Raw genomic sequence first — 57,671 nt, forward strand, 5'->3', positions numbered from 1 at the left:
CCTTCACCGGTTCGGTCATCGCCTTCCTCAAGCTTGATGGCCGCATGTCGGGCAAGCCTTCACCGGTTCGGTCATCGCCTTCCTCAAGCTTGATGGCCGCATGTCGGGCAAGCCGATCATGCTGCCGATGCGGCATGTGATCAATGCCGCGATCTTTGCCGCGATCATCATTCTCGTCGGCGTTCTCGTCGTCACCGAAAGCCATGTGGTGTTCTGGCTGATCGTGCTTCTGGCGCTTGCCTTCGGCGTGCTCTTGATCATCCCGATCGGCGGCGCCGACATGCCGGTCGTCGTCTCCATGCTCAACTCCTATTCCGGCTGGGCGGCTGCCGGTATCGGCTTCACGCTCGGCAATCTGGCGCTGATCATCACCGGCGCCCTGGTCGGCTCGTCGGGTGCGATCCTCAGCTACATCATGTGCAAAGGCATGAACCGCTCGTTCATCTCGGTCATTCTCGGCGGCTTCGGCGGCGAGACGGGTGGGCCGGCGCAGGACAATTCCGACAAGACGGTCAAGCTCGGCTCGGCCGAGGATGCAGGCTATCTGATGGCCAATGCGTCGAAGGTGATCATCGTGCCGGGCTATGGCATGGCGGTGGCGCAGGCGCAGCATGCGCTGAGAGAAATGGCCGACACGCTGAAGAAGGCCGGCGTCGAGGTCAAATATGCCATTCATCCGGTTGCGGGCCGCATGCCGGGGCATATGAATGTGCTGCTCGCCGAGGCCAATGTGCCCTATGACGATGTGTTCGAACTCGAAGACATCAATTCGGAATTCGCCCAGGCCGATGTCGCCTATGTCATCGGCGCCAACGACGTCACCAATCCGGCGGCGCGCGACGACAAGACCTCGCCGATCTATGGCATGCCGATCCTCGACGTCGACAAGGCCAAGACCTGCCTGTTCGTCAAGCGCTCGCTCGGCTCCGGCTATGCCGGCATCGACAACACGCTGTTCTACAAGGACGGCACGATGATGCTGCTCGGCGACGCCAAGAAGGTCACCGAGGAAATCGTCAAGGCGATCGGACACTGAGCGCTTTTATATTATGGCTTCAGCTGGCGGGAGCGTCCCGCCAGCTGAAGTATCCTCTGGAGATTGTCCGCTGCGAACTCTCTCGTCCTGGCTTCGGGGATATTGCTCAGCCGAACATGGCCGGACGGATAACGAGAAATGCGGTTTTCGAGACCGGCAAGATAGCCGCCGATAATCCGTAGCACGGGCTCTCCGGGAAAGTCAGGAACGATTTGCCGACGGATGGAAGCCATTGGGTCGCCAGGCGGCTCTCGCACTTCCCGAATTCGTTCCACCGCAAGACCGTCAGGGCCAAGCGGCCTTGACGCAAAAACGAGGCGTTCGGAACCGGCATCTACCATGTCTTGATTGCAGGCACGGGCCGGGCTGATCGGCACATGCGCTGGCTTGGCCCTGAGACCGTCTTCCTGTTCGACTACGACCAGGCATTCTGGGATTTGGATCGGTTGGCAGGCACTCTACTTCGAAACAGGCACGAATGTCGGACGGCTATTTCGACGCTTATGTCGGCCAGCCAGCCGCTTGCGGCACAGAAATACCGGGCCGCGATTGCGTTCGCGACCCAGCCTGCAATGATGTCCCCGGCTCACTCCTCGGGAGCGATGGCCACGACGATGCCGTCGAGGCCCTCGCTGAACGGTATCTGGCAGGAGAGCCGGGAGTTATCGAGGCGATAATCTGAACCTTCCAGCAGCTCGCTTTCGTCCATGGAAGGTGAAGCTAGGCTGGCGCTTGCCGGAGGCTGCTCGACATAGATGTGACAGGTGGCGCAGGACAGACATCCGCCGCACATCGCGAGCAATTCGTCGAAGCCTGCATTCCTGATATTCTCCATCAGCGACATTCCCACGCGTCCGCCAAAACTATGGAGTTCGCCATCCCTGGTGCGCACCGATATCGTAGCCATGTTTTCTCCGCCTTCATTTCTTCCCCCGACGCTCAATGCGTTTCGAGGGCGATTTCCTTGAGTTGTCTGGATGTGTCGGCAAGAACCTCGCGATCGATCCTCGCCGCGCTTTCCACCAGTTTCCGGCCTTGCACGTAGTCACGTGGCGCGTTGACGCAATCGAGGGCGAGAACCGCTCCGTTCCTGAGGTAGATGACGCTGAAGCTTCTGCTCGCGGGATCGCCCCGCGTAACCACGGCATCGTAGCCATGGTTGAGACCGACCGTCTGCATTTTCAGGTCGTATTGATTGGACCAGAACCAGGGCGTCGCGTCGTAAGGCTTGGCTTCGCCACAGATCGCTTTCGCCGCGGTCGTCGCCTGGTCCGTCGCGTTCTGCACGGATTCGATGCGGATGCCGCGACCGTTCCGCAGCCGGGCGCAATCGCCGACGCAATAGATATCCTCCAGCGAGGTTTGGCAGTATTGATCCACGTCCACCCCGTTTCCGCCTTCCGCTCCCGCGGCTATCAGCGGCGCGGCCGATGGGACGATCCCTATTCCGACCACGACCAGGTCGACAGCGATCTTTTCGCCGGAGGAAAGAATGACCTCCGTCACGCGACCGTCCGCTCCCTCAAGCGAAGCGACTCCGCTGTTGAGGCGGATATCGACTCCGTGCGAGCAGTGCTCGCCCTCGTAAAACCGCGACACGGGTTCGCCGGCCACACGCGCCAGCACGCGGTCGAGTGCTTCGACCAGCGTCACCTGCTTGCCTTGCTCGCGGAACACTGCTGCCGCCTCGAGGCCGACATAGCCGCCGCCGATGATGATGATCCGCTCTGTCTTCGGAAGAACCTCAATGAGGGCGTCGCAGTCCGCCTTGCTGCGAATGTAGAAAATGCCCGCCAGATCGCTGCCGGGGCAGGCAAGCTTCCTCGGATCGCCGCCTGCGGCCCATATCAGCTTCGTGTAGGAAAACCGTTCGCCGCGGTCGGTCAGGACGGCGTGGGTGGTGGGATCGACGGCGGTCACGCGGCTGCCGAGGACCAGTTCCACCTGACGCGCCGTCCAGAAATCCTCGGGGCGCAGATGCATCCTGTCGAATGTCTTCTTACCCGCGAGATATTCCTTCGACAGCGACGGACGGTCGTAGGGCACGTCCGGCTCAGCGCCGATGAGCGCGATGCTGCCGGCGAAACCGGACTGTCTGAGCGCGGCCGCGGCCTGCGAGCCGCCGTGCCCGCCGCCGACGATGACGCAATCGAACGAGCGGTTGAGGGTGTCCGTCTTCATCTCAGGGCTTTCTTTCAGCGCCGATCAGGACGAAGCACAAAGTCGCCGGCTTGCTGCTCTTGTTGCGCCAGGCGTGGCGGGTGCCGCACTGGACCACCACGTCGCCCTGTTTGAGCAGGGTCTCAACGCCGTCGTCGAGTTCGAGGCAGATCTCGCCGTCGAGCACGATATCGTAGTCCACGGTGTCGGTCGTGTGCATGCCGGGCGCGTCAGGCTCGAACGCCTGGATCAGGCCGGGGATGTGGGTCGCCTGCTCCTCAAAGGCCGAAACGGGGTCGACGGTGGCGAACACCGAATCCGGCGGGAAGACCACGATCATCAGTTTCGTCTCGCCCGGTTGGGGCGTGATCAGCATGTGCGGCGGAGCCTGCTCCGCATGCTGTTGCGGAAGGACTGGTTTCGCCGCGGTGGCGTAGAGAACCGACGTCAGGTGGCCCGGCACCGCGTCGTAGGCATGGGCGTTCGGTGTCGGGCCGTCGCTGACGAAGATCGACCTGCCGTCCCTGATACCCGTGACCACGCGCCGGGGAATGCGAATTTCTGTCGCCTCATTCATAGATCAGGCCTTTCGCTTTGAGCTGYGGACGCATGTTGTTGATGTCGAGGCTGAGCTTGCCCGACTCGTAGAGCGAGCGTTTCTCATCTTCCATCCGCTGGCGCTTTCGGGCCTTTTCCAGCACCGCGGCGGCCTCATCGCATTTGACGACGCAGACACCATCATCGTCTGCGACGATGACGTCGCCCGGCTCGATGTACGCTCCGGCGCAGACCATGGGGACCTGTACGTTGGCCAGCGTCTCCTTGACCGTCCCCTGTGCCGATATCGCTTTGGCCCAAACCGGAAACTTCATCGCGCGCAGGTCGGCGACGTCGCGGACACCGGCGTCGATCACGAGACCGAGAATTCCCCGCGCCTTGCATGAGGTCGCAAGCAGGTCGCCGAAATATCCGTCCGTGCATGGCGAAGTCGGCGCGACAACCAGGATGTCGCCGGGCTGCGCGACTTCGAGGGCGACGTGGATCATCCAGTTGTCGCCGGGAGGAACCTCGCAGGTGAGTGCCGTGCCTCCGATGCGCGCACCTTCGATCACGGGACGCAGATACGGGGCCAGCAAACCCTTGCGGCCCTGGGCCTCGTGGACAGTTGCGACGCCCAGCCTGCCGAGGGCCTCGCAGGTCTCGCGGTCCGCTCGCGGTGTTCTCGTCATTACCTTCATGTGAGATCTCCTAGCATGTCCTCGAGATGCCTCAACGTATTGTCAGGCGGCCGCAGCTTCGAGGAAGCTGCTGTCGAACACGTCCCCGGCCTTGGACCGATTGGCCTCGCCGAGCAGGTTGGCGCGGATCATCAGATCCACTGTCGTGTCCATGGCCTTGCGGGGGATCGACAGGTTGCCCGGCCACATGCCCATGTCCCGCATGTAGCGAAGGCCTTGGGAAGCGAGGTTCGGGTCGTCCGTCGTGGTGATCCGCTGGAAGATCGGAAGTGTCACGTCTTCCCGTCCGGCGTCGTTGGCAATCGCGTAGGCTTCGAGAAGCGCCTGGAGGAAACGAACAACCACGTCACCGTGGGCGTCCAGCCAGCTCTTGCGGCCGATGACAGCGGCGAAAACGATCTCGGGAATGATGTCATTGATCTCGCCAATCAGATTGAAGCCCTGCCGCTCAGCCAGAAAATTCCACGGTGCGGGCTGCGGTGCACAGTCGATCTCTCCAGCCTGCAGGGCTTCCCAGCGCTTGGTATGGATGCCCGCAAGCTCGAATTCGTAGTCTCCCGGATACTGCAAGCCTTCTTTGGACAGCAGCATCTGGGTGTAGATCGCTGTCCCCTCGGTGAGAGACGACGTCCCGATCTTCTTGCCTTTGAGCTCCCTGATTGACCTGATCGAAGGCCGAGCGACCAATGACATCGGCAGCCGGTTGGCGTTCGATGCGATGACCCTCAGCGCGCCGCCGTTGACGAAGTTCGAGACCGCGCCTTCCGGTGGTGTGATCGCTAGGTCGGCCTCGCCGTCGACGACGGCGCTGGTCGCCTTGTCGACAGTGCCCATCTTCTTGTATTCGATGGTCAGTCCGTACCTGGTAAAAATGCCGTGCTCTTCGGCCACGAAGACCGGAAGCCAGTTGAACCCTTGTGCCCCACCGGCGAGGCTGAGATGTTGGCTGGAAGCCATGTGATTTCTCCGTGATGATTGCGGCTTCAAAGGCCGCGCTGGCGCAGTCTCTTGTCCAGGAGGGGATAGACCCGCCGCGCATTTCCTTCGAAGACCGCGTGTCTCTGTTCGTCGTCGAGGGTGAGCCCGTCGATATATCTTTTGGTGTCGTCGAACGGATGTCCGGTCTCGGGATCGGTCGCCTTGACCGCGCCCAGCAGTTCGGAACCGAACAGGATGTTCTTGACGTCGACGACGCGGAAGAGCGTGTCGATGCCAGCCTGGTGGTAGACGCAGGTGTCGAAGAAGACATTGTTCATGAGATGCGTGCCGAGATCAGGCTTTTCGAGCATGATCGACAGGCCGCGGTAACGGCCCCAATGATAGGGCGCGGCCCCGCCGCCATGCGGTATGATCAGCTTGAGGTCCGGATGGCGCTGGAACAGGTCCCCCTGGATAAGCTGCATGAACACGGCGGTGTCGGCATTGATGTAATGCGCACCCGTCATGTGCAGGCAACGCTCGCAAGAGCTGGACACGTGGATCATCGCGGGGACCTGCAGCGCGACCATCGCCTTCCAAAGCGGGTCCCACCAGGGATCGTAGATCGGCGGAGCGCTCCAGCGTCCGCCTGACGGATCGGGATTGAGATTGCATCCGACGAAGCCGTTTTCGACGCAGCGCTCGAGTTCCTTGATGACATCATACAGATCACCGTCGACCGTCTGCGGAAGCTGGCAGACGGCGGCAAAGTTGTCGGGGAACATGTCGACGATCCGGCCGACATTGTCGTTCGACAGGCGCGACCACTCCTTGGCCACCGACAGTCCCGGCACGTGGTGTCCCATGCCGGATGCGCGCGGGCTCAAAAGCGTGACGTGTGAGCCGCGCTCGCGCTGAATCCTGAGCTGGTTCGCTTCGATGATGTCATGAAGCTGCTTGTCTGGAATGCCCGCATAGACCGGCCGCGCGGAGGACTTGCCCTCCGCGTAAGCGACCTGGGCAGTCCGGAAGGCGTGGTGCTCCGGCGGTTCGGTGGTGAAATGGCCGTGGCAGTCGATGATCAGCGACATCAGGCGTTCCACTTTGCCGGGAGGTCGGAAATGCCGCGGAACCGCCAGCCTTTGCCCGTCATCTCCCGCGACGTATCGAGCCGGAGTTCGGGGAGCTGCCGGAAGACTTCCGCGAGCGCGATCTCGCCCATGGCCCTGGACAGGAAGTGGCCCGAACAGAAATGCGGACGGAAGCCGAACGAAAGGTGCTGCTTCTTCTTCCGGAACATGTCGAAGCGGTCGGCGTCCTCGAACCGCGTTTCGTCGCGATTGGCCGAACCCATGACGATCGCGACCGACGATCCCCGCGGGATCACGGTGCCGGCGATCTCGAAGTCCTGCATGGCGATCCGCGGCGTCACGCCAATCGGTGCAATCCAACGGAGGCCTTCGTCGAAGGCGCGCATGGCGTTTTCCTGAGGCTGCTCCGCCATCGCCCTGGCCTGGTCTTGACTGGAAAGAAGACCGGCGCAGGCATTCGCCGCCGCATGGCCCGGCTCCTGCAGGCCGCCAAGGATGATGACACGCATGGTCGGCGAGATTTCCTCCCAGCTGCGAACCTCGCCCTTCGGCATGCCGCCATACATGACATGGCTGAGAAGGGAATTATTGGGCCTGGTGAGGCAGGCCTGGTAGAGGTCGCCCATCTGCCTGTCGATATCGGCAAGCGCATCGTCCAGGCGCTTCCACACGGCCGGATCGTTGCCGACATTCTGCAGGCCGAGCGCCATCGCGTGGAACCATTCGACGAGCGTCTCGTTAGGGGTTTCCGTCAGGCCGATGACATCGCCGATGCAGCGCACCGAGATCGGCTCGAAAAGCTCGGCGGTGAGGTTGGCCGCTCCGTTCTTCCTGATCGAGTCGATGTAGCGCTGCACGACCGGCCGTGTCAGGCCCTCGACGAACGAGCGCACGCGTTCCTGTGTCAGGTTTTCGTCGATACCCTGGCGAAGGCATTGATGGTCCTCGCCAGACATGGTCAGCACGTTCGGCATGCCCATGACCCGGGCTTCGGGCCGGTCGGCCGATCCGGACGGCCCGAATATCTTGTCGTTGCCGCCGATCGTGCGGCAGTCGTCGAACCGGGTGATGAAATATTCCTTCGTTCCTTCGAAGAAGGCCACGGGCTCTTCGGCGCGCAGCCGCGCATAGACCGGGTACGGGTCCCTATAGAGATTCTCGCCCGTGAGTTCGGTGTTGATGTCGGCCATCGATTTCCTCCCATCGCCCCAATTCAGGGGCCGTCGCTAAACTCTCCGCCATCGTCTCCAACCCGACGGTGGGCATCTTCCGGGCGTTCCGGCAAGGCAAACCGGATACGATTGACACTTGACATACCATAACGTCTTCAGATACTGAAAGGTATCCAAAGCGGGATCGGCTGTCAATAAGAGAAATCGATGGCCCGTCGGATGAGCCGCTCCGGGAGGGAGGAAATCAGTGAACGAAAGCAGCATCGCCGAGACGCGCCCCGTGCTGGACGCGCGGGACGTCTCCGTGCAGTTTGGCGGCATCAAGGCCCTGACGGATGTGTCGGTTTCCGTCAGATCGGCTGAGATCTGCGGGCTGATCGGCCCGAACGGCGCGGGCAAATCCACCTTTCTCAATGCGGTGACCAGGCTGGTGGGCTACGGCACCGGCAATATCAGGCTCGACGGCAGGCCGATCGAGGGCGCGAGACCGCGCGACATGATCGGCATGGGCGTCGCCCGGACATTCCAGAATCTCGGCATCTACGCTTCGATGACGGTCCTCGACAACGTCATGCTCGGCGCGCACCATCGCCTGGGCGGCAAGTTCGCGCAGGCGATCTTCGCGCCGCTGCGCGCAAGGGCGAGTGAACGCTCCGCGCGCGAAAAGGCGCTTGCCGTCCTGGAAGAGGTCGGCATGGCGGAGCTCGCGCCGCGTACGGCGGGATCGCTGCCTTATCCCCTGCAGAAGCGGATGGAGATCGCCCGGGCGCTCGCCGCCGAACCGAAAATACTGTTGCTCGACGAGCCCGCCGGCGGCCTGACGCACGGTGAGGTTCATGAATTCGGGGCGCTGGTCGACAGGATCAGGCGCAGCCGCAACCTCTCCATTCTTCTCATCGAGCATCACATGGGTCTGGTGATGAGCCTTTGCGACCGGATCGTGGTCTTCCACCTGGGCCGCAACCTGGCCGAGGGCACCCCGTCCGAAATCAAATCGAACGACGCGGTGATCTCCGCCTATCTCGGGAGGGCGGCATGACAGTTCTGGACATCAAGAACCTGTCTGTATTCTACGGCAAGACGCAGGCGCTGTTCGACTGCTCGTTCTCAGTGGGCGATGGCGAGTTCGTGGGCCTGCTCGGCTCCAATGGCGCGGGAAAGACGACGCTGCTGCGCGCCGTTTCCGGTCTGCTTCCCTTCAAAGGCTCGGTTTCCTACGCCGGAAAAGCGCTTGATAGGATCGCCGCGCAAAAACGTCTCGCTATGGGTATTGCGCATATACCGCAGGGCCGCGGCACTTTCACCGAGTTCACGGTGGACGAAAATCTGTCGCTCGGTGCGACGATCGTGTCCAGCCGCGCGCAGGTGAGGGAAGACAAGGAGCGCTGGTACGCGACCTTTCCCCGCTTGCGCGAACGGCGGGACCAGTTGGCGGGAAATCTGAGCGGCGGTGAACAGCAAATGCTTGCTGTGGCGCGCGCGCTCATGTCCCGACCCAAGCTTTTGATGTGCGACGAGCCGTCGCTTGGACTGGCGCCCGCGATCACCCAGGAAATCCTGGCGATCTTCAAGACGCTGAACAGGGACCACGGCATGACGCTGCTGGTGGTCGAACAGAATGTCGACATCACCCTCCAATATGCCGATCGGGCCTTCGTCATCGAGGCGGGCCAGATCGTCGCGAGCGGCGCTGCGAGCGAACTGCTCGACAACGAAGACATCAAGAAATCCTATCTCGGAGTTGCCGGATGAGCCTCTTCTTCCAGCTCGTCGTCAGCGGGTTGACGACGGGTGCAATCTACGCCGCGTTGGCGCTGGCGCTCGTCCTGATCTTCAGGGCGACGAATGTCGTGAACTTCGGCCAGGGCGAGATGGCCACGTTTTCGGCCTATACCGCCTGGCAGTTGATGCATTGGGGCGTGCCGCTCTGGCTCGCCATCCTCGCAAGCCTCGCAATGGCGTTCATCATCGGCGTCGCGACTTTCCGCAKCGTTATCCGGCCGATGATGAATGCTCCCGTGGAAGCGGTCGTCGTCATCACGCTCGGCATCCTCGTTCTGTTCCAGGCCGCTTGCATGTGGATCTGGGGGGCGGAACAGCTGTCATTTCCGAGCCTCTTTCCCGATGGCGGCTTCAATGTCGGTGACGTCCGCGTTCTCGCCTCCTCGGTCGGGACGCTCGCCATCCTGCTGGTCATCGCTTTGGCGATGGGTTTCGTCTTCCGCTTCACCAGGCTCGGCTTGTCGATGCGCGCGGCCGCCTTCGACCATGCCCGCAGCGTCCTTGTCGGTGTCGACGTCGAACGCATGCTGATGCTGGGCTGGGGCTTTGCCGCCGTGATCGGGGCCTTGGCCGCGATCCTGATCGCGCCGCGCCTATTCCTCAGCCCGACGATGATGACGCCGATCCTGTTCTATGGCCTTGCCGCCGCCACGCTCGGAGGCTGGGACAGCCCGCTCGGCGCGATCGTCGGCGGCCTCGCCGTCGGTGTCGCCGAAAGCCTGGGCGCAAGCTACCTCACATTCATCGGCGCCGACATGCGCATCGCGGTTCCCATCGCGCTGACGCTGCTCATCCTGCTGGTGAAGCCCGTCGGCCTGTTCGGTTCCTACAAGGTGACGAAACTATGAATGACGGATTCCGTGCCGTTGCGGCAAAGTTCGGCTTCTTCGCGATCGTGGCGATCCTGATCCCGGTCTTCGCCCCGGGTTACGCGCTCCAACAGGTGGCGGTCGCAATCGCCTATGCCATCGCCATCCTGGGCTTGAATCTGCTCATGGGTTTTGCTGGGCAGATTTGCCTGGCGCAGGGCACGCTGTTCGGCATCGGCGCCTATGTCACGGCGATCCTCAACGCCACCTATGGCATCCCGCCGCTCGCGACGCTGCCCGTCTCGGCTGCGGTGGCGGCCGTGATCGGCCTGGTCATTGGGCTTCCGGCGCTCAGGCTGCAAGGGCTGCAACTCGCCATCGTCACCTTCGGCATCGCGGCCGCGTTCCCGCAATTGCTGCTCAAGATGGGCAGCCTGACCGGCGGTGTCTCGGGGCTTCCGATCGACGCTCCCGAAACGCCCGAAATCATGACGGACACTCCGGAACTTTGGCTCTACCTCATAGCTCTGGCCTGCGCGGGTATCGGCGCCCTTCTCGTGTCGCTGATGCTGTTCGGTGACGTCGGCCGCGCGCTCAGGGCACAGCGCGACAATCCGCAGATCGCCCAGGCGCTCGGCGTGAACCTGACGCGGACGCGGCTATGGGCGTTTGCCGCAAGCTCGGCGCTGGCGGGATTGGGCGGCGGCGTGTTCGCCATTATCAGCGGCTTCGTCAGCCCGGAATCCTTCCTGGCGATCCTGTCCATCAACATCGTGATCGGCAGCATTGTCGGCGGTGTCACCAGCGTCGTCGGGGCGTTTGTCGGCGGACTGTTCATGGTTTTCGTTCCGAGCTGGGCATCCGACATCAACCTCAGTCTCGGTAACCTGATTTACGGCCTGGCGCTGATCCTCGTCATGATGGTCGCGCGCAACGGGGTCACTGGTTTCATCGAAAAATGGCTTTCGGTGATTTTTCGGAGGACGGCCGGCTGAGATGCCTGCCGTCGAAATGGGAGGAATTGAAATGAGACTGATCTCCATGCTGAAGGGATGCACGATGCAGTTGGCTATGGCCGCGCTGCTCGCCGCCTCCCAAGCCGGCGCCGCGGAAAAATCGCCAGGTATCACCGACGACACGGTCAAGATCGGTGTTACCGGTCCGCTGACGGGTCCCGTCGCCATCGTCGGCGGCGTTGCGGAAGGCATCCGCGCCCGCATCGAGCAGGCGAATGCCGAGGGCGGCGTCAAGATGGGCGACGGCAAGACCCGCAAGATCGAACTCGTCATCGAGGACGACAGCCTCGATCCGCAGCGCACGCTGGCGAATGTCCGCAAGATGGTCGAGAAGGACAAGGTGTTCGCCCTTGTCGGCACCGCTGCCACGCCGAACAACCTGGCGATCGGCCGCTACATCACCCAGAAGAAGGTTCCGAATCTCTTCATGTATTCCGGCGTCATCTCCTTGAACGCCCCCAAATGGGAAGTCGGCTTCGTGCCGTCGTTCTCGACCGAAGCTGACTCGTTTGCCGAATATCTCAAGACGCACAAGCCCGACGCAAAGGTCGCCTTCCTCTACCTGAACACGGAAACCGGCGAGACCTTCATGAAGGCCTTCGATCGCGCGATCGACGTTTCCACCATCAAGGTGATCGAACGCCAGCCCGTGACGTCCCAGGACCCCACGGTCGAGACCCAGCTCAACACTCTGAAAGCATCCGGCGCTGACACCCTGGTCATCATCGCAGCGCCCCGCCAGGGCGGCGAGGCCATCCGGTTTCAGGCCGAAAGCGGCTGGAAGCCCTTGACCCTGGTCACCAACCTGTCGTCGGCCTATCCGGTCCTTCAGTCCGTCGGCCTCGACAATGCGAAGGACATCATCACCTCCGGCTTCCTGAAGCCCATCATCAGCGATCAGAAATCCGGCGACCCGGGCGTCGACAGCTATCTCGACGCGATCAAAGCGGCCAAGGTGAACTTCGTCTTCGCCAACACGATCGGCCAGACCGGTTATGCGATCGGCGACGCGCTCATCCAGTCGCTTGAAAAGCTCAAGCAACCGAACCGCGAGGAGTTGATGAAGGTCGTCCACAACATGGATGGCTGGAAGAACCCTCTGCTGCTCGACGGCATTACGATGACGACGAAGGAAGGCTCAGACATCTACCCGATGGAGGCGCTTCAGCTCTACCAGTTCGACGGCCAGAAATATGTCCCGCTCGGCGGCGTCCTGGATTTCGAGGGYGACACCAAGGAATAAACCGCAGGAATGACAAAACGCGGGCGCCGGTTCTGGCGTCCGCGTTGTCGCGGGAACCTAAAGGTTCAGAGCAAGAGCATGCAGCAGTCGAAGGTTTGACCGCTGCATGCGGCTCGCTGTCATTGCGGGCAACGGAAGAGATGCTTCACTTCTTGATGGCTTCGACGTCGATATCGAGCTTGATGTCGGGTCCGAGACCATAATCGGCAAGTTTCTTCAGCCCGAAAAGATCGACCGCGTTGAACGAGCCCACGGCCGAGAAACCGGTCTTAATCGTATTCTTGTCCCAGGGCAGCGGCGCTTCCGTATTCCAGGTGACATCAAGTGCCACAGGCTTCGTTATCCCCGCCAATGTCAGGTCTCCCGTGACCTTGCCGGTCCGCTCGCCTGTCTTCTCGACCGAAGTGCTTTTGAAGGTGATCGTCGGAAATTCGTCGACGTTGAGAAAATCGGGGCTCTTCAGGTCGGAGTCGCGCTGGGCGAAATTGGTGGCGATCGACGTGGCGTCGATATCGAGCGACAGCGACGATTTCGTCACGTCGGTCTTGTCGAATTCGATTTCGCCGGAGACTTTCTGGAAAAGCCCATGGGCATTGGACCAGCCGGCATGGTTTACCTTGAAACCGATCCAGGCATGCTGTGGGTCGATCTCATATTTGTCGGCAGCGAATGCGGCCGATGACAGCAGCGACAAGACAGCGGCGGTAAATACGACTTTGTTCATAGCTCTCCTCCGTTATTGAGCGTTTTGTTGAACGATGAAGGCAGTTGCCGCCCAGGCGACAGCTGCGAGCGCCGGAATTCCAACGGCGATGGATGCGACCAGATGCGACGCGATACCCGGTCTGAAAAACACCTTGAGGCGAGAAAGACGAAGCAGCGGCGGAATGGCCAGGCAAAGCGACGAAAGCAAAATGGCGATGCCGGATGCGTGCGGTGTGTAGAGCGCCGTAAATCCGGCAAAAGTCGCGAAGAGCCAGTTCACCGCGAAGAAAACGCCTGGCGGAAGCGCTTCTCCGGATCTGCGGGGAAACAGGCTCGAGCCTATGGCAATAAGCACAATGCTTCCAAGCACCGCCGCTGCGGCGCCGTTGACCTGTGCCATTCCAACGAAGGCTCCAAAGGCTGCGACAAGCGCCAATCCGACGAGTGCCCATGTGCCGGCAGCGATCTGCGCGACCTGTATCGGCCGCGGAAGGGCGGCATGATCGCGCGTCAGCACGGTTGAAATCAGGGTAACGGCCAGAGCGGCGGCGGCAATCGCGAACTCCACTGGTTTCCGCGCCGCGATATGCGTACCGATCAACAACAGCGGCACAATCAAGAGCGCGGCAAACACCACCATGATGCCCTTTGTTCCCAACTTCCGAAGCGCGATTGGCCAAAATCCGAATACGATCGCACCCGCGGCGAGGATGAAAGGCAGCTTCTGCTTGGAGGACACCGGCGGCCAACCGGGCCAGCCTTCCAATGTCAGGTAGGCTATGACGACCGCCAGCAACAGGCATGCTGCCAACAGGCCTGTTTCAGCTCCGGCGCGGAAGGTTCCGACGAAATAGGCCAGCCCGCCCAGCACCATGGGGCCGATGAGCGTAGACAGAACTATCTGAGCCAGCACGGGAATTTCCTTTAAGAGTCGAAGGACACGGGCCAAACAAGTAAACATGTTAACTATTACGGTTAGCGGGCATGGCTGGCCCGCACAAATGACTTTGCGGACACGGGACTTCACGATGATGTGAGCGGATTGTGATGCGAGAGACGGAAATTGCGCGAGTTTCTCGATGTAGGTCGTCAAAAACACGGAGTCGTCCCCGTGAGCTCGGTGGTGAATCGAAGTTCATCTGGACCTGGAAACGGCCCTCTCCAGCGTGCGCGGAGCCGGCCCGATTGACTCTCGCAGCCAAAAAAGAGATGCTTCATATGTTAACTAGCGTATCGCTGGCGTGAACCAGGCATATTCAACCTGACTGTTGGGAGGCAGCGGTGGAACTACTCAGCAGCACCAATCTTGTCCCGCAACAATGGCTGCCGGTCTCCTACGAGCAATGGTCGGATGATCTGCATTCGATCTGCGGTCGCTTCAACCCGCGGCTCATGGAACGCGGCAGGCCGGTCCGCGGTGCGGCGCGCGGCATTGATGTCTGCGGCATGCAGTTCGCCCATGTTTCCAATGATCTCGACCTCGTCCACCGCAATTGGGACGATATAAGGCGCGACACCGCCGAACACCTCTTCCTTATCGTCCAGCTTCAGGGTTCTTGTGGCGTTGACCATCTCGGCCAGCAGACCATGCTGGATGTCGGCGATTGCATATTGGTGGATTCGACCAGGCCGACCACATTTCATTTCGGCGGTCATTTTTCCAATCACCTGTCGATGCATCTGCCACGCCAGATCATGTATTCTGAACAGCGCGACAAGTTCGACATTGCCCGCAAGCTCGAAGGCTTCGATCCGATGGCGATCATGCTGCGCGCACTGATCGCCAAGATCCTGTCGACGCCGGAATCCGATGCGAGTTCTGCCAATCTCCGCGCGCTGATGTTCAATGCGACGCGCCAGGCTTTCGTCTCGGAATCCCCGACACTGCCCAACCTGCAATCTCTGCATGACAGCGCGGCAAGGCGCCTGCAGATGGTCGATATCCTGATCGACCGCCATCTGACCGACAGCAATCTTTCGGCCAAATGGCTGGCAACCCGTATCGGCGTGTCGATCCGCACCTTGCAGCAGGATTTCCAGGGCGTGGGCATCACCTGCACCACCGTCATCCGTGACAAGCGGCTGCGCTATGCGCGTGAGAAGATCGAGCAGATCAAGGATGTCAGGGGCGGCAAAACGATTGCCGAAGTCGCCTATTCCTCGGGCTTCAACGACATTTCCTATTTCAACCGCAGCTTCCGCGAATTGTTCGACTGTGCACCGACCGACGTCTTGAAATCCGGCGACTGAGCACGTCTCCCGAAAGTGGCTTCCGGTTTCGGGGCAAAGACATGCTCAAACAAAAAGCCTAAAGCGAAGCACATTGGACTGTTGCGCAGTTTTCGCGTTTTTCTCCAATTCGGCACGCGCCCCAGCCCAAGACGGATGAAACCGCTTGGCGCATGATCCTCCTAGAAAGTTGGTTTGGTCCCAGGGATCATTCCAGGGAGGAGCATCATTATGGATTACACGCTGCTCATCGGCGGTGAAAAAATCGCAGCGGCCACCTATCAGGATATCTGCAATCCATCGACCGGAGCCGTCGTCGGCCGCATGCCGATGGCGGCACCGGCCGATCTCGACCGCGCCGTCGATGCCGCGGCATCGGCATTCGGCGACTGGAGCCTGAGGTCGGACGAGGAGCGGGCACAGGCCTGCCGGGACGTTGCGGAAGCGATCGCCGCCTATAGCGAAGACCTGGCAACGCTCTTGACGCTCGAACAGGGCAAGCCAATGAACGGCCTTGGCTCGCGCTTCGAGATCGGCGCCGCCGTTGCTTGGACGCGCTATACGGCGGAGCTTAGCCTGCCGGTCGAAATCCTCCAGGACGACAATGAGGGCAGGGTGGAGCTGCACCGCAAGCCGGTTGGCGTGGTCGGCTCGATCACCCCCTGGAACTGGCCTGTCATGATTGCCTGCTGGCATATCATTCCGGCGATCCGCGCCGGCAACACCGTCGTCATCAAACCATCGCCGCTGACGCCGCTGTCGACCATTCGTCTCGTCGAAGTGATGAACACCGTGCTTCCGGCCGGTGTCGTCAACGTCGTCACCGGCGCCAACAGCATCGGTGCAGCACTCTCGGCCCATCCCGGCGTCGCCAAGATGACCTTCACCGGCTCGACCGAGACCGGCAAGAAGATCATGGCCTCCGCCGTCGAGACGCTGAAGCGGCTGACCTTGGAACTCGGCGGCAATGATGCCGGCATCGTTCTCCCCGATGTCGATCCCAAGCGGATCGCCGAGGGCCTGTTCTGGGGCGCGTTCATCAACAACGGCCAGACCTGTGCGGCGCTGAAGCGGCTCTATGTGCATGACAGCGTTTATGAAGACGTCTGCGCCGCACTGACCGACTATGCCAGCGGCATCGTTATCGGCGATGGCATGGACGAGAAAAGCGTGCTCGGCCCGATCCAGAACGAGATGCAGTTCAACAAGGTCCGCGATCTCGTCGAAGACGCCAAGGCGCAAGGCGGCCGGGTGCTGACCGGCGGCGCGCCGATCGGCGGCTCGGGTTATTTCTATCCGATCACGCTGGTGGCCGATGTCACCGACGGCGTGCGCCTCGTGGATGAGGAACAGTTCGGTCCGGCACTGCCGATCATCCGCTACAGCGATATCGACGAGGTGATCGTACGCGCCAACCGCAACCCGGCCGGCCTCGGCGGCTCGGTCTGGTCCTCCGATCCGGAGAAGGCAAAGCACTACGCGCTGAAGCTCGAATGCGGTTCGGTCTGGATCAACAAACATGGCACCATCCAGCCCAACGCTCCCTTCGGCGGCGTCAAGCAATCCGGCATCGGCATCGAATTCGGCATTGAAGGCCTCAAGGAATTCACCACGGTCCAGACGGTGCTGAGCTGATGGAAAGCTACGACTATATCATTGTCGGCGGCGGATCATCGGGCTGTGTGCTTGCCAACCGGCTATCGGAAAATCCGGCGCACAAGGTGTTGCTGATCGAATCCGGCCGCCGCGACAGCGATCCCTTCATCCACATCCCCGCAACCTTCTTCAAGGTGCTGGGCAAGGGCATCGACATCCACGGCTATGCCTCGGAGCCCGAAAAGGGGCTGAACGGCCGGCCGCAGATCGTGCCGCAGGGCAATGTCATCGGCGGCGGCAGCTCGGTCAACGCCATGATCTATATCCGTGGCCACCGCAACGACTATGACACATGGTCGCAAATGGGCTGCCAGGGCTGGAGCTATGAGGATGTCCTGCCGGCCTTCCGGTCGCTGGAGAACAATGCCGAGCTCAACGGTCACTATCACGGCCGGTCCGGCACGCTGCATGTCTCCAATCCCCGCCACCGGCATCCGTTGAACGAAGCCTTCGTCCAGGCCGGTGTCGAGGCGGGGCTGACGGCCAATCCCGATTTCAACGGCGAGGACCAGGAAGGGGTCGGATTCTACCAGTCGACCACCCACAATGGTCGTCGCTGGAGCTCGGCCCAGGCCTTTTTGCGTGATGCCGAGAAGCGCCCGAACCTTCGGATCATGACCGAGACCAAGGTAGCGCGCGTCCTGTTCCAGGACAAGCGCGCCAGCGGCGTGGAGCTGTTCGACGGCACCCAGATCGGTGCCACCAGGGAAATCGTGCTGACCGCCGGCGCGATCGCGACGCCGAAGATCCTGCAGCTTTCCGGCATCGGCGATGCCGGTCTGCTCGGCTCGCTCGGCATCCCGGTCGTGGCGGACCTGCCGGGGGTCGGCGCGAATTTCCAGGATCACCTGGAAGTCCCGGTTCAGGGCGAGACGAGAGATCCGATCTCTATGCTCGGCGAAGACCGAGGCCTGAAGGCGGCACTGCACATGGCGCGCTACCTCCTGACCCATCGCGGCCTGCTGAGCTCGAACGTCGTCGAAAGCGGCGGCTTCGTCGATACAGCCGGGACGGGCCAACCGGATATTCAGTTCCATGTGCTTCCGGTTCTGGTGGGCTTTGTCGATCGCGAGCCGGAAGCGGGCCATGGTCTCAGCATCGGCCCCTGTTTCCTCAGGCCTCGTTCGCGCGGTTCGATCCGCCTCARATCGGCCGATCCGAAGGAAGCCGCACTCTTCAATGCCAATGCGCTTTCCGATCCCGCCGATGTCGACACGTTGATGCGCGGTGTAGACGTTGCGATCCGCATCCTTGAAGCACCAGCGCTTGCCAAACTGATAAAGCGCCGCGTCCTCCCAAGACCGGGAGTCGAAAAGGACCCCGAGGCGCTGCGCGACTATATCCGCTCGACGGCCAAGACCGTGTTCCATCCGGCAGGCACCGCCAGGATGGGCCGGGCCGATGACCGCACCGCGGTCGTCGGCGCCGACCTCAGGGTTCACGGCATCGAGGGGCTCAGGGTCAGCGACGCGTCGATCATGCCGACCCTGGTTTCGGGCAACACCAATGCACCTGTGATGATGATCGCGGCCCGCGCCGCGTCCTTCATGACGGGCAAGACGATCACGGCCTGACGGCTTTGAGACGCGGCGCGAGGGAGATCGCCGCACGCCGCTGAGCCCTGTCGGGCGCGGGGCGGACAACATGGAGGAGAACAATGAAACACATTGCTTACATTCTGGGCGCCACAACTGCGCTCTTCATCATGGCTGGATCGAGCGCTTTTGCGGCAACGACCTGCGGCCTCAACAACGGCAAGAAAGCCGAGGGCGAGCCGATCGTGATCGGCGCCGTGGTCGGCCGCACCGGTCCCGACGATTTCTCGTCCTCTGCGCGTTCCGCCGCCGCCTATTTCAAATGCGTCAACGACAATGGCGGCATCAATGGCAGGCCGATCAAATATCTGGTCGAGGACGACCAGTGGAACCCGGAAGTCGCCGGCCAGGTGGCAACCAAGCTGGTCAAGGACGAAAAAGTGGTGGCGCTGGTCGCCAGCGGCTCCTTCGTCGAGATGGGCGTCAACGCCAAGCTCTACGAGGAAGAGGGCGTGATGTCGATGACGGCAGCCTGCGCCGTGGCCGAGTGCTTCGAATCCAAGAACATCGTCTCGACCAATGAAGGGCCGCTGCCATCGACAGTGGGCGCCGCGCAATGGGCCGTCGCCAATCTCGGCACCAAGAATGTGGTCTGCATCGGCGTGACCATTCCCTCGGTCGGCCCCTATTCCTGCGGCTGGATGGAAAAATACATGAAGGCCAAGGGGCTCAAGGGATCGAGCGTGCTGCTCGACCCGGGCACGGCCGATATGAACTCGGCCTATCTCGAAGCGGTGGGGTCCGATCCCGACACGATCCTCATCAATCTCCCCGCCGGCATGGCGGCCGCCTTCCTCAAGGTGGTGACCGAGTCCGGCGCGCAAGGAAGCTATAAATGGATTTCGTCCACGCCGCTTTATGACCAGGATGTGCCGGGCCTGCTCGGTGATGCCTGGGCCGGCCAAATTTATGTCAATGCCGAACTGACGCCGATCGACGGCCCCGGCCCGGACGCCGCCAACTGGCGTGCGGTGATGGACAAATATGCCGATGCGAGCGATCAGCGCGACACGTTCAGCCAGGCGGGCTACCTTGCGGCACGCTTCTTCGTTGATGCGATGCTGAAGCTCGATCCGGCCAAGATCGACCGCAAGACGGCCACGGCAGCCATCCGCGCCATCAAGAACGAGAAGTCCGACCTGATGTGCGGTCCTTACTATGTCGGCGACGGCGACCGCCACATGCCCAATCATGCCAATATCATGATGCAGCTCGTCAAAGGTGGCTTCAAGCAGGTCAGCAAATGCGCTGATGTCGACAGCACTTATCTCGATCCGATCCGCGCCCAGGAAAAGGCGCTCGGCATCGCTCAGAACTGACGGACGATCCTTATGGGTGTCTATGGCCTCATACTGGCATCCGGCCTTGCCGTGGGCGCGCTCTACGCCCTCGGCGGGGTCGGCCTGGTGCTTCTCAACCGCGCCACCGGCGTATTGAATTTCGCCTATGGTGCGATCGGGGCGCTTGGCGCCATGAGCGCCTGGCAGATGCTGCAATGGGGCTATCCGGAAGCGGTGGCGTGGCTCGTCTGCCTTGCCATCGGCGTGCTTCTGTCGACCGGCTATGGCATGCTGATCGCACCGGGCCTCAGCCATCGCGAGCCGATCGTCAAGGCTGTCGCCACGCTCGGCTTCGGCATTGCCATTCTCGGCGCGATGAACCTGCTCTGGCTGGTCAATCCGCGGCGGCTGGCGCTGGCGCTCGACGGCGTCAGCGTCAATCTGGTCGGTCTGAGGATGACCGGTACGCGCATTCTGGCGCTGGCGGCCGGCATTGCCATCACCGTCGGCACCAGCATTTTCCTCGTCAGGACACGGCTTGGCCTGATGATGCGGACGCTGGCCGACGACCGGCAGCTTGCCGCCATTCTCGGCACGCCGATCCGCAAGGTGGAAACCATTGCCTGGGGCTTTTCCGGCCTGCTTGCCGGGATAACCGGCATGCTGTTCGGCGATCTCGTGCGGCTCGATCCGGCCGTGCTGACCTTCATCGTCATCCCGATTGTCGCCACCACCGTGGTCGGCCGGCTGGTTTCGATCAAGGTCACCTTCTTCGCCGGTTTTGCCATCGGCATCATCGAGAGCTTTCTCACACTCTATAAACCCTTGGCGCCTTTCCGCGTCGCATCGCCCTTTATCGTGGCGATCCTGGCGCTGATGTGGCTGCAGCGCGGCCGCCGGCTCACTTTTTCAGGGCAAGACTGATGGCCATCGTAAACCAGATATCCGTGACGGCCATCGGCCCACGTCCCCGATTGCGGCCGGCAGCGCTTTGGCCGCTGCTCGCGCTCGTCGTTGCTGCGGCTGTCGTGCCGGTGCTTCTTGCAGCGCTTTGGCTGAAAGTGCTGACCTCGGTGGTCATCTATGCGCTGACGGCCGCCAGCATTGCGCTGCTCTATCGCAAGCTCGGCCAGGTGTCGCTGGCGCAGGTGGCGTTCATGGGCTGCGGGGGCTGGGTGACACTGCGCCTTTCCTATGGCATCGGGCTTCCGTTCGAGATCAACATACTTGCGGGCGGCGTCTTCGCAGCTGTGGTGGGCATGATCTTCGCCTATCCGGCGCTGCGGATGCGCGGGCTTTATCTTGCCTTGGTCACGCTCATGGCGTCCGGTGGCTTCGGCATCCTGATCAATGTCATCCAATTTCCGAACGGCGGCGAGGGTTTTCTCGGGTTTGCCGTCAAGGCGATCTCCTATATGCCGCGGCCCTGGATAGCCCAAACCGATGAGGCCTATTTCCGCTATTGCATCGGCGTCGTCTTCCTCGGCTTCGTGCTGATCCACCTGCATGAGCGCGGCAAGCCGGGGCGCGCCTGGCTCCTGATCCGCAAGAGCGAGGCCGCCGCCATGGCCGTCGGCATCAATGTCACAGCCTACAAGATCTGGGGCTTTGCGCTATCAGGATTTCTCGCCGGCGTCGCGGGCGGACTTCTGGCCGGTAATCTCCAGCTCCTCGATGCGCGATCCTTCCCGCCGGCGGAATCGGTAATGATCTTCGCGCTGACCATTGTCGGCGGCGCCTGGCATTGGTATGGCGCGGTGATCGCTGCCATGCTCTATCGTTTCGTGCCGGCGCTGCTCAACGACCTCGGTGTCAATGGCGATGCTGCCTTCATCATTTTCGGCGGAGCGCTGATCCACGCACTGACGACCGCGCCGCGCGGCATTGCCGGCCAGTTGACCGATCTCGTCGGCCGTATCACAGGCAAGGAGAAGCGGCCATGATCGCCATCCGTGACATCACTGTGGCCTTTGGCGGCGTCACCGCGCTCAATGCGCTGACCGTCGACCTTGCCGACCCCGTCGTCGGCATTATCGGCCCGAACGGCGCCGGCAAGACCACCTTTCTCAATGTGCTTTCCGGCTTCGTCACCCCGAAATCCGGAACGATCAACGCGTTCGGCACCGAGCTCCTGTCGCTCCGTCCGCATCAGCGCAGCCGCTGGGGCCTGCGCCGCTCCTTCCAGAAGGAGCAGGTGGTGGACGAACTGAGCGTCGAGGAGAATATCAGCGTTGTGCTCGACAATCTGTCGCTCTCCTCGGCGCAATATCAACATGTCCTGGCGGCGGCTCTCGACTTTGCCGRCCTGACATCGGTCCGGCGCGAGCGAGCCGCTGGCCTCAATGCCTTTCAGCGCCGCATGACTGAGATCGCCCGCTGCGCCGCCGGCCAGCCGAAACTGCTGCTGCTCGACGAGCCCGGCGCTGGCCTGTCGCAGAACGAGGTCGAGGTGCTCCGGCGGACAATCTCCGACATCCACGCTTTCAACGGGGCGACGACGCTGTTGATCGACCATGATGTCGATCTGATCCAGGCCGTCTGTTCGTCGACCATGGTGCTCGATTTCGGCTCTCTGGTCACGGCGGGGCCGACGCGCGACGTGCTGAGCGATTCCCGCGTGCGGGCCGTCTATCTCGGTGTGGAGGAACTGGTATGAGCCGCGTCGTCATCCGCGATCTCGTCATCCGCCGCGGCAACAAGCGGGTTGTCGACGGCCTGTCGCTGACGCTCGAAACCGGCATGATCACCGCGCTGCTTGGCCCGAACGGGGCGGGCAAGAGCTCGCTCGTGCTGGCGCTCGCCGGCGTGCTGCCGATCGAGAGCGGCGTGGTGGAGATCGACGGCCGGACGATGGCCGGGCAATCGCCCGAGACGATCCGCGCCGCGGGCCTTGCCGCCGTGCCGGAAGGTCATCGCGTGCTTTCCGGCCTCAGCGTCCATGACAACCTGCTGGCGGCAGGCTTCGGCCATAATGCTGCGACGGCAAACGCCGCCGTCGGCGATGTCTATGGCATTTTCCCCGAGCTTGCCGAACGCAAGGGCCAGAAGGCTGGGTCGATGTCCGGCGGCCAGCAGCAGATGCTGGCGCTCGGCCAGGCGCTGGTGGCACGGCCGAAATTCATCCTCGCCGACGAAATGTCGCTCGGACTGTCGCCGTTGATCGTCAAGCGGTTGATGGGCGTGGCGGTGAAGCTGGCGGAGCAGGGGACGGGCGTGCTGCTGATCGAGCAGTTCACCCATATCGCGCTGAAACTCGCCGGCGCCGCCAATGTCATGTCGCATGGCAAGCTGACCTTTTCCGGCATGCCCGGCCGCCTGATCGACGAACCGGAAATCCTGCACCGCGCCTATCTGGCGCAGTAGGAGGCGGGGATGGGCGCCTTGGTGGAGACAGCTATTGGGGAAGCGTTTCCCATGCTCGCTCAACAGCTCTTCGGCAATGTCCGCCTGCATTTCGACGAAGCGCCGGTCGACCGACGACGCCTCAGATCCATGATCCTTGGCGAGTGCCGCATATCGGAGCTCGAAGCGGGTTCTCACATTGTCTTTGGCGACAAGGTTGCTCGCGCCAGTCATGATCCCGATGCGCTGAAGATCCTGATCCAGGGCAAAGGCGCCTCGTCGATCGAGCAGGGCGGCCGGCTGGTGTCTTTCGGTTCCGGGCTGCCGGTGATTTACGATCCGACACGACCCTACAGACTGGCCAACCACAGCGATGTGCAATTGGTGATGCTGCAGGTGCCGCGGCGGGCATTCGCCGCCGAAACCTTGTCCTCTCTCGCAGTGCCAAAGCAGCCGTCACGCGAGATGTGGGGCTTTTGCCAGATACTGTCGGCAACGCTGCATTCGAGCCTGGCCGAGGCCGACAATCTCGATGCTGTCAGCCGAACCGGCCTGGGGCGCACGCTCATCGATATGGTGCGTCCACTCATCGAAGGCGGCGCCGACCAGGATGCCGATCGTCCGGGCGTGCTCGATGTCCTGCTTCAGCGAGCACAGACATTCATCCTCGATCATCTCGACGAAGCCGGATTATCGGTCGAGCGGATTGCGGCGCGCATGGGCTGCACACCGCGCTATATCTTCAAGGCATTCGAGCGGGAAGGCCTGACGCCGGCACAGTTCATCTGGGAAACACGTCTGGTCAAGACCCGGAGCGCGCTGGAACTGCCCGGGGAAAAGACGATTTCCGATATCGCCTTTGCCGCAGGATTTTCATCGAGTGCGCATTTTTCGCGCGCCTTTCGTGACCGCTTCGGGACAACGCCGCGTGACTATCGCCACGCGGCGCTGAGGCGGCTCACGTCATAGTTTCGGCGACCCGCAGCGTGTCGGTGAATTGCTCGAAACGGCGGATCTTGCCCTCCGATCCACCCCAAACATGCACGACACGGACATTCATCGCCTTGCCTGTGGCCTTGTGGGTGGCGGTGTAATTGCCGATCCCCACGGCTTCGTCGCCGGCATCCAGCAGTCGCTCAAGCGTGAACTTATAATTGTTGAACTGCGCGGGGAGCGCCTTGAAGACATTTTCGACGACTGCTTGCGGCCCGATATAGGTGCCGGCGCAGGGAAAGCCGTCCATTTCGGTCCAGCGGCAATCCGGCGCGATATCGGCGATCATGCCGGCGAGATCGCGGCGATCGTTGGCGGCGTAATGGTCGCGGACGAGTTCATAAGTGCTGCGCATGTTGCTCCTCACACCGGTTCCTGACCGGGCAGATAATAGGTCATCGATGCCTTGCGGATGAAGGCGCCGGCAGGGCTGTTCTGGATCGAGCCGTCGCCGGCAATGCCGAGGAATTTGCCCGTCGAGCGCATATCCTTGAAATTGTAGAAGAAGGTCGAGGCGACCGGAATTTTGAATTCGCGGAAGGTGAAGACGTATTGGTCCTCGTCGAATTTATAGGTGGTGGCAAGGTCGACATCGCCATGGCCGCGCTGCACGCCGACAAGGTTCTGCCAGGCATAGCGCTGCGACGACAGATAGGTGTGCTCATAAACATGGTTGGGGCTGTAGGTGAAATGTGCCCTCAGCCCGATCAGGTCACGGGTCTCGGCCGGTTTGAAGCCCGTCGCCTCACCCGCCGTGCCGGAGCGAAAAATCTGCGCCACCTGCGGCTCGCCGATGGGTTGTTCCTTGTCGCGGACGATGGAATAGATCGACAGTGCCCGGTGTGTCCGCGTGTTGAGGATCAGCGTTTCGCATTCCTTCGGCCGGATGGCGAAGACGAGCTCGATGAAATAGGTGTCCGGCGCGACCTCGATCACTTCGCAGCCATCGCTGCCGCGGCCGGCATCGTCGGACCATTCCGCGCGACCGGAGGAGATCGCTAAAGCGAGCCGGCGACCATCGTCGAAGGTCACGGCGTGCGATGTTCCATCCAGCGCCTGTGTCGGCGGCAGCCGGTTGGTGTCGATGCCATAGGCGAACTGGTCATAGGTCTTCCAGTCCTTGGGATTCTGCTGGCTCATCGTTTCTCCTCCCTCAATCGACCATTGCCAGTGTCGGCAGGTCGACGGTGCTGGCGCCGCCATCGACGGTCAGGATCGCGCCGTTGATCATCCGCGCCTCGGGCGAGGCCAGGAAGCAGACGGCGGCGGCGACGTCTTCAGGCGACGCCGGCTTGCCCAGCGGCACGTCCTTGGTGACCAGGCGATAGGCCTCCTCGGTCGAGGCGAGGCCGTGCTTCTTCATCACGTAATCCATCTCCTCGTCGGCCATGGGCGTCGTCACCCAGCCGGGGCAGACGGTATTGGTGCGCACGCCCTTGCGGCCATAGTCGCGGGCAAGCGACTTGGCGAGGCCGATACAGGCATGTTTCATCGTCACGTAGCCGGCTGCATCCGGACCGGCAAACAGGCCGGCGATCGAGGCGAGCACGACGATATTGCCCTTTCGTTCGATCAGCTGCGGCAGGGTTTCGCGAGCGCTGACGAAGGCGGTGTTGAGGTTGAGCCGGGTGGCCAGCGCCCAGGTTTCGTCGCTCATTTCCGTGGTCGGCCCCATGCCGTGGCCGCCGGCATTGGCAATCAGGATATCGATGCCGCCGAGTTTCTCGACGATCGTTGCCACGGCGGCCTTCATCGATGGCGTATCGGCCGCATCCGCCTGGACGACGCTGGCGCCGATCTCGTCCGCCACCGCCTGCAGCGGTTCACGCCGGCGCCCGACCAGAGCCACCTTGCCGCCTTCGCCGGCGATGCGCCGTGCCACGGCTGCGCCTATGCCCGTGCCGCCGCCGGTAATGACGGCTGTCTTGCCCGAAAATCTCATCAATTCCTCCCTGATTGCCGGTCAGTCTAATGCCGCCGCCGCCGTTTGGCTTTTCCGAGCGTGAACGGCTTTTGACTGAGCGTGAAAAATCCGTGCGGCGGGAGGGGAGGGAGGCAATCAGGCCGCCGCCGTCTCCGCTTCGCCAAGATAGAGCCGGTGCAGGTGCGCGGGATCGCGGGCCAGCGCATCGCAGGCACCGTCATAGACCATGCGGCCGCGCCGGAGCACGTAAGCCCGGTCGCCGATGGCAAGCGCCAGAGTCGCGAACTGCTCGACCAGCAGCACGGCCATGCCGGCATCGGCGAGCTTGCGCACCGCCGTCATCAGGCGACTGACGATGACAGGCGCCAGGCCCGACGACATTTCATCGATCATGATCACCTTCGGCCGGGTGAGCAGTGAGCGGGCAATCACCACCATCTGCTGTTCGCCACCCGACAGCATGCCGCAGCGTATATCGCGCCGCTGCATGAGTTCCGGAAACAGGCTGTAGGCCTCTTCGAGTGTGGCGTCGCGATGGAGCGCGACTTTCAGGTTTTCCTCGGTGGTCATTTCCGGGAAGATCGTCCGGCCCTGTTCGACATGGCTGATGCCGGCGCGGGCACGCATGCCCGGCCGCAGCTTGTTCAAGGCGGCGCCGTCCAGCTCGATCTGGCCCCCTGCAGCCGGAATGATGCCGGAAATGCTTTCGAGCAGCGTCGTCTTTCCCGCGCCATTGGCGCCGAGCAGCACGCTGATCTCGCCGCTCTTGGCTTCGAGACCGACGCCGCGGACGATCGGCAGGCCGGCGCGGTTGACGACGAGATCGCTGATGTTCAGGGACGTCATTCGGCCGCCTCCTCGAATTCGACACCCATATAGGCCCTCTGCACCACGGGCATGGCCAGCACCGCCTGCGGGGCGCCCGCGGCGATCACGCGTCCGAAATCGAACACCGTGATCGCCGAACAGGCCCGCCGCACGAGATCCATGTCATGCTCGATCAGGAGCACGGCACTGCCGAATTTCTCCGGGATCGCCGCAATCCGTTCGCCCAGCTTCAGCGCCTCGGCATAGGACTGGCCGGCGGCAGGCTCGTCGAGCAGGATGATCGCCGGCCGGGCCGCCACGACACCCGCGACATCGAGCAGACGGCGCGTGCCGGCATCGACCTGCGAAATCGGCGTTGCCGCAGGCGGGCAATCGAACCAGTCGAGAACGGCTGCAATTTCCGCGTCGGAGATGGAGCCGGCGGCGAGGCGGACATAATCGCCGACGCGGAGTTCGGGTGCGATGCGTGTCGTCTGCCAGGTCCGCCGAATGCCCATGCGCGCCCGATCGGTGGCGGATACGCCTTCGACCGGTTGGCCGTTCAGCCGCACCGAACCCTCATAGCGCGCAAGGAAACCCGCGATCGCATCGACCATGGTCGACTTGCCGGCGCCGTTCGGCCCCACCAATCCGACAACGGTGCGGGCGGGAACTTTCAAATTGACTCTGTCGAGGGCGACGACATTGCCATAGCGCACGGTCAGGTCGGCGATTTCGAGTGCGAGGCCATCGGGATGGTCGACAGCCGGCGGCAAGGCGCCGTCCAAGGAGGGGTTTGCAGAGGCTTGACGCTTGGGAGCCAGTTTGCGGAAAAGCCGGGTCCAGGTCTCGCTGATCGTCTCACCGCTCGACAAGGCCTGAACCGCGCCGATGGCGAAGAAGACATTGCCGATGTCCTGCGGCAGATGCAGCCGGCGCAAAAGCTCCGGAAAGAGCGTGATCAGCATCCCGCCGATGATGGCGCCGAGCGTGAAATGCGCGCCGACCATGGTCGAGACGGCGAACAGCGCCAGCGACTGCATCATGTTGAAATTGTCGGCGACCAGCGTGCCGAGATAGCCTGCGAGGATGCCGCCGGAAATGCCGGAGATGAAGGCGCTGATGGCAAAGGCGCTCAGCTTTGCCCGCGGGATCGAAACGCCATGGGCGGCCGCGGCGCGCTCCGAATGTCGGACGGCGAGCCAGGAGGCGCCGAGCCGGGAGCGGCTGACGAATTCGAGCGCCACCGCGATCACGCCGTAGACGAGCAGAACGAGGATGAAATAGCCGCGGTCGCTATCGAAGGCTGAGGGACGGGCAACCTGGGTGAAGGTCGTCTGGCCGGGGAAGGTGATGGTCGCCAGTACCGTGTCGAAGGCCGCGGCAAAGCCGAGCGTGACGAYGGCGAGATTGATGCCACGTAACCTGAGCGCCGGCAGGCCGATGGCAATGCCGACCGGTACCGCGGCGAGGCCGCCGATCAGGCTCCAGACGATCAGGCCGCCCGGCGCGTTTGCGACGTTCAGATAACCGGCGACCCAGGCGCCGACGCCGGCGAATGACATCTGGCAGAGCGAGATCATTCCGGTGCGGCCGGTGACGAGACCAAGGCTTTGCAGCGCGATGCCGACGATGAAGACGGCGGTGACCAGGAAGACCCAGTATTTGGGCAGCAGCACCAGGATCAGCGCGCCGAGGACGGCGAGCGACAGCGCGGTGGTGAGAGCAGGGCGCCAGGCCGAGGAATTAGCGGGCTTCATCCCAGCGGGCTCCTCTCTGCGACCACAGAAGCACGGCGAGAATGACGACAAACGGCACCGTGCTGCGAAATTGGCTGACGAAGTCAATGGCGCTGACAAGGCCTTCGAGAATGCCAATCAACACGCCGCCGAGCAGTGCAGCGCGGAAACTGGTGAAGGCGCCGATCAGCGCGGCGGCAAGCGCCGGCACGACCAGCAGGCTGAGCGAGGCGAAATCCGGCGAGCGCAGCGGCGCGATGATCATCAGCGCCAGCGTGGTGGTGGCACCAGTGACCGCCCAGACGCCGAGCGCCAGTGTGCGGACGCGGATGCCGATCAGTTCAGCCGCCATTGGCCTCTGCGACAGGGCGCGGAGCTCCAGCCCTGTCCGCGTCCGCGCCAGGAATTGCTCGGTTGCAAGGGTAAAGAGAAGCGCCAGCACCAGTGTCGTCAGCGCCGCCCAGGTCACCTCGACACCGGCAAGCCGGAAGGCAGAGCCAGGGATGAGTTCGGGGAAATAGTGCGGATGCTGGCCGCCTGTCAGGCGAAGCCCGATGGCGATGATGCCGACGAGCAGGGCGGCGGTGACCGCAGCCTTGGTCGAGGCGTTGGAATTGGCAAACCAGCGGGTCATGACCAGGCCGATCAGAACGCCGGCGAAAGCGCCGGCCAGGAGGCCGAGCAAAGTTGCGGGCAGAAGCGGAACGCCGGCTTCATGCAGGCCGACCATGACGAAAGTGCCTGCGGCGCCGATTGCCGCGCCGGTGAAATTCACCACCGCAACCAGCCGATAGGTGAAGATGACGCAGACGCCCAGAATGGCATAGCCGCCACCGGCTGACAGGCCTGCAACTGCGGCTGTGAAGAGAGAGTTCATATAAGCTCCGGATGCGGGTGCTTGCCCCGCTATATTGTCCTGAGGGTGTCAAGAAGACCCCGCCCCAAACCCCTCCCCACAAGGGGGAGGGGCTTAACCCGGCCGCACCCTCGGAGCCCCAATTGAGGCAGGGAGCGCGCCGCGAATCTTCTCCCCCCTGGTGGGGGAGATGGCCGGCAGGCCAGAGAGGGTCTTTATCCAATGTGCAGTTGGCACTTCTTAAAGCGAGTGCCCCACTCACTCCGCCTTCGGCAGCGTGAACCAATCCGGCGTCTTCACCGTCCATTTGCCATCGACCAGTTGCATGATCTTCGACGCCTGCATCGGCGAATGTTTTGTGGCGTCGCCGAACACATAGGCGCTGCCGGCGATCGGGTATTTCATTTCCTTGCCCGCCTTCAGCGCCGCTGTCACGGAGTCACGAGTGATGTCGCCGTCGATGCTGGAAATGGTGTCGATCATCACCTTGGCGGCCATGTAGCCGCCCTGCGAGAAGGCGGTCTTTGCCAGGCCGGCCTTGTCCATCGTGGCGATCCAGTCCTTGTTCGCGGCGCTGTCCTGCTCGGTATAGGGCTCCCACTCGGTGCCGATATAGATCGGCTGCTTGGAGTCGGCGAGCGACTTGGCCACGCCTTCGGTATAGCCCGGTGCGAGGAAGAGCCAGTTGATGCCGGAGATCTTCTGCGCGTCGGCAGTCTTCACCCATTGCACGACGCCCGGCTCGACCTGGTTGGTCAGCACCGCATCGCAGCCGGCGTCACGCGCCTTGATCACGTAAGGTGTCAGGTCGCCCTGCAGCGGCAGGGTCCAGTCGACCAGGGTAATCTTCTTGCCGCTGGTCTTTTCCCACGCGGCGATCGCGGCGGCATAGGCTTCCTGGGTGCCGCCGATCACGGCGATGAAGGCACAGGCCTTCTCAGAATTAAGGTTCTTGGTCGCATAGTTGAGCATCACGGTGGTGAGCGTGTAAGGCCCGACATTGACGGGCGAGACGCTCGGCGCGTTGAAGCACAGCGGATCGACGCCGACGCCTTGGACCGACAGCACGTCGTTGCGCGCATAGGTGCCAGCATTGACGGCGCAATCGAGCAGGCTGGCGCCACCCGCGAGCGCCACCACGCCCTTGTTGTCGATCAGGTCGCGGGCCGCCTGGGCTGCCACCTGCGGATCGGCTTTGTCATCGGCCAACGTATATTCGATCTTGCAGCCATTGATGCCGCCGGCATCGTTGAGCTGGTCGAACACCGCCTTGGTCGCCTTCGGCGCATCGGAGAAATCGACAATGCCGGTAATTGTGGAGACGGCGCCGATCTGGATCGGCCCGTTGGTGCAGGTGGGTGCGGCCTGGGCCGCGGCGGCGGCAGCCATCAAGCCGAGCGCAGCCAGGCCGGCTGCGGCAAAACTCTTCGATAGACTTTGCATATTGCTCCCTTTCTTTCCCTGGCGGTTCCTCTCCGCCCAATAATGTCAGCGCTCGAAGACCTTTCTTCCCTCGAAGAAGGTGGTCAGCACCTTGGTGTCAGCGATCTGATCGGCGGGCACGTCGAAGACATTCTGGTCGAGCACGATGATATCGGCCGACTTGCCCGGCGTGATCGATCCTGTCTCGCTGTCGATGCCCATCGCGATGGCGGAATTAAGCGTGTAAATGCGGATCGCCGTAGCGAGATCGATCGCCTGTTCGGCCCAGAGCGAGACGCCGGGGAAGGCGCCGGATGGGTTTTGCCTGGTGACCATGCCCTCGATGCCGTGCCACGGATCGGGCACCGGGATCACCGGCCAGTCCGAGCCGCCGGCAAGCAGGGCGCCGGAGTCCTGCAGGCTGCGGATCGGCCAGAAGCGGGTGGCGCGCTCTTCGCCCATCACTTCCTTGTGGCCTTCGAGGAAGGTGGTCGGATACCAGATCATCGGGCAGAGATCGGCGACCACGCCAAGTTCGGCGAAGCGCTCGAGATCCTCCGGGCGGATATAGCTCGCATGGGCAATGTGGTGCAGCACCTTGGCCGGACCGTTGAAATGCCTGACCGCCTCGACGGCATCGAGCATTTCGGTGACCGCATAGTCGCCGGTGCAATGGATTTTCAGGCCCATGCCGAGTTTTTCCGACTTGTCGATATGCTTGACGAGATCGGGATAAGTGACCAGCACCTCGCCGCGATGGCCATGGGGATGGGCCGGATCGGGCTTGTAGGCCTCGTGGAAGGCCGCCGTCTGGGCGCCGGGCACGCCGTCGAGAAAAATCTTGGTGTAGTTCGGCCGGACATGGTGTGTGCGGTATTGGTCTCGCAGCGCCAGCAATGCGTCGCCGGAGAGCCCGAACATGAAGCTCGGCTCGATCAGCGGCAGCGAGGTGACGGCCCAGGCGGTCAGCTTCTGCTTGTTGTCGAGATTGGTGAGCGCCTTGAGGATCGGCAGCACGGAGGCCGCGTCCTGGAAGGCGGTGACGCCGAAGGAATTGACGATCTCAACCGCGCGGGCGACGGCCGCTTCGCCCATCTCCTCGGTGAAATCATTGGCCGCGGCGCGCTCGACGATGCCGGCCGCCGCTTCGATCAGCACGCCGGTGAGCCGGCCGCTCGCCGGGTCGCGGGCAAAGGCGCCTTGCGGCGGATCGGGCTGGTTGCCTGAAATGCCCGAAATACGCATTGCCTCGCTGTTGACCCAGCGATTGTGCATGGTCTCATCGCGCAACAGCACGGGATGGCCGAGACCGGCTGCATCGAGCCTGGCAAGCGATGCCTCGCTGTTAAGCTCGGTCATCCGGTCAGCGCCCCACTGGTTGCCGATGATCCACTGGCCGGACGATGCCTTTTCCGCGGCGGCGCGGACGAAGTCGCAGATCTCGTCGATCGACGAGCTCGGAGCGAATTGCAGGTGGAATAGGGCCGCTTCGCCACCCATCATGATGTGATTGTGGACATCGGCAAAGCCGGGCATTGCCATGCGTCCGCCGAGGTCGATGACTGCGGTCTCCGGCCCCTCTGCCGCAATGATGTCATCGGCCTTGCCGACCGCCAGGATGCGGCCGCCGGCAATGGCCACGGCCTCGGCCCAGGGCTGTACGGGGTCCACGGTGTAGACGCGGCCATTGGTCAGAATGGTGTCCGCCTTGCGGTCCATGCTCATGCTCCTCCCAGATGGTTCAATATGTGAACCGGCTATTCATTTATTAGCATGGCGCAGAGCGTGGAGCCTGTCAATGTATTTCACACGTTAATTATTATCCCATCAATTCTGAGGGGCATGCAGATGTGCCGCCCGCCATTCGCTGGGTGGCATGCCGGTGCTTGCTTTGAAGAAGCGGGAGAAATAGGCGGCCTCCTTGAGACCGATCTCGTATGCAATGTCTTCGACCGAGCGGACGGTGAACAGCAGCAGGCGCTTTGCTTCGAGCAGGCGCCTTTCATTGATGAATTCCTTGACCGACAGCCCAAAGGCATTGCGGCAGGCCTTGGCGAGCAAGTGCGGCGTCGTGCCGAGATCGTCGATATAGCGTTCGACCGGCCAGTTGTCGCGGAAATGGCGGTCGACGAGGCGGCGGAAATCCGTGGCCAAGACCGCCGGATTGGTTCCCGTTGCCGCAGGATTTTCCTGTGCAAGCCGGGCGATCTCGGTCATCGCCACGGCCACAAGTGCGGCGAGAGCCTTGTCCATTCCGGGCCTCGCCTCGTGATATTCATCAGCGAGCAGGGTCATGATCGATGCCAGCCTCTGCCAGAGAGGATGGCCGGCATTGCCTAGGGCCATGGTGGCAATGTCGAGCGGCAGCAGGGTCTGGGACTGCATGGGCAGCAGCGCGCCATCGGCGATGGAGACGACGATGGCGTCGGTCTCCTCCGGCTCGACCCTAAAACCGTGGACCACGCCGCTTGGCACGAAGCTGACCGCTGGCGCAAAAAAGTCCAAAGCTCTATCCTCAATGAAATAGCTGCCGCGCCCCTTGGTCCAGAACGTGATCTGCCCCATGCGCTCGTGCTTGTGCGCCTTCACATGGCCTTGATGCACATTCTTGCGCTGCATCACGGTTTCGACATGCATGAAGCCGATGTCCAGCGGCTTGTCGGGTTCGCCGTAGACGAAGAAACTGGGAATGACGTCGGCCATGGGCAGTACCTGAAAAAGTCCAAGTCATTTTGCCATTCTGTCCATGGTGCACATGTTAAGCAAGTTCTATTCTCTTGATGAAAGTCAAAGGAGGAGTTTCATGACAGCCCAAGAGCACCGCCAATTCATGCGCGCCGAGGATTTTCGCGCCGACAAGACCCGGCCCTTCACAGGCGAGGAATATCTGGCGAGCCTTCGCGACGGCCGTGAAGTCTATATCAACGGCGAGCGCGTCGAGGACGTCACCGCTCATCCGGCGATGCGCAATTCGGTGCGCTCGCTCGCCAGGCTCTACGATGCCCTGCACGACGAAAAGACCAAGGACCGTCTGACCTCGCCCACCGACACCGGCAATGGCGGCTACACCCACAAATATTTCCGCGTTGCCAGATCCTCGGCCGAGCTCGTCGCCCAGCAGGGCGCGATCGCCGACTGGGCGCGGATGTCCTATGGCTGGATGGGCCGCACCGCCGACTACAAGGCGGCGCTGATGAACACGCTCGGCGCCAATGCCGATTGGTACGGCCCGTTCAAGGACAACGCGCTTGCCTGGCACAAGCGGGCGCAGGAAGCGGCGCTGTTCATGAACCACGCGATCGTCAATCCGCCGATCGACCGCCACAAGCCGGCGGACCAGGTCAAGGACGTCTTCGTCCACATCACCAAGGAAACCGATGCCGGCATCTATGTCTCGGGCGCCAAGGTGGTGGCGACCTCGTCGGCGCTGACGCATTACAATTTCCTCGCCCAGGGTTCGGCGACGGTGACCGAAGACCCCTCGCTGTCGGTGATGTTCATCGTGCCGATGAATGCACCGGGCATCAAAATGTTCTGCCGCGTCTCCTATGAGCAGACGGCCAACACGGTCGGCCAGCCGTTCGACTATCCGCTGTCGTCGCGCTTCGACGAGAATGATGCGATCTTGGTGCTCGACAATGTCTTCATCCCCTGGGAAGACGTGCTGGTGCTGCGCGATGCGGGCAAGATCCTCTCCTTCCATCCTGCGTCCGGCTTCATGCATGGCTATTGCTTCCAGGGCTGCACGCGCTTTGCCGTGAAGCTGGATTTCTTGGCGGGGCTTCTGGCAAAGGCCTTGCGCGCCACCGGTGGTGATGCCTTCCGCGGCAACCAGGCCGCTCTCGGCGAAGTGATCGGTCTCAGGCACATGTTCTGGAGCTTTTCCAACGCCATGGCCTATAATCCGCAGCCCTGGGCAAACGGCGCCGTCCTGCCCAACATGGAAGCCGCACTCAGCTACCGCACCTTTATGTCGGAAGCCTATCCGCGCGTCATCGACACCGTGCGCCGGGTGATCGCTTCGGGCCTGATCTATCTGCCGTCCTCGGCCAAGGATTTTTCCAATCCCGAGATCGATCGCTACCTGGCGCAATATGTCCGCGGCTCCGGCGACATGGGCCATGTCGAGCGCATCAAGATCATGAAACTGCTCTGGGATGCGACGGGCACCGAATTCGGCGGACGGCATGCGCTCTATGAGCTCAACTATGCCGGCGCGCCGGAAGAGGTTCGCTTGCAGGTGCTCAAGGGCGCCGAGCGCGGCGGGCGGTTGCGCGAAATGGAAGCCCTCGTCGACCAGTGCATGAGCGACTATGACGAGACGGGGTGGACCAATCCCACCTGGTTGCCGCCGCTGAACTGAGGAGGAAGGGAGATGGAGGAGGCAATTTCGAAGGCGGAGTTCCGCAATGCCATGGCGCGCGTCTGCGCGCCGGTCAATGTCATCACCTCGAATGGCCCGGCAGGGCGGGGCGGCTTCACCGCCACCGCCATGTGCAGCGTCACCGACGAGCCGCCGACGCTGCTCGTCTGCATGAACGGCAAGTCGGCGCAGTCAGGGCTTTTCCTGGAAAACCGCCGTTTCTGCGTCAATGTGCTTGCCGATGATCACCAGGAACTGGCCGGCTATTTCGCCGGCCGCCAGCAGGACATGTCCGCCCGCTACGCCGCGGCCGAATGGGTCGACATGCCCTCCGGCAGCCAGGCGCTCGCCAATGCCATGGTGTCGTTCGATTGCCGGCTGGTCGAGGCGAGGCTTGTGGGCACGCACCACATCTTCATCGGCCAGGTGATGGGGATTCGTTCGCGGGCTGATGGGAATGCGCTGGTTTATTTCGATCGGAATTATATCAATGTGCCGACGCAGGTGGGGAGTTTTGGGGGGTAGCGCCCCATCTCTGGCGTTTTCACCCCTCACCAAGTGCGCCCAGGCGTTCGCTATGCTCACGCGGGTTTACTATCCTCTCCCGCAAGGGGCGAGGAATAACCTGTGGCGCCCTTTCAACCCGCTGCAACGTCGCGATTGTGGTGAGGCGCAGTGCCTCGGGTTTTCCTCGCCCCTTGGCCGAAGTTGGTGAGGGGTGAAATTCCCCCCTCATAACCTCACAACTGAATCCAAGCCGTCTTCAAATCCACATACTTATCCAGCGCATGCAGCGACTTGTCGTGGCCGTTGCCGGATTGCTTGACGCCGCCGAGCGGTACGGTGTTGTCGGCACCGCCATAGGTGTTGACGTGCACCACGCCGGCCTTGATGCCACGGACCATGCGATGCGCGCGCGACAGGTTGCAGGTCCAGACCGCCGATGCGAGACCATAGTCTGTGCCGTTGGCGATCCTGAGGGCTTCGTTTTCGGTTTCGAAGGGGATGATCGACAGGATAGGGCCGAATACTTCTTCCTTCGCCAGCGTCATTGCCGGCGTCACGTCGAAGACGGTCGGCTGCATGTAGAAGCCGCCGGTATCTTCGAGCACTTGGCTGCCGCCGGTGCGCAAGACCGCGCCTTCCGAAAGCGCCTGTTCGGCATGGCCGAGGTCTTTTTTGAGCTGGATCTCGCTCGAAATCGCACCGGCTTCGGTGGTCATCAGCAGGGGGTCGCCAAGCTTCATCGCTGTGGCAATGGTCGCGACCTTTTCGGAAAATTCCGCATGGATGGATTTTTCGACCAGTAGCCGCGAGCCGGCAACGCAGACCTGGCCGGAATTGCGGAAAATGCCGTAGGCGGAGACTTTCGCGGCCTGGTCCAGGTTCGGCGCGTCGGCGAAAACCATGTTGGGCGACTTGCCGCCGAGTTCGAGATAGACGCGTTTGAGATTGGAGCGCGCCGAATATTCCAGGAGCCGACGGCCGACCGGACCGGAGCCGGTGAAGGCGAGCACGTCGATATCCCTATGCAGGCCGAGCGCTTCGCCGCAGACGGCGCCACGGCCGGTGACAACATTCAGCACCCCTTCGGGCAGCCCGGCTGCGGCGCAGAGTGCCGCGAGCTTCAAAAGGGTCAGCGATGCGCCCTCGGCCGGCTTCAGCACCACCGAATTGCCCGCAGCCAGTGCCGGTGCGATCTTCCAGGCGCCGATCATCATTGGGAAATTCCACGGCACGATTGCCGCGACCACGCCGATCGGCTCGCGATGGATGAGGCCGAGCACATTCTCAGCCGTCGGCGCGATCTCGCCGTAGACCTTGTCGATCGCTTCGGCATAGTAGCGGAAGGTGCCGGCAGCGCTGCCTGGTTCGGCTTTGAGCGCCATCGAGATTTCGGTGCCGTTGTCGCGAACGCCGAGGACAGCGAGTTCCAAGGCGTGTTTTTCGATCAGTTCGGCGATCTTCAGCAGTACCTTCTTGCGTTCGGCGGGCGCGGCTTTCGACCAGCTACCCTTGTCGAACGCGGCTCGTGCCGCCTTCACCGCGAAATCGACATCGTCTGCGCCGGCATCGGCAATCGTCGTCAGCTTGCGCCCGTCGATCGGCGAGATCACATCCATGATCGCGCCGCCCATCGCAGCCTGCCAATTGCCGCCGATGAACAGCGATTGCGGTGCGATATCCACTGTGCGGAGTTGGTCGATCTTGTCCTGCATGTCTTGTCCTCATAGCAAAATGGCGGGCAAAGTGCCCGCCATCATAGTCCGAATTCTATCAGGCTTCCTGCCCGGCACCGAGCCGCGCAAAGCCGACGGCATCGGCAGATTTCAACCGTGCTGCCAAGAGCAGGCCGATGATCGCGAAGATCAGCACCAGGGCAGGGAGGAAGATGGCGAGGAAACCGCTTGCACCGGTCAGTGTGCCGAAATTCCATATCGTCGCGACTGCAACGGCGACAAGGGCAAGGCCGGCAATGATCGGGATGACGGTCGTCACCAGCGCATTGTTTTCCAGGTGGGGATTGTTTGCGAAGTAGCGCACGATGGCGAAGGCCGACATCGCCATGAGCACGATCACTGCCAGCGTGCCGACATTGGTGAGCCAGGAGAACAAGGCCAGGACCGGATCCTGTCCAGTAAAGGCAAAGAGCGCAACCACGATCACGGCGATGGTTGTCTGGATGATCGAGCCGACATGGGGGCTCTGGAACACCGGATGCGTGACGCCGACTGATTGCGGCAGCAGGCCTTCGCGTCCAGCAACATACATGTAACGGGCGACGCCATTGTGGAAGGCCAGCACGCCGGCGAACAGGCTGGTGATGAAAAGCACACTCATCACAACCGTAATCCAATGGCCTACATAGCGCTCGGCAATGCCAAACAGGAAGGTCGTCGGGTCCTTGAGACCTTGAAGCTCCGGCACCAGCTTGTCGAAGCCCGAGCCGTTGACCATCAGCCAGGAGGTCAGCATGTAGAATATGCCGATAATGACCACGGAGATATAGGTGGCGCGCGGCACAGTCTTGTGCGGATCACGGGCTTCTTCACTGTAGATCGTCGTGGCTTCGAAGCCTATGAAGGCGGCAAAGCAGAACAGCACGCCGATGGCCGGAACGCCGCTCATGAACGCCRTCGGCGTGAACGGCTTCATGGTCAGGCCGCTATCGCCGCCCTTGAGCAGGATCGCGGCGTCGATGACCAGCACGACGAGATATTCAAGGATCACCAGCACTGTCAGCACTTTGGCCGACAGGTCGACCCGCCGATAGCCGAATACTGCGACGATGGCGATACCGATAAAGGTCCAGACCCACCAAGGCCAGGAAAGACCTAGGTGCTCGGCGAAAAAGCCAGATGTCGCAGCCCCGAACAGGCCGAAGACACCAATCTGCATGGCATTGTAGGCCAGAATAGCGATCAGCGCCGCCGCCCCGCCCATCAGGCCGCCCAGGCCCTGTGCGGTATAAGCGTAGAAGGCGCCGGCATTGCGGATGTGGCGGGCCATGGCGACATAGCCAACCGAAAACAGGATCAGGATCAGCGTCACCAGCGCGAAGGCGAGCGGGATGCCGGGGCCGTTGCCGAGCAGCATGGAGATCGGTACGCCGCCGGCGACCGCCGTCAGCGGGGCCGCCGCCGACACGACCAGGAATGTCACGGCGCCGACGCCGAGACTGTTCTTGCGCAGCTGGTTCTCACCGCTGCTTTGTATGGATGAATTGCTCATATCGCTTTTGCTCCCCTGTGGCGTTGCGATTTGTTGCGCCGATCATGCGGCGATCCCAGTTCGTCGGCCCTTGCGGATTTGAGAGTCTTTTGTCTTGCCGGGCCTATCGTAAGTATGGTTCAATATGTGAACCAATGCTTCAAATATAGACTTGCAAAAAGAATGCGTTCCTGTCAAGTTAATTCGCATGTTAAGTATCTCGGCGCTGGCAAGGCGTGCTTGACAGGTGGCGATCCACCACCCGGCTTGAGGAGAGCGCGGGCCAAAACGAGGAAAGAAAATGGGAACGATCAGCAAGGCGCTGACATTGCTCGACACATTGTCGCTGATGGACAAGGAGGCCGGTCTCACCGAGATCGCCCAGGCCTGCGCGCTCGACAAGGCGACGACGCGTCGCTTCCTGGTCGAGCTCGAAAAACACGGCTTTGTCGAGCAACTGCCCGATTCGCGTAAATACCGGCTCGGTTCGGCGCTGGTTCGCCTCGGGCGTATCCGCGAGGCGCGCTATCCCTTCCTGCGCAGTGCGCTGCCGTTCGTGCGGCAACTGGCCGAGCGGGTCGATGAAACAGTCCATCTCTCCGAATTCAGCGGCGGGCGCCTGTCGACGGTGCATGTCGAGGATTCGACCAAGGCACATCGCGTCTTCGTCGCGGTTGGCACGCTTCTGCCGTTTCACGCCACGGCCTCCGGCCTGGCCTTCATTTCCGCCTGTCCGGAGACCGAGATCGAAGCGGCCCTTGACGCGCCGCTGGCGGTCTTCACCGATTTTACGATGAGGGACAAAGCAGCCTTTCGCAGGGCGATCGAGGAGACGCGGGCGAATGGCTATTCCGTCAATCGCCAGGGCATCGAAGCCGGCGTGATCAGCGCCTCGGCCGCGATCAGGGCGCCCGGCGCCCGGCCGATCGGCTGCATCACCATAGCCGCACCGCTGGTGCGCACCGACGCGGAGAAGATCCAGGCCCATGGGCTCGACGTCGTTGCGGCGGCATCGCGAATTTCAGATGCATTCTTCGGCGCGGACCGGCGGCAGCCGGCGGTGCCGGTATTGAGGAGGACGAGTTGATGGGGGCAAGCCCTCGCATTCCCAACATTCTGGTGATCGGCACCGGAGACACCAAGAGCGACGAACTGCTGTTCATGGCCGACGTGATCGGCGAGGCCGGCGGTCTGCCAATCATGGTCGATGTCAGCGTTCTCGGTGATCCACCTTACCAGCCGGACTATTCCAGGCATGATATTGCCGCGGCGGCCGAGACGACCATTCAGGCGATCATCGACAGTGGCGATGAAAACACCGCCATGGCATTGATGGCGAAGGGCGCATCCGCGCTGGTTGCAAATCTCTACGAAGCGGGACAGGTCGACGGCGTCATCGCGCTCGGCGGCTCGATGGGTACGGACCTGGCGCTCGATGTCGCGGCTGTGTTGCCGCTCGGCGTGCCGAAATTCGTCGTCTCGACTATTGCCTATTCGTATCTCCTGCCGCCCGAGCGCATCGCACCCGACCTAATGATGATCCTCTGGGCCGGCGGGCTCTATGGGCTCAACGAGATCTGCCGCTCCGTCCTGTCGCAGGCCTGCGGCGCCGTGGTCGGAGCGGCCAGGCACGGCACGCGGCCGGATCGCGATCGTCCGCTGATCGGCATGACCTCGCTCGGTTCGTCCTGTCTCAAATATATGAAATTCCTCAAACCCGAGCTCGAGAAGCGCGGCTATGACGTTGCCGTCTTCCACGCCACCGGCATGGGCGGCCGCGCCTTCGAGGCGATCGCGGCGCAGAAGGGTTTTGCCGCAGTCTTCGATCTCTGCATCCAGGAAGTCTCGAACCACCACAACGGCACGGTGGTCACCTCCGGTCCCGACCGAATGGAAAATGCCGGCCGCGCCGGCATACCGCAGATCGTGGCGCCCGGCGCCATCGATATGGTCGACCTGCAAGCCTGGCAGCCGCTGCCGCAGCAGTTTTCCGGGCGACCTTTCCACGCCCATAACCGCCTGCTCGCCTCGATCACCACCGATCCCGACGGCCGGCGCGCCATTGCCCGCGTGATCGGCGAGAAGCTCCGCGCGTCGTCCGCGCCGACCGCCTTCATCCTGCCGACACGCGGCATCCAGGAATGGGACCAGGAGGGTGAGCCGCTCTACGAACCCGAGGCACTCGACGCCTTTGTCGATGAGATGCGCAAGTCCCTGCCAGCCTCGGTGATCGTCGAAGAGATCGACGAGCACATCAATTCGGCGGCGTTTTCGGCCAAGGCGCTGGAGATCTTCGATCGCTGGATCGATGAGGGCGTGGTCGCACGGGGCCGCCCATGACCGTCGCGAATGCAGAAAAAGCCCTGATCCTCGACTTCGGCGGCGTCGTCACGCGAACCCTGTTCGAGACGCATGACATCACCGAGCGAGCGCTTGGCCTCAAGCCCGGGACACTCACATGGCGCGGCCCCTTCGATCCGTCGACCGACCCTTTGTGGGTCTCGATGCAGGCGCGCGAGATCACCGAGCGCGACTATTGGATGACCCGCACGCGGGAAGTCGGCGCGCTCATCGGCGAGGAATGGTCCGACATGAAGACCTTCGTGCAGCGGGCGAGGGGGGCGGATGCCGAACTCGTGCTCAGGCCCGAAGCGCGTGACGCGATCCTGAAGGCGAAGCAGGCCGGATTGAAACTGGCAATCCTGTCCAACGAGCTCGATCTCTTCTACGGCGTCGCCTTCCGCAAGCGTTTCCCGCTGATCGAGCTGTTCGACGTCATCGTCGACGCCACTTATACGAAAGTCCTGAAACCCGATCCGCGCGCTTACGAACAGGTGCTGGCCGAACTCGGCCTCGACCGCTGGAACTGCGTCTTCGTCGACGACCAGAGAAAGAATATCGAGGGCGCGATCGCCGTCGACCTGCCGCATGTGCATTTCGACGTCACCCACCCTGCCGAGAGTTATGCCCAAGCGCTCGAAATGCTTGGAATTTGAGAGGATATCCCGATGCGTGAAACCAATTTCCTGATCGAGAACAATGCCCGCCATCTCTGGCATCCCATGGCGCATCCGGCCGAGATGCAGGCCAGCCCGCCGCGCATCGTGCATGCCGCCGAGGGCGTGGAAATCACCGACGTGCACGGCAAAAAGGTGCTCGATGCCGTCGGCGGCCTCTGGAACGTCAATCTCGGCTATTCGTGCGAGCCGGTGAAGAAGGCGATCCGCGATCAGCTCGACGAGCTGCCTTATTATTCCGCCTTCCGGGGCACGACGACCTCGCCGCTGATCGAGCTGTCCTACGAGTTTGCGGAGTGGTTCAAGGAAGACGGGCTCGTCCGGTCCTTCTTCACCTCGGGCGGTTCGGATTCGGTCGAGACGGCGCTCCGCCTCGCACGACAGTTCCACAAGATCAATGGCCAGCCGGAACGCACCAAGTTCGTCGCGTTGAAAAAAGGCTATCACGGCACGCATTTCGGCGGCGCTTCGGTCAACGGCAACGCCAATTTCCGCCGCAACTACGAGCCGCTTCTGCCGGGCGTCATTCATCTTGCCGCGCCCTACAGCTATCGCAACCCATTCAACACGTCCGATCCGGCCGAGATCGCCCAGGCCATCGCCCGCCAGTTCGAGGACGAGGTCGCCTTCCAAGGCGCCGATACGATCGCCGCCTTCATCATGGAGCCGGTGCTGGGTTCGGGCGGCGTCATCGTGCCGCATGAGAGTTTCATGCCGCTGATGCGCCAGATCTGCGACAAGCACGGCATCCTGCTGATCGCTGACGAGGTGATCTGCGCCTTCGGTCGTACCGGTGCCTGGACCGGCTCGCGCGGCTGGAACGTCAAGCCGGACCTGACATGCACTGCCAAGGCCATCACCAACGGCTATTTCCCCTTCGGCGCGGTGATGATCTCGGAAAAGGTCGCGGCGGCTTTCGAGAGTAACAAGAACACCTTCGGCTCGATCGGCCACGGCTATACCTATTCCGGCCATCCGGTGGGCGCGGCGGCGGCGCTGGCGACGCTCAGGGAGACGATGCGGCTCAATGTTGCGGCCAATGCCGCCGAACGCGGCCGGGAGCTGCTTGCCGGCCTCGAAGGGCTGAAGGCGAAATATGAATTGATCGGCGACGTGCGCGGCCTCGGCCTGATGGCGGCTTTGGAACTCGTCTCCGACCGTGCCAAGAAGACACCGGCCGCCAAGGACGTGGTCGCCAAGGTCTATGATACGGCCTATGAGGCCGGCGTCATCGTTCGCACGTCCGGTACCAATGTGATCATCTCGCCGCCGCTCGTCATCACCGCCGCCGACGTCCAGCGCATTATCTCTGCCCTCGATGCTGGCTTCGCCGCCGCGGCTGGAGGCAAGTGAGATGGCCGACAATGCAGCTTTGCTTGCCCGGCGCGAAAAGCTGCTCGGCAGGAACATGTCGACCTTCTACCAGGATCCCGTGCATCTGGTGAAGGGCGAGGGCGTCTGGCTCTGGGATGCGGACGGCAAGCGCTATCTCGACTGCTATAACAATGTGCCGCATGTTGGCCATTGCCATCCGCGGGTGGTCGAGGCGATCGCGCGCCAGGCATCGACGCTCAACACCCATACGCGCTATCTGCATGACGGCATTCTCGATTATGTCGAGCGGCTGACCGCAACATTCGATGCGAGCCTCGACACCGCCATTCTCACCTGCACCGGCAGCGAGGCCAATGATATTGCCCTGCGTATGGCGCAGGCGGTCACCGGTAAGACCGGCGTGATCGCCACCGATCATACCTATCACGGCAACACCACCGCCGTGTCGCAGCTCTCGACCCGCATGCCGCCGGTTGGCGGCTATGGCGGCCATGTGCGGCATGTGCCGGCGCCGGATGGCTATCGGCCACTGGGAGGAGAGGGCGGCGAGGCCTTCGCCAACGCCTGGGCGGCGGCGGTCGAACAGGCGATCGACTCGCTGGAAGCATCGCCCTTCGGCTTTTCCGTCCTGATCATCGATCCGTTCTTCGCCAATGAGGGTTTTCCCGACCTGCCGGATGGCTTCCTGCAAAAGGCGGCTTCGGTGGTGAAGAAAGCCGGCGGCCTCTTGATCTGCGACGAGGTGCAGCCCGGCTTTGGCCGCACCGGCACGCATATGTGGGGCCACCAGCGCGCCGGCGTGGTGCCCGATGTCGTCACCCTTGGCAAGCCGATGGGCAATGGCCATCCGATCGGCGGCGTCGTGGCGAATTCCGAGACTTTGAACGCCTTTCGCAAGGCCTTCCGCTATTTCAACACGTTCGGCGGCAATCCCGTTTCYTGTGCTGCGGCCATGGCGGTGCTCGACGTGCTCGCGGACGAAAAGCTCATCGAGAATGCTAGCGTGGTCGGTGATTATGCGCAGACGGGCCTTCGCAGGCTGGCCGACAAGCATGGGATCATCGGCAATGTGCGCGGCAGCGGCCTGTTCTTCGGCTGCGAGCTCGTGCTCGACAAGGCGACGAAAGAGCCGGCAACCACATTGGCGACGACGGTGATCAATGAAATGCGCGAGCGCGGTGTGCTAATGGGCAAGCTCGGCATCCACCAGAATGCCACCAAGATCCGCCCGCCTATGCCTTTCAGCAGGGAGGATGCCGACCTGATGCTGTCGGCGCTCGACGACGTGCTGGCGGGGCTCTGATGGAGGCGTTTCATCAGGAATTACGGGCGCGGGCGCAAAAGGCGCTCGCGGCCTGGGGCCTGCCCGACCAGCAGCCGGAACTGTTGAAATATCGCGAGAACGCCGTATTCGAGGTTCGGCTCGGCGATGGTGGCAAGGCGGCATTGCGACTGCACCGTCCTGGCTATCATTCGGAGGCCTCCCTTCGCTCGGAACTGCTCTGGATGGACGACCTTCGGCACAATGGCTTGAACGTGCCGCAGCCCATAGCGGCGCTCGACGGTTCGCTGCTGGTCAACCTGAATGGCGCCGAGCCGCAATTCGCCGATCTCATAGGCTGGGTCGAAGGCCGGCAAATCGGCGAGGGCGGCAAGGTGCTCGACCGTCCGGCAGAGGAGATCGCGCGGATCTACCATTCTCTGGGCGCGACCATGGCCAGGATGCACGACATCACCGACCGCTGGGCGCCGCCGCCGGGTTTCAGCCGCCCGGCCTGGGATAGCGTTGGCCTGCTCGGCGAAAATCCGCTCTGGGGCCGGTTCTGGGATTGCGCCGGATTTTCCGCCGCCGATGCGACATTCCTTGCGGACCTGCGTCTACGGCTGCAACGCCGGCTCGAGGCCGTCGCGCCAAGCCTCGATTACGGACTGATCCATGCCGATATGGTGCGCGAAAACGTGCTGGTCGATGGCGAGCGCATCGCCGTGATCGATTTCGACGACTGCGGTTACGGCTTTCGACTGTTCGACATTGCTACGGCTTTGCTGCGCAGCCGGCGTGATCCGCATTACGCGTCGATCAAAGCCTCTCTCGTCGCCGGCTATCGATCGCATCGCCCGTTGAGCGATCAGGCGCTGTCACACCTGCCGCTCTTCCTGCTGCTGCGCGCTCTGACCTATATCGGCTGGGTGGGCGACAGGCTCGACCTGCCGGATGCCGGGGAGCGGATGGCGCGCTATGTCGCGGATGTGCGTGAACTGGCCGGCATGCTGGAGGAGCCGGCGTGAGCTCACTTGCTCTCGTTGAAGGTCGCGACCTCGTCGAGCATGTCGAGCAGCAGCTCGATCTTCTCGCGGCTGAAATGCTTTTCGAGCCGGTCGTAGATCAGCCGGCTTTCCGGCGCCACTTCCTCGATGATGGCGAGGCCGGCGGCGGTGATTTGCAGCAGCACCCGGCGGCCGTCATTGTCGTCCTTGGCCTTGGTGATGATGCCGCGCTCTTCGAGCGAGCGGATGATGCGGGTGAGGCTCGGCGCCAGGATGAAGGCGCGGTCGGCCATTTCGGACGCATCAACCATGCCGGCCTCGGCGAGAATGCGGATCACCCGCCATTGCTGCTCGGTGATGTCATGCGCCGCCAGCATCGGGCGGAAATGGCCCATCACCGCTTCACGCGCCCTGAGCAGCGCGATCGGCAGCGAGCGGCGGGTGTTGCGGGGCAGAAGTGCGTCTTGCTGAAGTTTGGGCTTGGCGGCGGGGCGGTCGGTCATGAGCGGTTCTATGGTCCATTTGCCGGGATTTTGCAATTGGCGGTGTGTGCCGATGATGACGAAAATGGCTTGACACGGCAAGAGATATGTTTAACATGTTAAATATAACAAGGAAGAGGTACGGGAGGAACGATGCCGCACTTCACCATGGAATATTCGGCAAACCTGGATAACCAGGTTGACTTTGACGGTCTCTGCCGCGCCGTGCATGCGACGATCATGAAGACCGGCCTGTTCGAGCTGGGGGCGGTGCGCGTGCGCGCGGTCCGTTGCGAGTCCTATGCAGTCGCTGATCTCCTGCCGGAAAACGCCTTCATCGACATGTCCTTCCGCATCGGCCAGGGCCGTTCCTTCGATGAACGCAAGGCCACCGGCGAAACCATTTTCGCGACGGTCACCGAGTTTCTCTTCGACCTGTTCCAGACGCCGCATTTCGCGCTGACGCTGGAGGTTCGCGAGATCGATCCGGATTTGAGCTGGAAGAAGAACGCCATTCACCCTCGGCTCAGGGCGCAAGGCGCCTGAGCTCACCTGTTATCCGAGACCCAATCCTGCGCTCGCATTGCGGCGCACCGCCTGATGGAGACTGCATGTCGAAGTTCGAAGAAAACCTGGAAAAGGCCAAGGCCTATCTCGCCCGTTTCGAAAGCGGCGTGCTGAACCGCATCGGCGGCGAGGATGTCGCGGCCGTCGATGGCTCGACATTCGAGACGATCTCGCCCGTCGATCTCAAGCCGCTGGCCAAGGTGGCACGTGGCAAGGCCGAGGATATCGATCGTGCCGTCAAGGCAGCCAAGGCGGCCTTTCCGGCCTGGGCGGCCATGGATGGTACCGCGCGCAAGAAGCTGCTGCACAAGATCGCCGACGCCATCGTCGCCCGTGCCGAAGAAATCGCCTTCGTCGAATGCATGGATACCGGCCAGTCGCTGAAGTTCATGGCCAAGGCAGCCCTGCGCGGCGCCGAGAATTTCCGCTTCTTTGCCGATCGCGCGCCGGAAGCGCGCGACGGCAGGACGCTGCGTGGTCCGGGCCAGGTCAACATGACGACACGCGTGCCGATTGGGCCTGTCGGCATCATCACGCCCTGGAACACGCCGTTCATGCTGTCGACCTGGAAGATCGCGCCGGCGCTCGCCGCCGGCTGCACCATCGTCCACAAGCCGGCGGAATTCTCGCCGCTGACGGCACGCCTGCTGGTCGAGATCGCCGAAGAGGCCGGCCTGCCGAAAGGTGTCTGGAACCTTGTCAACGGTTTTGGCGAGGATGCCGGCAAGGCGCTCACCGAACATCGTGACATCAAGGCGATCGGCTTTGTCGGCGAAAGCCGCACCGGCTCGATGATCATGAAGCAGGGGGCAGATACGCTGAAGCGCGTGCATTTCGAACTTGGCGGCAAGAATCCGGTGATCGTCTTTGCCGATGCCGATCTCGAACGTGCCGCCGATGCCGCCGTCTTCATGATCTATTCGCTCAACGGCGAGCGCTGCACCTCGTCCTCGCGGCTGCTGGTCGAAGAGAGCGTCTACGACAAGTTCACCGCCCTGGTGGCGGAAAAAGCCAAGCGCATCAAGATCGGCCATCCGCTCGATCCCGAGACGGTGATCGGCCCGCTGATCCATCCGGTGCATGAGAAGAAGGTGCTCGAATATATCGCGATCGGCAAAGGCGAAGGTGCGACGGTTGCTGCCGGCGGCGAGAAATTCGCCGGCCCTGGTGGTGGTTGCTATGTCTCGCCGACGCTGTTCACCGGCGCCAACAACCAGATGCGCATCGCCCAGGAAGAGATCTTCGGGCCGGTGCTGACCGCCATTCCTTTCAAGGACGAAGCCGAAGCGCTGGCACTTGCCAATGACGTCCAATACGGCCTGACCGGTTATCTCTGGACGTCTGATGTCACCCGCGCCTTCCGTTTCACCGACGCGCTCGATGCCGGCATGATCTGGGTGAATTCGGAAAATGTCCGGCATCTGCCGGCGCCGTTCGGCGGCGTCAAGAATTCCGGCATCGGCCGTGACGGCGGCGACTGGTCGTTCGATTTCTACATGGAAACCAAGAACATCGCCTTCGCCACCGCGCCCCACGCCATCCAGAAACTCGGCGGCTGAGGGCGTCGCCCCCGCCGCATTCTCATAGATTTGCCTGCCGAGACAGGCTCCGAGGAGGAATGAATGCCCCTGCCGAAACCCAATCTCTACCCGCCCTTCAACATCGTGCGGCTCAGCCATGTCGAGCTCGCCGTTACCGATCTCGCCAAGTCGCGCGCCTTCTATGTCGATACGCTCGGCCTGCAGGTGACCGACGAGACCGGCGAAGCGATCTATCTCCGGGCGATGGAAGAGCGCGGCCACCACTGCATCGTGCTGAGGAAATCCGCCACTGCCGAAGCCCGCGACCTCGGCTTCAAGGTGTTTTCGGAGGAGGATCTCGACAAGGCCGAGCATTTCTTTAGGGGCAAAGACCTGCCGGTCGAATGGGTCGAGCGCCCCTATCAGTCGCGCACCTTCCGCACCCGCGATCCGCATGGCATTCCGCTGGAATTCTATGCGACCATGGACCGGCTGCCGCCGATCCACCAGAAATATGCGCTCTACCGGGGCGTTAAGCCGTTGCGCATCGACCATTTCAACTGCTTCTCGCCCAATGTCGACGAGAGCGTCGCCTTCTATAACGAGATCGGCTTCCGGGTGACCGAATATACCGCCGATGAAGAGACGGGCCGCCTCTGGGCCGCCTGGACGCATCGCAAGGGCGGCGTGCACGATATCGCCTTCACCAATGGTCGCGGCCCGCGCCTGCATCACACCGCCTTCTGGGTGCCGACGCCGCTCAACATCATCGACCTGCTCGACCTGATGTCGACCACCGGCTGGCTTGCCAATATCGAGCGCGGCCCCGGCCGGCACGGCATTTCCAACGCCTTCTTCCTCTATATCCGCGATCCCGACGGCCACCGTATCGAGATCTATTGCTCGGACTACCAGACGGTCGATCCAGATCTCGAGCCGATCAAATGGGACCTCAAGGACCCGCAGCGCCAGACGCTCTGGGGTGCGCCGGCGCCAAGATCCTGGTTCGAGGAAGGCAGCACGTTTGCCGGCACCGACGTGGTCGATTCCGTGCTAAAGGCTCAGCCGATCGTCGCGCCGTAACCGACGGTCGCGAGGCGGAAAAACGAGATCACGGAAGCATGGCAATGGACAGCGAAGAATTCAGGCATTGGTCGCAAAAGGCCGCCGATTGGGGTGTCGATTATCGCAACGGATTGCGGGAGCGCCCTGTGCGCGCCCGGACCAAGCCGGGCGACATCATCAAGCAGATCGGCGAGATCGTGCCTGAGGCCGGTGAGCCGATGGAAGCGATCTTTGCCGATTTCGAGCGGATCATCCCCGATGGGCTCACCCATTGGCAGCATCCGCGTTTCTTCGCCTATTTTCCCGCCAATGCCGCGCCCGTGTCGGTGATTGCGAACTATCTGGTGACGTCCATCGCCGCGCAATGCATGCTATGGCAGACCTCTCCGGCGGCGACCGAGCTTGAAACCCGCGTCGTCGACTGGCTGCGGCAGGGGCTTGGCCTGCCGGACGGCTTTTCCGGTGTGATCCAGGATTCGGCATCGACCGCGACGCTCGCGGCCGTGCTTGTCATGCGCGAGCGGGCGCTAAACTGGCACGGAAACCAGGACGGCCTGGCCGCACATCCCGCGGTGCGCGTCTATGCGTCCAAACAGGTCCATACCTCGATCGACCGGGCGATCTGGATTTCCGGTATCGGCGAGGCCAATCTCGTCCGGATTCCGACCAAAGGGCCGCTGAACGGCATGGATCCGGAAGCGCTCGACGCGGCCATCGCCGCCGACCGCGCGGCAGGCCTGATCCCGGCGGGTATCATCGCCTGCACCGGCGGCACCTCGATCGGCGCCTGCGATCCGATCGCCGACGTTGCCGCCGTGGCGAAGAAGCATGGCCTCTATCTGCATGTCGACGCCGCCTGGGCGGGCTCGGCGATGATCTGCCCGGAATTCCGCACTCTCTGGCAGGGCGTGGAGGAAGCCGACTCGATCGTCTTCAATCCGCACAAATGGCTCGGCGCCCAGTTCGATTGCTCGGTGCAGTTCATCCGCAATCCGGAGGAACAGGTCCGCACGCTGGCAATCCAGCCGGAATATCTGAAAACCCATGGCCATGACGGCATCATCAACTATTCCGAATGGTCCGTGCCGCTCGGCCGCCGATTCCGGGCGCTGAAAATCTGGTTCCTGCTGCGCTATCATGGCCTCGAAGGGCTGCGCACGATGATCAGAAACCATGTCGCCTGGTCCGTGGAACTGGCAGCCAAGCTTGCTGCGGAGCCGGATTTCGACATCGTCAGCGCTCCCGTGCTGTCGCTGTTCTCCTTCCGCCACAAGGGCGGGGACGATGCGGATCAGCATAATATCCGGCTGGTCAATGCGATCAACGACGACGGGCGCATCTACCTCACCCAGACCCGCGTCGACGGGCGGATCGCGATCCGTTTCCAGGCGGGACAGTTCGACATGACGCGCGACGATGCGGAGGCCGCCTTTGCGGTCATCACAGAGATCGCCCGTACGCTAAAATAAGACGCGCAAGCGTGAAGATCAGGAGACGGATATGAACGAACGGCCACGTTTTGCCGCGTTTTCTCACGCTGGCACGCTCAAATACGGGCTGGTCAAAGATGGCGGCATTGTCGATCTTGCAGCCCGTTATGGGGCGCAATGGCCGACCTTGCGCGAGGTGATCGAGGCTGGGGAACTGGTCCGGCTGGCGGATGAGGCTTCAGCGCTGGGGCCGGATTTTTCGCTCGACGACATCCGCTATGAAATCCCCATTCCGGCGCCGGAAAAGCTGATCTGCGTCGGCGTCAATTTTCCCGATCGCAACGAGGAATATAAGGATGGGCAGGCCGCACCCTCGAATCCGTCACTGTTCATCCGCTTTCCGCGCTCGTTCACCGGCCATGACCAGCCGCTGATCCGGCCGCCGGAAAGCCCGCAGCTTGACTATGAAGGCGAGATCGTCATCGTCATCGGCAAGGGTGGCCGGCGCATTGCCGAAGCACAGGCGCTCGATCACATCGCGGCGCTGTCGCTCTGCAACGAAGGCACGATCCGCGACTGGGTGCGGCACGCCAAGTTCAACGTCACCCAGGGCAAGAATTTCGACCGCACCGGCTCGATCGGCCCATGGCTGGTGCCGTTTACCGACGAGGCGCAACTGGCCGATATCCAGCTCACCACGCGCGTCAACGGCGAAGTGCGCCAGCAGGACCGGACCAGCCGGATGATCTTCTCCTTCCGCAAGATCGTCAACTATATCTCGACCTTCACCACGCTGGTGCCGGGCGACGTCATCGTCACCGGCACGCCGACCGGCGCCGGCGCCCGCTTCGAGCCGCCGATCTGGCTGAAGCCCGGCGATGTCATCGAAGTCGAGGCCGACGGCATCGGCCTCTTGCGCAACACCGTGGCCGACGAGGTTTGATCATGCTGACAGCGGAAGAGGTGAGACAGGCTGCCGAACGGCTCGACATTGCCGAGAAGACGAGGACCCAGACCGGCCTCATCTCGCTTCGGCATCCCGGCGCCACGATGGATGATGCCTATGCAATCCAGGATGCCTGGGTGAAGAAGAAGATCGCCGCCGGCCGCAAGGTGATCGGCTGGAAGATCGGGCTGACATCGAAGGCGATGCAATATGCGCTCAACATCGACATCCCCGATTCCGGCGTTCTGTTCGACGACATGTGGTTCGAGGATGGCGCGGTCATCCCGCAAGACCGGTTCATCCAGCCGCGGATCGAGGCGGAAATCGCTTTCGTGATGAAGGCGCCGCTGAGGGGGCCGGGTGTCACCGTTTTCGACGTGCTCAACGCCACCGATTATGTGACGCCGGCGCTGGAAATCCTCGACACCCGCATCCTGCGTGTCGATCCGGAAACCAAGAAGGCGCGCACCATCGTCGATACCATCTCCGACAATGCCGCTAATGCGGGCATCGTCATTGGCGGCCGGCAGATGCGGCCCGATGCGGTCGACATGCGCTGGATGGGCGCCATTGTCAGCCGCAATGCCGAGGTCGAGGAGACGGGCCTGGGCGCCGGCGTGCTCAACCATCCGGCACGCGGCATTGCCTGGCTTGCCAACCGTCTGGCGCAATATGGCGACGGGATCACGGCGGGGCAGATCGTGCTCGCCGGCTCGTTCATCCGCCCGGTCGAGGCGCGCCATGGCGACACGATCAACGCCGATTTCGGGCCTTATGGCACGATCTCCTGCTTCTTCAAGTAATCCGGATGCCACTGATGCCCGCACCGAAGAACATGTTCAAGGCCGCCCTCAAGCAAGGCAAAGCCCAGATCGGCCTCTGGGTAGCCTTGACCAGCCCGTATACTGCGGAAATCTGCGCCGGCGCCGGCTATGACTGGCTGCTGCTCGACGCCGAGCATGCGCCCAATGATATCCAGACGCTGGTGGCGCAGTTGCAAGGCATGTCGAAATATCCGGTCCATCCGCTCGTGCGGCCGCCGATCGGCGAGGCCTGGATCATCAAGCAGATCCTCGACATCGGCGCGCAGACGATCCTCGTGCCGATGGTGGAGACGAAGGAGCAGGCCGAAGCGATAGTCCGCGCCGTGCGCTATCCGCCGCACGGCATCCGCGGTGTCGGCGCTTCACTGGCGCGCGCTTCCGGCTTTAACCGCATTCCGGATTACCTGCAGACGGCCAATGACGAGATCTGCCTGCTGTTGCAGATCGAGAGCCGGGCAGGGCTTGCCAATCTCGATGCGATCGCCTCGACCGATGGCGTCGACGGTGTCTTTGTCGGCCCTGCCGACCTCGCCGCCGACATGGGTTTCCTCGGCAAGCCGGGCGCAGCAGAGGTCCAGGCTGCCGTCGAGGATGCGTTGACGCGCATCCAATCCCACGGTAAGGCATCAGGCATCCTCACGGCGGACCAGACGCTGGCCCGCCGCTATGTCGAGATGGGTGCAGGCTTCGTCGGCATCGGCTCCGATGTCGGATTGCTGGTCAATGCGACGACGAAACTGATTGCCGATTTCAACATGGGCAAGACGACGGCCGATCCCACCACTGCCGGCAAGGTCTATTGATGCGGCTCATTCGGTGCGGGCGACAGGATCCGGACCGGCACCGACGACGCGTTGCGTCCAGAATGCGGACGGCGGGTTCGCGACGGCGTTTGGCAAGTCGGGCCTTGTAGCCATCATTTATCCGAACGCAGCGTCAACGAGGTGACGCCGGCCGCGAGGGCCACGCCCGACTGAAGCTCGAGCGATATGGGCTGCAATGCAAAGGAGCGTTTCGAACCGCCGAGAAGGATGTTTGCTCCCAGCCCGACGCCAAGGGATGCCGATGCATCGGCGCCGGCATATTTTCCCGCAAGTGCATGGCGTTTCATTCCGGCGATTGGTGCGAAGACGTTCCAGGCGAGAACGCCGCCGTTGGTGGCGCCAATATCGATCCCAAGTTTCTCTATCACACCGTAGTACTTTTCGGCGCGACCTTGAATGGATACAAAGTTACACTTTATTTCCTTCCTGGACGCGATGATAAGGCCGAGGCCGGCGGCGATGTCGCAACGCAGCGCTCCCACCTTCACATTCTGTGCGGCATATGCTGAATTTTCGCCTGCCGCGATTGCGAGCAGGGCGATCGACAGGGCGATTGCACGAAGTTTCATAATGCTCTCCTGAAATGGGATTTGCCGACACATTGAAAGCGATCTCGCACGCCACCGGCAGTGTCGTTCCGTCCTGTGTTTTGCGAGATCGACGGCAACCGAGGTCACGCACGAGAATGAGTCCAGTGCATTGCATGTTTTTATTCCATTGCAGGCTGGACATGAAGCTTCGGAAAATACTCAGCGATGGCGCCGAAGTCCCGAATAGCGACGTTCTATGCGGCCTCGGCGGCGGCCACGGCGAGGCGCGCCAGCGCCGGCAGCGATCTTGAACCGGTTTTCGCCATGATCGACGCGCGGTGGTTTTCGACCGTGCGCTGGCTAATATGAAGGTCGGCGGCGATATTCTTGCTGGGATGTCCCGCAAGGACGAGTTCCATGATCTGCCTTTGACGGACGGTCAGGGACGCGATCTGTCTGACGGCCTTGGCAGTCCACAGGCTGCGGTTCGCGACATCATGGGAATGCGCCAGCGCACGCTCGATGATTTCCAGCAGGTGGGAATCGGAAATCGGCTTTTCGATGAAGTCGGCCGCGCCGGCCTTCATGGCGTTGACCGCCATCTGCACATCGCTGCTGCCGGTGATCATGATCGCCGGCATCCTGTTGCCGGACTGCTTGAGATTTTGTAGGAGTTCGACCCCGTTCATGCCTGGAAGGTAGGCATCGACCAGTAGGCATCCGTCTTGATCGTGAGGCATCCTTCTCAGAAACGCTTCGCTGCTGGCAAAAGACTGCGTGGAAAGACCATGTTTTTCAAGCACGAGGCACAATGCCGCGCGCAGTTCTTCATCGTCGTCGATCACGAAAATCACCGATTGGCCGGTCGTGACCGTTCTCTCCGGGACGTCGACGTCCAAAGCCGCCGGTTTTACGATTGGTAACGCCAACAATTGAGCGATCGCATTCATGACCTCATCGGGTTTGACAGGTTTGCTCAACCGGATCAGATGCTTGCTGGATAGATCTGCAACTGTCCTGGTCGAAATATCGCCTGTGAGGATGATGGCGGGAATTTCGTCGCCTCTCGCGTTGCGTATTTCTCTTATCGCCTGTGCTCCGTTCATCCCGCTCGGCAAATTGTAGTCTGAGATGATAAGATCCGTCGCTTTCACCTGCATTCTCATGAGCTTGAGCGCCGCAGGGCCATTGGCGACCGCCAACACCACGTGGCCTTCATCGGTGAGGAGTTGCTGCAGCAGGTCGCGTATCTCGGGATCGTCCTCGATAACAAGGATCGTGGCGGAACGCGTGGTGGGATGCGCAATCGATGCCGTCGGTGAAATGCGTTGTTCCACAGGCTCCTGCATATCGGATATTACCCGACCGACTTCGATGGCAAACACCGATCCCTTCGATTGCCGCGACCGGACTTGGATCTGGTGGCCGAGCAAGCCGCCGAGCCTCTTGACGATCGACAGGCCCAAGCCCAGACCTTTGCTGCGTTCGCGCGCGTCGTTGTCGATCTGGTGGTATTCGTTGAATATCGCCTGTAGTTCTGCTTCGGCGATGCCGATGCCAGTATCCCAGACTTCGACGCTGACGATATCGCCATGCCGGCGGCATCCCAGCAGAACCTTGCCAGTCTTGGTATATTTGAAGGCATTCGACGTCAGGTTGCGTACCATCTGCTCCAGCAGATGCGGGTCTGTGTGAACCACAAGACTGCTGTCGACGACCCGGAGATCCAGTCCTTTTGCATTGGCGGTCAGCGTCAGTTCGCCCCGCAACTTGGCAAACAGGGACTGAATGGGAATGTTGCCCATCTCCGCGGTGACCTTGCCCGCCTCGATCTCATTGATGTCGAGCAGATCGTTCAGCATGCCCGACATCGTGCCGAGGACTCCGTCGAGCCTGACGAGCAACGCCCGCGCACCGTCTTCCTTCACTCTTCGAACCAGCAGGCTTTGCAGCAGGCTTATCGTTTGCAGCGGCTGACGCAAATCGTGGCTTGCGGCGGCGAGAAAGCGTGATTTTGCCGCATTGGCTGCCTCCGCCTGACGTTTGGCTTCCTGGAGGGCCTCGGACGTTCGCCGCAATTCGCTGACATCGACGAAGGTGATCACGACACCTTCGACGGCTCGATCCTCATCCAGATAGGGCATGATGCGGCGCATATACCACAGGCCGCTCCTGGCTTCGATGTTGCGTTCAAGCGGAACATGATCAGCCAGCACGAGGGCAGCATCGCTCAACAGCGTCGTGTCGACGGCAAGCGAGCTCAGATCTGCGAGGGGCCTGCCGATGTCGCCGACAATGACGTTGAAGAGCGTCTTCGTCGCTGGTGTGAAAAACCTGATCCTGAGGTCGGCGTCGAGGAAAAGGGTGGCGACCGCAGTGCTGTAGAGAATGTTCTGCAGGTCATTGGAGGTCGTGCGCTGCCTTTCCAGCGTTTCCTGAAGCTGGCCGTTCAGCGCCGTCAACTCCTCGTTCAACGATTGCAATTCTTCTTTCGAGGTCAGCAATTCTTCGTTGGCGGACTGATATTCCTCATTGAAGGACAGAGCCTCCTCGTTAACAGCCTTCTGCTCCTCGCCGGAAAGCTCCAGATTGCGGATTGCTCCATTGAGTTCCGTTCTGGTTGCTTCGAGCTCGCTCTCGAGCTCCCGCACGCGCGTCAGATCGGCAGAGTCGACAGCAGCATTTCCCGCCACGCGCCTTGCCTCTTCCGGTCTATCGACGAAGCAGATCAGGAACAGGCTCTGCCCCTCGTTTTCGACAGGCCGAACGTGAATATCGAAGCGCTTTTTGTAATCCTCGCCGGAGATTTCGCCGCCGGAGACGATCACAGGCTCACTCTGCTGTCTGCAGCGCTGGATCGCCGAGCGCAGCTTTATGTGCAGGTTCTGCGGCGCCATGGCGAAAAGATCGACCGTTGGATAGCCAGGTGCAAGCGCCAGATAACGAGCGATGTGCCCCAAAGAATAGAGGCACTCATTTTTCTGGTTGATCAAAATGGCGGCCGGCGCGAAATTCTCCAGAACCAGCTGCCGGCAGAGATCGGCGAGAGCGGTGGATCTAGGTGGATACGGCTGGCGACTTGATTGCGGCCGCATTCTGGCAGAATCGACACCCAGCGAAAACATCATCTCGCCAGGACGGCTATGTCCAATGCGTCGATAAACGCGGTCGGGTTTGGAAATCGTCTCAAATCGGCCTTCCACCCTGCCTGCGGTTTCCGAGCTGCCCAGCAGCAATATGCCACCGTCACAGAGGGCGAAGTGAAAAAGAGCGATGGCCTTCGCTTGCGATTCGGGTTCAAGATAGATCAGCAGGTTCCGGCAGGAAACCATGTCGATGCGGGAGAATGGCGGGTCGGCCAGCACATCGTGCACGGTAAAGACGATGGACGAACGTATTTCCGGCAAAACACGATAGCCAAGGTCTTCCTTCGAAAAGAAATTGGACAGCCTTTCGGCCGAGACGTCGGCCTCTATCGCAGCTGAATAAAAACCTTCGCGGGCAGCGGCAACGGCGTCCTCGTCCACGTCGGAGGCAAACAGTTGAATTTTCAAGCTGGATCCTGTGTCGGCCATCACTTCGCGAAACAGGATGGCCATGGAATAGGCTTCCTCGCCCGTGCTGCAGCCGGCAATCCAGATCCGTATGGCATGATCGGAAGAACGCCCCCTGATCAGATCGGGAATGATTTTGTCCCGCAGATCGTCGTAGACATTGCTGTCCCGGAAGAAACTGGTGACATTGATCAGCAAGTCCTTGGCAAGGTGTTCACATTC

The 57,671-nt window shown here is 62.1% G+C and carries 52 protein-coding genes and 1 pseudogene (1 of these 53 running past the window's edge); 30 read left to right on the plus strand and 23 right to left on the minus strand.

Annotated elements, in window-relative coordinates; all coding sequences use genetic code 11:
* Positions 1–58: 58 nt before the first annotated feature.
* Positions 59–1,036, plus strand: a pseudogene (locus tag AC1DYF_RS08345) (NAD(P)(+) transhydrogenase (Re/Si-specific) subunit beta); the annotation flags it as partial.
* A 586-nt stretch (positions 1,037–1,622) separates the two neighbouring features.
* Here AC1DYF_RS08345 and AC1DYF_RS08350 read toward each other — a convergent pair.
* Genes AC1DYF_RS08350 through AC1DYF_RS08380 form a run of 7 tightly spaced genes read right to left on the minus strand, consistent with a single transcriptional unit; the run spans position 1,623 to position 7,633 of the window.
* Positions 1,623–1,943 (minus strand): 2Fe-2S iron-sulfur cluster-binding protein, encoded by a 321-nt coding sequence (locus AC1DYF_RS08350; protein WP_477876243.1) that lies wholly within the window; start codon positions 1,941–1,943, stop codon positions 1,623–1,625.
* Positions 1,944–1,975: 32 nt separating this feature from the next.
* Entirely contained in the window at positions 1,976–3,217 is a 1,242-nt protein-coding gene (locus tag AC1DYF_RS08355; RefSeq protein ID WP_477876244.1) for an NAD(P)/FAD-dependent oxidoreductase, read from the minus strand.
* A gap of 1 nt (position 3,218) precedes the next feature.
* Complete coding sequence (locus AC1DYF_RS08360; RefSeq protein WP_477876245.1) at positions 3,219–3,773, minus strand: cupin domain-containing protein; 555 nt, start codon at positions 3,771–3,773, stop codon at positions 3,219–3,221.
* The gene (locus AC1DYF_RS08365; RefSeq protein WP_477876246.1) at positions 3,766–4,434 is read right to left on the minus strand and encodes a 4-carboxy-4-hydroxy-2-oxoadipate aldolase/oxaloacetate decarboxylase; all 669 of its coding nucleotides are present in this window, start codon (positions 4,432–4,434) and stop codon (positions 3,766–3,768) included. Before AC1DYF_RS08365 ends, AC1DYF_RS08360 begins: the two co-directional genes overlap by 8 nt.
* 42 nt (positions 4,435–4,476) lie before the next feature.
* Positions 4,477–5,391 (minus strand): ABC transporter substrate-binding protein, encoded by a 915-nt coding sequence (locus tag AC1DYF_RS08370; RefSeq protein WP_477876247.1) that lies wholly within the window; start codon positions 5,389–5,391, stop codon positions 4,477–4,479.
* 26 nt (positions 5,392–5,417) lie between these two features.
* Positions 5,418–6,443 carry an amidohydrolase family protein gene (locus AC1DYF_RS08375; RefSeq protein ID WP_477876248.1) on the minus strand — a complete coding sequence of 342 codons (1,026 nt, stop codon included), beginning with the start codon at positions 6,441–6,443 and terminating at the stop codon, positions 5,418–5,420.
* Positions 6,443–7,633, minus strand: a complete 1,191-nt coding sequence (locus AC1DYF_RS08380; RefSeq protein WP_477876249.1) for a cytochrome P450 — start codon at positions 7,631–7,633, stop codon at positions 6,443–6,445. The genes AC1DYF_RS08375 and AC1DYF_RS08380 overlap by 1 nt, the downstream gene beginning before the upstream one ends.
* A 229-nt stretch (positions 7,634–7,862) precedes the next feature.
* Between AC1DYF_RS08380 and AC1DYF_RS08385 the strand changes: the two genes are divergently transcribed.
* From AC1DYF_RS08385 to AC1DYF_RS08405, 5 genes are read left to right on the plus strand one after another with little or no spacing between them, the layout of a single operon-like run.
* Positions 7,863–8,654, plus strand: a complete 792-nt coding sequence (locus tag AC1DYF_RS08385; protein ID WP_477876250.1) for an ABC transporter ATP-binding protein — start codon at positions 7,863–7,865, stop codon at positions 8,652–8,654.
* Positions 8,651–9,367 carry an ABC transporter ATP-binding protein gene (locus AC1DYF_RS08390; protein ID WP_477876251.1) on the plus strand — a complete coding sequence of 239 codons (717 nt, stop codon included), beginning with the start codon at positions 8,651–8,653 and terminating at the stop codon, positions 9,365–9,367. Before AC1DYF_RS08385 ends, AC1DYF_RS08390 begins: the two co-directional genes overlap by 4 nt.
* Positions 9,364–10,245 carry a branched-chain amino acid ABC transporter permease gene (locus AC1DYF_RS08395; RefSeq protein ID WP_477876252.1) on the plus strand — a complete coding sequence of 294 codons (882 nt, stop codon included), beginning with the start codon at positions 9,364–9,366 and terminating at the stop codon, positions 10,243–10,245. The genes AC1DYF_RS08390 and AC1DYF_RS08395 overlap by 4 nt, the downstream gene beginning before the upstream one ends.
* The gene (locus tag AC1DYF_RS08400) at positions 10,242–11,201 is read left to right on the plus strand and encodes a branched-chain amino acid ABC transporter permease (protein ID WP_477876253.1); all 960 of its coding nucleotides are present in this window, start codon (positions 10,242–10,244) and stop codon (positions 11,199–11,201) included. Before AC1DYF_RS08395 ends, AC1DYF_RS08400 begins: the two co-directional genes overlap by 4 nt.
* 31 nt (positions 11,202–11,232) lie before the next feature.
* Complete coding sequence (locus tag AC1DYF_RS08405) at positions 11,233–12,465, plus strand: ABC transporter substrate-binding protein (protein WP_477876254.1); 1,233 nt, start codon at positions 11,233–11,235, stop codon at positions 12,463–12,465.
* Between the two features lie 145 nt (positions 12,466–12,610).
* Here AC1DYF_RS08405 and AC1DYF_RS08410 read toward each other — a convergent pair whose 3' ends face one another.
* Positions 12,611–13,189 (minus strand): YceI family protein, encoded by a 579-nt coding sequence (locus AC1DYF_RS08410; protein ID WP_477876255.1) that lies wholly within the window; start codon positions 13,187–13,189, stop codon positions 12,611–12,613.
* Positions 13,190–13,201: 12 nt separating this feature from the next.
* A complete protein-coding gene (locus AC1DYF_RS08415) occupies positions 13,202–14,269 on the minus strand; it encodes a hypothetical protein (RefSeq protein WP_477876256.1) in 1,068 nt (355 codons plus the stop codon).
* 182 nt (positions 14,270–14,451) lie between these two features.
* On the opposite strand from AC1DYF_RS08415, the gene AC1DYF_RS08420 reads away from it, so the two are divergent.
* From AC1DYF_RS08420 to AC1DYF_RS08460, 9 genes are all read left to right on the plus strand, one after another.
* Entirely contained in the window at positions 14,452–15,420 is a 969-nt protein-coding gene (locus tag AC1DYF_RS08420; RefSeq protein ID WP_477876257.1) for a helix-turn-helix domain-containing protein, read from the plus strand.
* Between the two features lie 207 nt (positions 15,421–15,627).
* Positions 15,628–17,034, plus strand: a complete 1,407-nt coding sequence (locus AC1DYF_RS08425) for an aldehyde dehydrogenase family protein (protein WP_477876395.1) — start codon at positions 15,628–15,630, stop codon at positions 17,032–17,034.
* A complete protein-coding gene (locus tag AC1DYF_RS08430) occupies positions 17,034–18,629 on the plus strand; it encodes a GMC family oxidoreductase (RefSeq protein WP_477876258.1) in 1,596 nt (531 codons plus the stop codon). The genes AC1DYF_RS08425 and AC1DYF_RS08430 overlap by 1 nt, the downstream gene beginning before the upstream one ends.
* Positions 18,630–18,712: 83 nt before the next feature.
* A complete protein-coding gene (locus AC1DYF_RS08435) occupies positions 18,713–19,969 on the plus strand; it encodes an ABC transporter substrate-binding protein (protein WP_477876259.1) in 1,257 nt (418 codons plus the stop codon).
* A gap of 12 nt (positions 19,970–19,981) precedes the next feature.
* Positions 19,982–20,854, plus strand: coding sequence for a branched-chain amino acid ABC transporter permease (locus AC1DYF_RS08440; RefSeq protein ID WP_477876260.1), 873 nt, complete (start codon positions 19,982–19,984; stop codon positions 20,852–20,854).
* Positions 20,854–21,873: a branched-chain amino acid ABC transporter permease gene (locus tag AC1DYF_RS08445; RefSeq protein ID WP_477876261.1), complete on the plus strand. Its 1,020-nt coding sequence runs from the start codon at positions 20,854–20,856 to the stop codon at positions 21,871–21,873. Before AC1DYF_RS08440 ends, AC1DYF_RS08445 begins: the two co-directional genes overlap by 1 nt.
* Positions 21,870–22,586 (plus strand): ABC transporter ATP-binding protein, encoded by a 717-nt coding sequence (locus AC1DYF_RS08450; protein ID WP_477876262.1) that lies wholly within the window; start codon positions 21,870–21,872, stop codon positions 22,584–22,586. The genes AC1DYF_RS08445 and AC1DYF_RS08450 overlap by 4 nt, the downstream gene beginning before the upstream one ends.
* The gene (locus AC1DYF_RS08455; RefSeq protein ID WP_477876263.1) at positions 22,583–23,293 is read left to right on the plus strand and encodes an ABC transporter ATP-binding protein; all 711 of its coding nucleotides are present in this window, start codon (positions 22,583–22,585) and stop codon (positions 23,291–23,293) included. The genes AC1DYF_RS08450 and AC1DYF_RS08455 overlap by 4 nt, the downstream gene beginning before the upstream one ends.
* Positions 23,294–23,302: 9 nt before the next feature.
* A complete protein-coding gene (locus AC1DYF_RS08460; protein ID WP_477876264.1) occupies positions 23,303–24,241 on the plus strand; it encodes a helix-turn-helix domain-containing protein in 939 nt (312 codons plus the stop codon).
* Here the strand turns inward: AC1DYF_RS08460 and AC1DYF_RS08465 are convergent.
* The 9 genes from AC1DYF_RS08465 to AC1DYF_RS08505 all read right to left on the minus strand — a co-directional run bounded on the left by AC1DYF_RS08465 (position 24,231) and on the right by AC1DYF_RS08505 (position 33,716).
* Positions 24,231–24,620 (minus strand): nuclear transport factor 2 family protein, encoded by a 390-nt coding sequence (locus AC1DYF_RS08465; protein ID WP_477876265.1) that lies wholly within the window; start codon positions 24,618–24,620, stop codon positions 24,231–24,233. The two genes, AC1DYF_RS08460 and AC1DYF_RS08465, sit on opposite strands and share 11 nt — an antisense overlap.
* Positions 24,621–24,628: 8 nt before the next feature.
* On the minus strand, positions 24,629–25,405 hold the full coding sequence (locus AC1DYF_RS08470) for a MoaF C-terminal domain-containing protein (RefSeq protein WP_477876266.1): 777 nt from the start codon (positions 25,403–25,405) through the stop codon (positions 24,629–24,631).
* Positions 25,406–25,418: 13 nt separating this feature from the next.
* Positions 25,419–26,207, minus strand: coding sequence for an SDR family NAD(P)-dependent oxidoreductase (locus tag AC1DYF_RS08475; protein ID WP_477876267.1), 789 nt, complete (start codon positions 26,205–26,207; stop codon positions 25,419–25,421).
* Between the two features lie 117 nt (positions 26,208–26,324).
* Complete coding sequence (locus AC1DYF_RS08480) at positions 26,325–27,035, minus strand: ABC transporter ATP-binding protein (RefSeq protein ID WP_477876268.1); 711 nt, start codon at positions 27,033–27,035, stop codon at positions 26,325–26,327.
* Positions 27,032–28,756 carry a branched-chain amino acid ABC transporter ATP-binding protein/permease gene (locus AC1DYF_RS08485; RefSeq protein WP_477876269.1) on the minus strand — a complete coding sequence of 575 codons (1,725 nt, stop codon included), beginning with the start codon at positions 28,754–28,756 and terminating at the stop codon, positions 27,032–27,034. Before AC1DYF_RS08485 ends, AC1DYF_RS08480 begins: the two co-directional genes overlap by 4 nt.
* Positions 28,743–29,612: a branched-chain amino acid ABC transporter permease gene (locus AC1DYF_RS08490; RefSeq protein ID WP_477876270.1), complete on the minus strand. Its 870-nt coding sequence runs from the start codon at positions 29,610–29,612 to the stop codon at positions 28,743–28,745. The genes AC1DYF_RS08485 and AC1DYF_RS08490 overlap by 14 nt, the downstream gene beginning before the upstream one ends.
* A 237-nt stretch (positions 29,613–29,849) precedes the next feature.
* Positions 29,850–31,034 carry an ABC transporter substrate-binding protein gene (locus AC1DYF_RS08495; protein ID WP_477876271.1) on the minus strand — a complete coding sequence of 395 codons (1,185 nt, stop codon included), beginning with the start codon at positions 31,032–31,034 and terminating at the stop codon, positions 29,850–29,852.
* 45 nt (positions 31,035–31,079) lie between these two features.
* Positions 31,080–32,732 (minus strand): amidohydrolase, encoded by a 1,653-nt coding sequence (locus AC1DYF_RS08500; protein ID WP_477876272.1) that lies wholly within the window; start codon positions 32,730–32,732, stop codon positions 31,080–31,082.
* A 108-nt stretch (positions 32,733–32,840) separates the two neighbouring features.
* Complete coding sequence (locus AC1DYF_RS08505) at positions 32,841–33,716, minus strand: helix-turn-helix domain-containing protein (protein WP_477876273.1); 876 nt, start codon at positions 33,714–33,716, stop codon at positions 32,841–32,843.
* A gap of 127 nt (positions 33,717–33,843) precedes the next feature.
* On the opposite strand from AC1DYF_RS08505, the gene AC1DYF_RS08510 reads away from it, so the two are divergent.
* A complete protein-coding gene (locus tag AC1DYF_RS08510) occupies positions 33,844–35,376 on the plus strand; it encodes a 4-hydroxyphenylacetate 3-hydroxylase N-terminal domain-containing protein (protein ID WP_477876396.1) in 1,533 nt (510 codons plus the stop codon).
* Between the two features lie 12 nt (positions 35,377–35,388).
* A complete protein-coding gene (locus AC1DYF_RS08515) occupies positions 35,389–35,901 on the plus strand; it encodes a flavin reductase (RefSeq protein ID WP_477876274.1) in 513 nt (170 codons plus the stop codon).
* 215 nt (positions 35,902–36,116) lie between these two features.
* Here the strand turns inward: AC1DYF_RS08515 and AC1DYF_RS08520 are convergent, their stop codons facing one another.
* Positions 36,117–37,595, minus strand: a complete 1,479-nt coding sequence (locus AC1DYF_RS08520) for an aldehyde dehydrogenase (protein ID WP_477876275.1) — start codon at positions 37,593–37,595, stop codon at positions 36,117–36,119.
* A gap of 58 nt (positions 37,596–37,653) precedes the next feature.
* The gene (locus AC1DYF_RS08525) at positions 37,654–39,108 is read right to left on the minus strand and encodes an APC family permease (RefSeq protein ID WP_477876276.1); all 1,455 of its coding nucleotides are present in this window, start codon (positions 39,106–39,108) and stop codon (positions 37,654–37,656) included.
* Between the two features lie 280 nt (positions 39,109–39,388).
* Between AC1DYF_RS08525 and AC1DYF_RS08530 the strand changes: the two genes are divergently transcribed.
* From AC1DYF_RS08530 to AC1DYF_RS08555, 6 genes are read left to right on the plus strand one after another with little or no spacing between them, the layout of a single operon-like run.
* Complete coding sequence (locus tag AC1DYF_RS08530) at positions 39,389–40,174, plus strand: IclR family transcriptional regulator (protein WP_477876277.1); 786 nt, start codon at positions 39,389–39,391, stop codon at positions 40,172–40,174.
* On the plus strand, positions 40,174–41,427 hold the full coding sequence (locus AC1DYF_RS08535; RefSeq protein ID WP_477876278.1) for a Tm-1-like ATP-binding domain-containing protein: 1,254 nt from the start codon (positions 40,174–40,176) through the stop codon (positions 41,425–41,427). The genes AC1DYF_RS08530 and AC1DYF_RS08535 overlap by 1 nt, the downstream gene beginning before the upstream one ends.
* Complete coding sequence (locus AC1DYF_RS08540) at positions 41,424–42,083, plus strand: HAD-IA family hydrolase (RefSeq protein WP_477876279.1); 660 nt, start codon at positions 41,424–41,426, stop codon at positions 42,081–42,083. The genes AC1DYF_RS08535 and AC1DYF_RS08540 overlap by 4 nt, the downstream gene beginning before the upstream one ends.
* Before the next feature lie 12 nt (positions 42,084–42,095).
* Positions 42,096–43,457 (plus strand): aminotransferase class III-fold pyridoxal phosphate-dependent enzyme, encoded by a 1,362-nt coding sequence (locus AC1DYF_RS08545; RefSeq protein WP_477876280.1) that lies wholly within the window; start codon positions 42,096–42,098, stop codon positions 43,455–43,457.
* Position 43,458: 1 nt separating this feature from the next.
* Positions 43,459–44,742, plus strand: coding sequence for an aspartate aminotransferase family protein (locus AC1DYF_RS08550; RefSeq protein WP_477876281.1), 1,284 nt, complete (start codon positions 43,459–43,461; stop codon positions 44,740–44,742).
* A complete protein-coding gene (locus tag AC1DYF_RS08555) occupies positions 44,742–45,728 on the plus strand; it encodes a phosphotransferase enzyme family protein (RefSeq protein WP_477876282.1) in 987 nt (328 codons plus the stop codon). The genes AC1DYF_RS08550 and AC1DYF_RS08555 overlap by 1 nt, the downstream gene beginning before the upstream one ends.
* Before the next feature lie 2 nt (positions 45,729–45,730).
* Here AC1DYF_RS08555 and hpaR read toward each other — a convergent pair whose 3' ends face one another.
* Positions 45,731–46,210, minus strand: a complete 480-nt coding sequence (hpaR, locus tag AC1DYF_RS08560) for a homoprotocatechuate degradation operon regulator HpaR (protein WP_477876283.1) — start codon at positions 46,208–46,210, stop codon at positions 45,731–45,733.
* Positions 46,211–46,342: 132 nt separating this feature from the next.
* Here hpaR and AC1DYF_RS08565 point away from each other — a divergent pair, with 132 nt between their 5' ends.
* From AC1DYF_RS08565 to hpaI, 7 genes are all read left to right on the plus strand, one after another.
* Complete coding sequence (locus AC1DYF_RS08565; RefSeq protein WP_477876284.1) at positions 46,343–46,735, plus strand: 5-carboxymethyl-2-hydroxymuconate isomerase; 393 nt, start codon at positions 46,343–46,345, stop codon at positions 46,733–46,735.
* A 65-nt stretch (positions 46,736–46,800) separates the two neighbouring features.
* A complete protein-coding gene (gene hpaE / locus AC1DYF_RS08570) occupies positions 46,801–48,315 on the plus strand; it encodes a 5-carboxymethyl-2-hydroxymuconate semialdehyde dehydrogenase (RefSeq protein ID WP_477876285.1) in 1,515 nt (504 codons plus the stop codon).
* Between the two features lie 63 nt (positions 48,316–48,378).
* Positions 48,379–49,359: a 3,4-dihydroxyphenylacetate 2,3-dioxygenase gene (hpaD, locus tag AC1DYF_RS08575; protein ID WP_477876286.1), complete on the plus strand. Its 981-nt coding sequence runs from the start codon at positions 48,379–48,381 to the stop codon at positions 49,357–49,359.
* Positions 49,360–49,403: 44 nt separating this feature from the next.
* Entirely contained in the window at positions 49,404–50,810 is a 1,407-nt protein-coding gene (locus AC1DYF_RS08580; protein ID WP_477876287.1) for a pyridoxal phosphate-dependent decarboxylase family protein, read from the plus strand.
* A 31-nt stretch (positions 50,811–50,841) separates the two neighbouring features.
* Positions 50,842–51,714, plus strand: a complete 873-nt coding sequence (locus AC1DYF_RS08585) for a fumarylacetoacetate hydrolase family protein (RefSeq protein WP_477876288.1) — start codon at positions 50,842–50,844, stop codon at positions 51,712–51,714.
* 2 nt (positions 51,715–51,716) lie between these two features.
* Positions 51,717–52,520 carry a 2-oxo-hept-4-ene-1,7-dioate hydratase gene (gene hpaH, locus AC1DYF_RS08590; RefSeq protein ID WP_477876289.1) on the plus strand — a complete coding sequence of 268 codons (804 nt, stop codon included), beginning with the start codon at positions 51,717–51,719 and terminating at the stop codon, positions 52,518–52,520.
* Positions 52,521–52,534: 14 nt separating this feature from the next.
* Positions 52,535–53,344, plus strand: coding sequence for a 4-hydroxy-2-oxoheptanedioate aldolase (hpaI, locus tag AC1DYF_RS08595; protein WP_477876290.1), 810 nt, complete (start codon positions 52,535–52,537; stop codon positions 53,342–53,344).
* 113 nt (positions 53,345–53,457) lie between these two features.
* Here hpaI and AC1DYF_RS08600 read toward each other — a convergent pair whose 3' ends face one another.
* Together AC1DYF_RS08600 and AC1DYF_RS08605 are read right to left on the minus strand one after the other, a co-directional pair.
* Positions 53,458–53,967, minus strand: a complete 510-nt coding sequence (locus tag AC1DYF_RS08600; protein WP_477876291.1) for a DUF992 domain-containing protein — start codon at positions 53,965–53,967, stop codon at positions 53,458–53,460.
* A 182-nt stretch (positions 53,968–54,149) separates the two neighbouring features.
* On the minus strand, positions 54,150–57,671 hold the 3' portion of the coding sequence (locus tag AC1DYF_RS08605) for a chemotaxis protein CheB (RefSeq protein WP_477876292.1). It continues 789 nt past the right edge of the window; 3,522 of the gene's 4,311 nt are visible here — the last part of the coding sequence; the start codon falls outside the window, past its right edge; the stop codon is at positions 54,150–54,152.

The sequence above is a fragment of the Rhizobium sp. P2_G9 genome (assembly GCF_056403475.1).

Excerpts from the sequence above, each read along its gene's own strand:
- AC1DYF_RS08360 (WP_477876245.1), bottom strand. The coding sequence starts at position 3,773 with ATGAATGAGGCGACAGAAATTCGCATTCCCCGGCGCGTGGTCACGGGT.
- AC1DYF_RS08580 (WP_477876287.1), top strand. The coding sequence starts at position 49,404 with ATGGACAGCGAAGAATTCAGGCATTGGTCGCAAAAGGCCGCCGATTGG.
- AC1DYF_RS08435 (WP_477876259.1), top strand. The coding sequence starts at position 18,713 with ATGAAACACATTGCTTACATTCTGGGCGCCACAACTGCGCTCTTCATC.
- AC1DYF_RS08375 (WP_477876248.1), bottom strand. The coding sequence starts at position 6,443 with ATGTCGCTGATCATCGACTGCCACGGCCATTTCACCACCGAACCGCCG.
- AC1DYF_RS08455 (WP_477876263.1), top strand. The coding sequence starts at position 22,583 with ATGAGCCGCGTCGTCATCCGCGATCTCGTCATCCGCCGCGGCAACAAG.
- AC1DYF_RS08445 (WP_477876261.1), top strand. The coding sequence starts at position 20,854 with ATGGCCATCGTAAACCAGATATCCGTGACGGCCATCGGCCCACGTCCC.
- AC1DYF_RS08540 (WP_477876279.1), top strand. The coding sequence starts at position 41,424 with ATGACCGTCGCGAATGCAGAAAAAGCCCTGATCCTCGACTTCGGCGGC.
- AC1DYF_RS08555 (WP_477876282.1), top strand. The coding sequence starts at position 44,742 with ATGGAGGCGTTTCATCAGGAATTACGGGCGCGGGCGCAAAAGGCGCTC.
- AC1DYF_RS08535 (WP_477876278.1), top strand. The coding sequence starts at position 40,174 with ATGGGGGCAAGCCCTCGCATTCCCAACATTCTGGTGATCGGCACCGGA.
- hpaH (WP_477876289.1), top strand. The coding sequence starts at position 51,717 with ATGCTGACAGCGGAAGAGGTGAGACAGGCTGCCGAACGGCTCGACATT.
- AC1DYF_RS08465 (WP_477876265.1), bottom strand. The coding sequence starts at position 24,620 with ATGCGCAGCACTTATGAACTCGTCCGCGACCATTACGCCGCCAACGAT.
- AC1DYF_RS08355 (WP_477876244.1), bottom strand. The coding sequence starts at position 3,217 with ATGAAGACGGACACCCTCAACCGCTCGTTCGATTGCGTCATCGTCGGC.
- AC1DYF_RS08500 (WP_477876272.1), bottom strand. The coding sequence starts at position 32,732 with ATGGACCGCAAGGCGGACACCATTCTGACCAATGGCCGCGTCTACACC.
- AC1DYF_RS08530 (WP_477876277.1), top strand. The coding sequence starts at position 39,389 with ATGGGAACGATCAGCAAGGCGCTGACATTGCTCGACACATTGTCGCTG.
- hpaR (WP_477876283.1), bottom strand. The coding sequence starts at position 46,210 with ATGACCGACCGCCCCGCCGCCAAGCCCAAACTTCAGCAAGACGCACTT.
- AC1DYF_RS08495 (WP_477876271.1), bottom strand. The coding sequence starts at position 31,034 with ATGCAAAGTCTATCGAAGAGTTTTGCCGCAGCCGGCCTGGCTGCGCTC.
- AC1DYF_RS08600 (WP_477876291.1), bottom strand. The coding sequence starts at position 53,967 with ATGTGTCGGCAAATCCCATTTCAGGAGAGCATTATGAAACTTCGTGCA.
- hpaD (WP_477876286.1), top strand. The coding sequence starts at position 48,379 with ATGCCCCTGCCGAAACCCAATCTCTACCCGCCCTTCAACATCGTGCGG.
- AC1DYF_RS08480 (WP_477876268.1), bottom strand. The coding sequence starts at position 27,035 with ATGACGTCCCTGAACATCAGCGATCTCGTCGTCAACCGCGCCGGCCTG.
- hpaE (WP_477876285.1), top strand. The coding sequence starts at position 46,801 with ATGTCGAAGTTCGAAGAAAACCTGGAAAAGGCCAAGGCCTATCTCGCC.
- AC1DYF_RS08460 (WP_477876264.1), top strand. The coding sequence starts at position 23,303 with ATGGGCGCCTTGGTGGAGACAGCTATTGGGGAAGCGTTTCCCATGCTC.
- hpaI (WP_477876290.1), top strand. The coding sequence starts at position 52,535 with ATGCCCGCACCGAAGAACATGTTCAAGGCCGCCCTCAAGCAAGGCAAA.
- AC1DYF_RS08505 (WP_477876273.1), bottom strand. The coding sequence starts at position 33,716 with ATGGCCGACGTCATTCCCAGTTTCTTCGTCTACGGCGAACCCGACAAG.
- AC1DYF_RS08370 (WP_477876247.1), bottom strand. The coding sequence starts at position 5,391 with ATGGCTTCCAGCCAACATCTCAGCCTCGCCGGTGGGGCACAAGGGTTC.
- AC1DYF_RS08515 (WP_477876274.1), top strand. The coding sequence starts at position 35,389 with ATGGAGGAGGCAATTTCGAAGGCGGAGTTCCGCAATGCCATGGCGCGC.
- AC1DYF_RS08380 (WP_477876249.1), bottom strand. The coding sequence starts at position 7,633 with ATGGCCGACATCAACACCGAACTCACGGGCGAGAATCTCTATAGGGAC.
- AC1DYF_RS08585 (WP_477876288.1), top strand. The coding sequence starts at position 50,842 with ATGAACGAACGGCCACGTTTTGCCGCGTTTTCTCACGCTGGCACGCTC.
- AC1DYF_RS08520 (WP_477876275.1), bottom strand. The coding sequence starts at position 37,595 with ATGCAGGACAAGATCGACCAACTCCGCACAGTGGATATCGCACCGCAA.
- AC1DYF_RS08565 (WP_477876284.1), top strand. The coding sequence starts at position 46,343 with ATGCCGCACTTCACCATGGAATATTCGGCAAACCTGGATAACCAGGTT.
- AC1DYF_RS08475 (WP_477876267.1), bottom strand. The coding sequence starts at position 26,207 with ATGAGATTTTCGGGCAAGACAGCCGTCATTACCGGCGGCGGCACGGGC.
- AC1DYF_RS08470 (WP_477876266.1), bottom strand. The coding sequence starts at position 25,405 with ATGAGCCAGCAGAATCCCAAGGACTGGAAGACCTATGACCAGTTCGCC.
- AC1DYF_RS08400 (WP_477876253.1), top strand. The coding sequence starts at position 10,242 with ATGAATGACGGATTCCGTGCCGTTGCGGCAAAGTTCGGCTTCTTCGCG.
- AC1DYF_RS08350 (WP_477876243.1), bottom strand. The coding sequence starts at position 1,943 with ATGGCTACGATATCGGTGCGCACCAGGGATGGCGAACTCCATAGTTTT.
- AC1DYF_RS08510 (WP_477876396.1), top strand. The coding sequence starts at position 33,844 with ATGCGCGCCGAGGATTTTCGCGCCGACAAGACCCGGCCCTTCACAGGC.
- AC1DYF_RS08440 (WP_477876260.1), top strand. The coding sequence starts at position 19,982 with ATGGGTGTCTATGGCCTCATACTGGCATCCGGCCTTGCCGTGGGCGCG.
- AC1DYF_RS08490 (WP_477876270.1), bottom strand. The coding sequence starts at position 29,612 with ATGAACTCTCTCTTCACAGCCGCAGTTGCAGGCCTGTCAGCCGGTGGC.
- AC1DYF_RS08390 (WP_477876251.1), top strand. The coding sequence starts at position 8,651 with ATGACAGTTCTGGACATCAAGAACCTGTCTGTATTCTACGGCAAGACG.
- AC1DYF_RS08545 (WP_477876280.1), top strand. The coding sequence starts at position 42,096 with ATGCGTGAAACCAATTTCCTGATCGAGAACAATGCCCGCCATCTCTGG.
- AC1DYF_RS08410 (WP_477876255.1), bottom strand. The coding sequence starts at position 13,189 with ATGAACAAAGTCGTATTTACCGCCGCTGTCTTGTCGCTGCTGTCATCG.